The sequence below is a fragment of the Candidatus Nitrospira neuquenensis genome (assembly GCF_979578155.1).
The window spans coordinates 1-56,921 of record NZ_CEFZDU010000009.1 but is presented as its reverse complement, the minus strand read 5'-3'; the positions used below and the strand labels follow the sequence as shown (position 1 = coordinate 56,921).

Genomic DNA, 56,921 nt, shown 5'->3' with positions numbered 1-56,921 from the left:
GAAAAGGCGGAGGTCAAGAAGCTCATCAAGGACAAGAAGTCCGCCAAGGAAATGTACGACAAGATGTCTCCCGAGGAGCGGGAACGCGCGAAGCAGCAGTTCAATACACTCAGTGAAGAGCAGAAGCAGAAGTACCGGGAGCTCATGGGCAAGTAACGGAGCCCACTCTCTGGCTTCGATTGTGCCCCTTCCCTCCAATCCCTTCGTCCCCGGGCGCGGTGACGCCGCTCCCGGGGCCCTGGCTCCCTTTCCTCTCCACGAAGGCCGGCGGGTGCGGCCCGGTGGTCCTCCGGAGCAATGGCGGGCCACTCCTCCCTGTCCCGGAGGGATGTGTCCGCTGGTCCCGGGGGCGGGGTCCGATCGCCGGAGTGGAGACCCGACATGAAACCGAGGACTCACGGACCGGGTGCGCGGCGTCGTCTCGGCGCCCGGCTTGCGATCGGTGCGCTGCTCGGCCTTTCCGCCGGCTGCATGAACTACCTGAGCGGCTTCAGCACCGCCTACCCGGTCACCGAGGCGTTCCGGACCCATTTCGCGACCAAGACGGTGGACGAGCGGCTCGTCTACGTCATCTGGGTGGACCATGAATGGGTCCGCGATGCCGTGGACAGTTGGCTGCGCGATCGGGGGCATTCGATCGTGGACCCGGTCGTCTTCCAGAAGCTCCTCGACGAGAACAAGCTGAAGATCACCAATACGCCCGACGACGAAAAGGTCGTCATGATCGGCGCCCGGCTGGCCGGCGCCCAACAGGTGTTGTTCGGCACCTCGAAGATTTCCTCGGAGTTCGAGGGGCGCCGCTTGATCACGGAGCATGGGGGGTTGGGCCAGAAGGAAACCTACTACGACGTCATGGTCGCGCTCCGGAGCTTCGATTTGGAGACCGGCAACCTGGCCTGGCGATCCAGCGCCCGATATTCCAAGGCGACGGGATACCCGATGCCCAGTCTTGTGACGCTGTCGGTCTGGGCGATCGCGCGGGGCATGTGTCCCACGGAGGAGGGGTTCGAGTGGCGCGATCCCACGAGCGTGAACGATCGAGCCGGCTGTCTTGCCAAACAGGGATGACCGGCCTCGGCCACGCCGACTCGGGAAGGCGGATGACCGGCGTCGATCCGTTTCGATGGAGGGGAACCCGGCTGTGACCGCACGGCTCGTGGTCGCGCTCGTGGCGCTCGTCTGCCAGGCCTGCGCCAGTCCCATCGCCAAGCGGGCGGTGGACCATACGCCGACCTGGCTGGTCCGCCTCGACAGTTACCGCGACCCCGCCTTGGCCGCCCGGGCTCGGTATGACCACCCGGCGGAATGGACCGACGCCAACCTGACCGAGGTGCTCGAGCACGTCCGCGTCGTCGGCGCGGGGGAAGGGGCTCAACCGCAGCCGGCCTTGACCTACGGTGAGTTGAGCCAGATCGCGCCGGGGATCAGGGAAGCTCTCCATCGGGCGAGCGCCTCGGAGTGGGTCGCCTTCGCGGTCATTCAGCCGAAGGCCACCTACCGGACCTTCACCTCCGGCGGCCTGTTCCTCAAGGAAGGAAAGCTTTACGTAATGATCGCCAACCACCGCGTGCGGCTTCCTCCCGGCAAAACCGAGGTCGTTGACCCGGTCAAGGCATCCCCCCTCCGGCCCGTGGGCGGCTCCGCCAAGCCCCTGACCTTCGAACCGGTCGAGTATGTGGTCGGGGCCGACGGGGCCTGGGTCCAGGAGGAGGGAGCGCAGCCGGTCAGCCTGGTGGCGATCGACCATACAGCCTATCTCGCCGCCCATACGTCGGTGCGGGTCCTGCCGACGGGGCCGGCCCCGCCGAAGGAGGCGACGGCGGAACACAAGCCGGTCCCCGCCCAGCCGCAGGCCATGAGCCCTGTCCCGATGCAGAAGGCAGACTCGGGTTCGGCCAGCGAAGGGTCAGGGGATGCCGCCGCCAAGCCAACATTCTCGCCGGGCACGGCGGATCTGAAGGCCAACTTGCAGAAGCTCCAAGAGGAACGTGACCGGCTCAAAAAGCTGATGGATGAACAGGGACGTCCGGCTTCCACGCCGCCGCCGGCTGGCGAGGCTCTGGAGCTGAAGGGGGGAGAAGCCGCAGCCGGCCGATGAGTCGGTCACTGGAGCGACGGCTCACCGGAGCCGTCCTTGCGGCCTGATGGGGGGTGTCGGACGAAAGGAATTTGACAAATCAAGGCGTTACCGGCACAATACGAAAAAAATTGGCCAGGGTTATCCACAGGCGGACCATAGCGTGCACTACGAGCCCTACTGGGGCCTGAAAGTTTCGCCCTTCGAAAACGTCCCTGACCCGAAGTTTTACTTTCCTTCGCCCAAGCATGAGGAAGGGTTGCACCGGCTTCTCTACGGGATCCAGGCACGGAAAGGGGCGGTTCTGCTGACGGGGGAGATCGGCTGCGGCAAGACGACGTTGAGCCGAAAACTCATTCAGCACCTGGCCCAGGATCGCTATGACACGGCCCTCATCGCCAACCCCTCGATCGACGCCCAGGAGTTTCTGGGGGAAGTCCTCTACCAGTTGGGGGTCGAGACGCAGGCCACGAAGCTGGAGCGGCTGCACCGGTTGAACGAGTACCTCGTGGACAACCTGAGGCAGGGCAAGGACACCATCATCATCGTGGACGAAGCCCAGGCCATCAGGGACGACACGGTGTTCGAGGAGCTGCGATTGCTCCTCAATTTCCAGTTGAACGACCGGTTTCTCCTCACCCTGATCCTGTTGGGGCAACCGGAGTTGAACGAACGGCTCGACGCGATTCCCCAGTTCGCCCAGCGGGTTGCGGTGAGGTTTCACCTGCCGGCGTTCGACCTGCTGGAGACGACGCGGTACATCGAGTTTCGGATCAAGACCGCGGGGGGGGAGGGCGGGCGGCCGATCTTCTCGACCGAGGCCGTCGAGTTGCTCTACAAGCACTCCGGCGGAATCCCCCGCAACATCAATACGCTGGCTGACCTGGCCCTACTGACCGGGTGTCTGGAGCGCAAGGCCCAGATCGACGCGCAGGTCGTCATGCGCGTGGCGGCGGACTTTCGTGTAGGAGAGCACGGTGGTACGGCTCACTGACCTGATCCGGGGCGCAAAAGAGCTCACCGAAGGTGAGCAGGGCGCCGAGGAGAAGAAATCCGCCGAGCAGGCGGCTGCTCCCGCGTCGCCGCCTGCCGCGTCTCCGCCCCCGGCCCAGCCCGTCACGCTCAGGGTGCTCAAGGAACACCTTGAGCGCGAGGCGTCGGCCCTTCCGTCCGAGCCCCAGGGCACGCCGGTCACGTTGAGGGCGCTGGTCGGCGCCCAGACCGCCGCGCCCTCGCCGCCGCCTCCCGTTCAGGGGCCGCCAGTCCAGCCGCCGCCCGTACCGGTCGCTGCGCCGCCGCCCCCGCCGGTCACCGTGCAAGCCGGGCCGGTCGAGACGGCTCCGCCCAAGGCCCCGGTGCAGGCGCCGGCGCCGACCGTGGACTGGTACGCCCAGGCGGAAGCCGCTCTCACGGCCATCGCCAAGCTCATCCGGCAGGGACGGCCCTTCGTCCTCGCGGATGTCGCGCAGATCGCCAACGGCTTCGTGGCGTCGCTCAGCCAGGACGATCGGCTCCTGGTCCGGGCGATCTCCCACCAGAGCGGCCCGTCCTTGGTCGGGAACATGGTCCACACGGCCATCTATACCATCAAGATCGGCATGGGCCTGGGCTACAGGAAGGATGAGCTCTCCAGGGTCGCGCTCGCGGCCCTGCTCCACGACGTGGGCATGTTCCGGCTGCCGGAGCAGCTCCTGGAAGAGCCCGGGCGGTGGAGCCAGGAGCAAATCGCCGTCCTCCAGCGTCATCCGCAGTTCGGAGAGGAGCTGTTGAAGAAGGTCGCGCCCGACAGCCCCTGGCTGGCGGAGGTCGTCGGCCAGGAGCATGAGCGGCTGAACGGCACGGGGTATCCCCGCAGGCTCCAGGGGCCGCAGATCCATGAGTTCGCCTTCGTGATCGGCCTGGCGGACATCCTCGACGCGATGCTGCGCTCCAGACTGAACCGCCAGGCGATGCTGCCGTTCGAGGCCGTCCGCCTCCTGCTGGTGCGCGAGAAAGCCTCGTTTCCCACGAAACTCTTCAAGAGCCTGCTGCAGCAGTTCTCGCTGTTTCCGGTCGGCACCTGGGTGAAGCTGACCTCCGGCGAGGTCGGCGAGGTGGTCCGGTTGAACCCGCGGTTTCCGCTCCGCCCCACCGTCAAGGTCATGATCGATCAGGGCGGGCAGCGGCTCCGGGAGCCGCGGGAGATCGACATCAGCGCGACGCCGCTGGTACACGTGGCGGAAATCGTCGATCGTGTGCAACTGGCCTTTTGATCCCGGCTCGGCGGTCCTCGGAGGGTGGAGAGGGAGGTCTGGCATCCACTCATCCACCCGCGAGCGGCGTCCGCAGGCGATGCGCACGGCCTTGGGGGCGGAACCGGTCACGGAATCGTCCGCCCGCGGAGCGGAACGCATCCACCGTACCACCATGTCCCCCCCGCGAGGGTCTGAGTCCATGCGTCGCTCGATAGCCCGCCGCCTGTCGGTGCTGCTCCTGGCGGCCGGTGCGGCGGCCATGCTCGCGGCCTGCTCCGACTGGCCGAGCCCCCACCAGCCGAAGGTCCCGGACCCCCTCTTCCAGTTGCCCGTCGCGCCCGCGAAGGCCGTCAGGGGGGTGGAGGCGAGGCAGCCGGACCCGGAGGACCTCATCCAGCCCGGGGACTCCCTGGAGGTCACCGTCCGGCGGGGCGGCGGGGAGGAGAAGTACCCCGTGACGGTCAGGCAGAACGGCCTCATCACGGTCGCCTTCACCGACATCGACGTCCGCGGGCTGGACGAGGCGGCGGCGGAGGCGCGGATCACCAGGGAGATCGCTCCCTTCATCAAGCAGCCTCGGGTGCAGGTGCGTCTGCTCAAGGGCGCGGAGCGCGAGCGCTTCATCTACGTCACGGGGGAAGTCCGCCGCGGCGGCAAGCTGAAGATGAGCAAGCGCACGACGATCCTCTCGGCCGTGGCCATCGGCGAGGGCTTCTCCGACATCGCCGACATGAGCAAGATCGTCGTCATCTCGCCCCGGGAGGGCCACAAGAACCTGGTCCGGGTGGCCGACATCGAGAACGCGCTCAAGACCGGCGACATGTCCGCGGACCTGCAGTTGCAGGACGGCGACATCGTCTTCGTGCCGCGGTCCAGGATGGGCGACTGGAGCGTCTATTACAACCGGGCCCTCTCACCCGTCCTGAACAGCTTGCTGACGGCATCGAATATCGTTTTCATCAACAAGGCCCTGTACGACCTGTTCAACCCCACCTCGGCGCAGACCCAGGCCACGGTGCCCGTGTGCTGGGTCGCGCGGGCGCTTTATGGGGATGACGCCTGGCAGCCCAAGGTTCTGCGCTGGTACCTCCTGGGCCCCTTCTCGGACCATTGGTACGGGCGGCTGTTCGCGGACCTCTACGTCGAGTACGGCGAGCGCGTCGCCGACTTGCTGAAGCGGCACGAAGCCGCGCAGGCGCTGGTGAGGCCGCTGTTCGACCGCCTGCTGGAGCGGGCGGTCGAGGCGGCGGATCGGCGGCTGCCCGGGTTCGCGGCGGCGGCGCACATGTCTGACCATCATGCCCGCGCAGGCTCCAACATGCCGGCCACGGAGGGAAACCGTCCGAGGCAGGCCCCGGCCGTGGACCGTCACCCCGGCGACAGCCGGGGTCCAGGCCAAGCTCTGGATTCCGCCTCCCACCGGAATGGCGGAAGGGGCGCAGGGGTGACAGCGCGCACCGTCCCGCGTCCCGCGCGTGCGGGCGGGAGCGCCCTTCAGCACGCAGGCGCGTCACGGGTCGCCGCTTCCTGACATGGCGCAGTACGACCTGAACCTCGTCGACTTCTGGCTGATCGTCCGCCGGCGGAAGGCCATCATCATCTTCACAATCGTCCTGGTGGCCGTCTTCACGGCCGTGATGCCCTACCTGGTCGGTCCCGCCCCGATCTACAAGGCCGCCTCCCGTGTGAAGTACGAGCGGTCCACGACGGCCTCCGGGCTGCTGCAGGAATCCGTGTCCGTGTCGGAGGGCAGCGACATCGGCACCCAAGCCGAGGTGATCCGCAGCTTCCCGGTCATGGAGCGCGTCGCGAAGGCGTTGGGCTTGATCGACAAGGATCTCGATTCCAAGGACGTCCGGGCGAACCCGGAATTCCTCGACATCGTGTACGACATCCAGGGGCACATCGAGGCGTCGCAGGAGGGCAGCACCAACATCCTCAAGATCACCGCGACGGCGGCGGACCCCAAGCTGGCCGAGCGGTACGCGACCCTCACGGCGGAGGCCTACCGCGAGGAGAACATCTACAACCGCAACCGTCAGGTGATCGAGGCCCGGCGGTTCGTCGAGGGCCAGCTCAAGACCCTCGAGATGAGCCTGCACGAGTCCGAGCAGCGGCTGCGCGAGTTCAAGGAACAGGAGGGGCAGGTCTTCGTCACGGAGGAGGCCAAGCAGGCCCTGGAGCAGTACAACAAGCTGGAGGCCGACCTCGAACAGTTGCGCCGCGTCAAGCAGGAGATCGCCGGCCAGATCGAGTCGCTCAAGAAGGGCGGTGGCGCGGCGGAGGCGACGCGGGTCTATTCGGACGAGGTCGAGGCGCTCATCAGCACGCTGAACAAACGGATGGCCGACCTCTCGCAGGAGCGCGACAACCTGCTCATCCACTACACGCCCCAGCACGCCGTCGTCCGGGACTTGGACCAGAAGATCATGAACGTGAAGCAGGAGATGCTGCGCGAGCTGGAGACCAAGCTGGCCACCTTCTCCTCGCGGGAGCGTGCGATCCAGGAATCCATCGGCCGCTACCGGGAGCGCTACCTGGCGCTACCGCAGGCGGCGATCCAGCTTTCCCGGCTCGAACGCGACGTGATGGTCAACAGCAACCTCTACGCCGCGCTCAAGGCCAAGCACCAGGAGTTCCTCATCCGGGGGGCCGAGCAGATCGAGGAGGTGACGATCATCGAGCCGGCCCTGGCGCCGACCAAGCCGACGAACGCGCCGAACCTGCCCCTGAACGCCTTCCTGGGCGTCCTGATGGGCACGATGGTCGGCCTGGTCGCGGCCTTCCTCAAGGAATCCTTCGACACCTCCATCGGCACGATCGAGGAAGTCGAGTCCTACCTCAAGGTGCCGGTGCTCGGCGTCATCCCCCGCGTGGACCGCAAGGAGGTCGAGCGGGAGATCCAGGCCCAGTTCAAGGAGAAGCTCGACCGGGAGACCCTCGACCTCTACTGCCACCTCGTCGCCCTGTTCGATCCCCAATCGCCGCTCGCCGAGGGCTACCGGTCGCTCCGGACGAACATCCAGTTCGCGGGCGGGCTGCAGGGCAATCGGGTGCTCGCCTTCGTCAGCGCCGGCGCCCAGGAGGGCAAGACCACGAGCGCCGTGAACCTGGCCATCGCCTTGGCCCAGGACGGCAAGCGCGTGCTGCTGGTGGACGCGGACCTCCGCAAGCCCTCGGTGCACGAGCGGCTCGGCCTGGAGCAGTCCCCGGGCCTGAGCGAGATCCTGCTCGGGACGGTGCCGTACCAGGAATCCATCAGGACCGTCACGGACCTGATGCTGGGCAAGCTGGGCGTGGACCAGGTCGTGAACGCACCCGGCATCGACAACCTGAACATCCTCCCCTCGGGCAAGCGCCCCGACAACCCCGCCGAGTTCTTGAACTCCCCGCGGCTCGTCGAGCTGATCCAGACCGCCAAGCAGGAATACGACATCACCATCTTCGACTGTCCGCCGATCCTGCCGGTCACCGACGGCGTGACGGTGGGCTCCAAGGTGGACGGCGTCGTCATGGTCTACCAGGTCGGGCGGGTCGGCCGGAACGCCCTCCGCCGCGCCAAGACCCTCCTTGAGAACGCCAAGGGCTCCCTGATCGGGATCGTGCTCAGCAACGTCAGCGCCGAGCTCACCCCCGACTACGAAATGTACCGCTACCATTACAAGTAGCCGCCCCTCCGGAGGTCTGCGCGCCGTCCATGGAACAGATCCGCATCGGCCCGGTGGAGATGGCCCTCGTTCTGCTGCTCGCCATCGGCCTCGGTATCGCCATGGTCCTGGGCAAGTCGGGGTTGCTGGTCGGGGCCGTCGCCGGCACCACGCTGTTGATCACCTCGTTTCTGTCCACGCCCCTCAGCCTCTACCTCCTCGTGTACTCCATGCTGCTCGGGCCCGAGTTCATGTTCGGGGGCGAGTTCAGCGGCGCGGCCACCAGCGGCAAGGCGACGAAGGTCGGTCACGGCATGACGCTGCGGCTGGACGACTTCCTGCTGGTGGTCGTGGGCCTGATCTGGCTGGTCAAGTCGGCCGTGCACAAGGAAGAGGCGCCGTTCAAGTACACGCCGCTGAACGGGCCGATCTTCCTCTACGTCGCGGCCTGCGCGGTCGCGACCGTCATCGGCGTGCTGGTCGGGCGGGTCCGGCCCCTGCCGGGGTTCTTCTTCAACCTGAAGTACTTCGAGTATTTCTTCCTCTACTTCATGGTCATCAATGTCTGCAAGACCAAGAAAATGGCCATGGGGTTGATCAACGCCAGCCTGATCACCTGTTTCCTGGTGTCGGTGATCGCGATCGGGCAGATTCCCTCGGGCGAACGGGCCTCCGCGCCCTTCGAGGGCGAAGAAGGGGAGCCCAATACCCTCGGCGGCTACCTGGTCTTCATGGGATGCATCATCACCGGCCTCCTGTTGACGCCCGACTCCACCCCGAAGCGCTGGCCCTACATCACCACGCTCCTCCTCGGTCTCCTGGCCCTGCTCGCGACCCTGTCGCGCACCTCGTTCCTGGCGGCCATCGTCGTGCTGATGGTCGTGATCCTCAAGACAAGCTACAAACGTCCCCTGCTGTTCTCGCTCGTCCTGCTCGTCATGGTGGCCTCGCCCTGGTGGATTCCCCAGGCGGTAAAGGAGCGGGTCTTCTTCACCTTCACCCAGTCGCCGAAGGAAGTCGGACAGATCAGGGTCGGCGGCCTCCGGGTGGACACATCCACGTCGGAACGGCTCCGGTCGTGGCAGCAGACGGCGGACACCCTGAAGGAGTCGCCCCTCTTCGGGGCGGGGGTCACCGGGTCGCGATATTTCATGGACGCGATGGTCCCGCGCATCATCACGGAGACGGGGCTGGTGGGGCTGGCGACGTTCCTGCTCCTGATGTGGGCGATCTTCCGCACCGGGTGGCACTGCTATCGCGATGCCAAGACTCCGTACCAACAGGGCATCACGCTCGGGTTCCTGCTCGGGTTTTTGGCCTTGCTGGTCCACTCGGTCGGGTCCAACACCTTCATCATCGTCAGGATCATGGAGCCCTTCTGGCTCTACGCGGCCCTGATCGTGAAGATGCAGCAGCTCGCCGAGGTCGAGGGGGAGGAGCCGGAGGCCCAGGCCGAGGCCGCGGAGGCGGCCTCGGTGTCGCTCCAACCCGGGTTCGGGTTCGGACACGGCCGCCGTCTCTGACCGCGGCCCTCCGCGGCCTGGGGCCCCCGCTCAGGCCGTGGGCGCGTCGGCCGCCGGGTCTCGCGCACCCTCCATCGGAGCCTCGCATGGATGAGCGGACAGGGACCGCGACGGGCTATGACCGGGTCCGCTACAATCCGGCCCTGCGCCGGATCTGGCCCTGGCCGGCGGTCCTGCTCGAGCGGGCGACGGCGTGGGTCGCCGCCGTACCCGGTGCCCGCTGGCTGGATGCGGCCTGCGGCGAAGGCCACCTGGCCGCGCTCCTGTCTTCCCGGAAGACCCTCATCGGGCTGGACCTGGATGCCGGGCGTCTGGCGCGGTCCCGGGCGCGCGGCTACCGGCTGTTGCTGCGAGGGTCGGTGACGGCCCTTCCCCTGGCCGACGGGACCCTCGACGGCATCGTCAGCCTCGAGACGCTCGAGCACGTGCCCGACCTCGACGGAGCCCTCCGGGAGTTCGCCCGCTGTTTGCGCGCCGACGGCCATCTGCTCATCTCCCTTCCCTCCGTCACCCTGCGCAGCCGCCGCCAGATGGCGCGCACGGGGCGTCCGGTCTATTGCGACGAGAAGGAGCACGTCCGGGAGCTGTCCGCCGTGCCGCTCGACGGCTTTCCGCACATGTTCGTCACCTGGGAGCGGTTCGAAGCCGGCCTGACGGGGGCGGGATTCGAGGTCGTCCGGGCCGGCGGCGTCGGCTACGTGCTGCCCCCGTGGGAGGGCCGGCCCGCCTGGATCGCCCACCTCGTGAACCTCCTGTCCCGCGAGACCGTGAACGCTTGGATCGGGACGCTTCCCTACCTCAGGCGGTTTCCCTACTATCGCCTGTACCTCCTCCGGCGTCGGAAGGCCGGCGTCCGGGCCGGAGCGACCGGCCGTCCGTGAGCCAGCCCGAAGCCAACCGGGACCGGATCATCCGCGGCAGCGCCTGGGTGGGCCTGGGCTTCCTCGGCCAGCAGGGCGTCGGCTTCCTCCGGACCGTCATCCTGGCGCGGCTCCTGACCCCCGAGGACTTCGGGCTGGTGGGCATCGTCACCCTGACGCTCTTCGCCGGCCTCATCCTGACGGAATCGGGCGTGGAAAGCGCCCTCATCCAGCGACGGGACCTCCCGCCGCGCCACGTGAACACGGCCTGGACGCTCACCCTCGCCCGATCGGCCGCGCTGTTTCTGATCGTGCAGGCGTCGGCGCCGTGGGTCGCGGCCGCCTTCGATCGCCCCGATGCCGAGCCGCTGCTCCGGGTCGGCGCCGTCAGTTTCCTCCTCGTCGGCCTGCCGGCCGTGCCCGCCGCGCTCCTGCTCCGGGAGATGCGCTTCCGGGCGAGGACGGCGCTCGACGCGGGGCGTGACATCGGCGGCGCGCTCTGCTCGATCGTCCTGGCCGCGTGGTTCGGTTCCGCCTGGGCCCTGCTGCTCGGGCTCCTGGCGGGCCAGGCCGTCGCGGCCGTCGGCGTCTGGTTCCTGCGAACGGAGCGGCCGAGGCTGGCCTGGGACCGGGAGGCGGTGGCTGAGTATTGGACCTTCGGGCGGCACCTCTACGCGAGCGGACTCCTGACCTATGTCGTGACCCGCGGCGACGCGATCGCCGTCGGCCGCCTGCGTGGGGTGGGGGAGCTGGGGCAGTACCAGGTGGTCTTCGGCATCGCGGAGATGCTGACGCGGGGCCTGATCGAGGTGGTCGGCAAGGCGGTGTTTCCGGCCTACTCCCGTATTCTGGGCGAGGGGCGGCGGCCGGGGGAGGCGTTCGGGACGGTGTGGCGGCTCATCCTCCTCATCCTCCTGCCCATCGTCGTCCTCCTCGCGCTGTTTCCCGGGCCGGTCGTCCTCCTCGTCCTGGGGCCCCGGTGGGCGCCGGCCGTGGCGCCCTTCGCCGTCCTCGTGGCGGCGGAGTCCCTCCGGGCGCTGGCCGCGGCCTGCGGCACCCTCATCCTGGCGGGAGGGCGGACCGAGCTGCTCTCGCGCATCAAGCTGGCGGAGGCCGGCGTCTTCGCGGCGCTGATCGTGCCCATGACCGCGACCTGGGGGATGGTCGGCGCCGCCTGGAGCCTGGTCCTGGCCTACGCGGTCAGCCTCGCCGGGCATCTCTACGGGGCTCACCTAGTCGAGCCCCTGCTGGGGCGCATCGCGGCCCTGTCCGTCGAACCGGTCGCCGCCGCGGTCCTGCTCGCCGGCGCCGCCGGCCTGTCCGTCGGCGCGGGACTGTCGGTGTGGGCCGCCATGGCCGCCTGGATCGGGCTCTGGGCCCTCTATCTGTGGCGGCGCCACGGGGAATTGCTTATAATCCTCCTGCGGGCCGTTCCGGTCACGTCGAGGGGATTGTTCGGGAGCACCGAGCGATGAGGGACAACGGCCCGCAGGGGGGCCCGGAGGGCGGCGCGGTCTTCGCCGCGGACCGGTCGCACGGGCGGGAGACGGTCAGCCGGCCCGCTCGGAGGCTGCGCATCGCCTGTCTCGCCTTCGTCGAACTCGACGTCGCCAACGCCTGCTCGATCCACACGCGGGAGATCGGCGAGGGCCTCGCGGCCCTGGGACACGACGTGACGGTCATTCTCCCTCGGCCCCTGCGCGCGCAAGCGTGGTCCGGCGTCCGGCACGTCTGGGTCCGCTGGTGGGGGTTCGACCGCCTGCGGGCCCTGGCCTTCCACCTCCAGTGCGCCGTCCACCTCCTCCGGCTCCACCTGGCCGAGGGCTTCGACCTGCTCTACCTGCGCGAGGCGGTCCCGCAGCCGCTGCTGCCCGGCCTGGCGCGACGTCTCGGCCTGCCCCTCTTCGTGGAGGTGAACGGCTGGGCCCTGGACGACCTGCGGCTGGTCGGCGCGTCGGAGCGGGAGCTCGATCGCGCGAGGGACAGCCAGCGGGAGTTGTTGCGGTCGGCCAGGGGCCTCGTCGTCAGCACGGCCGGCAACGCGCGGCGGATCGCGCAGGAGTACGGCGTCCCCGCCGACCGGATCCTGGTGCAGGAGCTCGGGACGAACACGGACCTCTTCAGCCCGGGCGATCGCGAGGCGGCGCGGGCCGCGCTGGGCCTGCCCGAGCGGGCGCCGATCATCCTCTTCGCCGGCAGCTTCCATCCCCACCACGACCTGGCGACGGTGGTCGAGGCCTTCGCCAAGACGGCGGCCGTCGAGCCGTCGGCGCGGCTCCTGCTCGTCGGGGAGGGCGCCTTGCGGCGGCCGATCGAGGCGCGGGTCAAGGCCCTGGGCCTGACCGAGTCGGTGCGGATGGAGGGCGCCCGGCCCTACGAGGCGATGCCGGCCTACTTCCGCGCGGCCGACCTCGCGGTCCTGCCCTTGACCGCGCCGAAGATCCGGCAGCAACAGGGGGCCTTCGCCGCCAAGCTCTGGGACTACATGGCGGCGGGTCTGCCGCTGGTGGTGACGGACCTGCCGGACAGCCTGAGTTATCCCTTGTTGGCCGACAAGGCCGTCCTCGTCCCGCCGGGGGAGGCCTCGGCCATGGCGGAGGCCTTCCGATCGCTGCTGGCCGACCGCGCTCGGCGCGAGGCGCTCGGCCGGGCGGGACGGGACTATGTCCTGGCCCACCGGTCCTGGCGGCGGGCGGCGTTGGAGACGGCCTCCTTCATCGAGGCGCGGCTGGCCTCCGGCGGGGAAGGCTGAGCCATGTGCGGGATCGCCGGCATCGTGGCCCCGGGGCGTCCGCAGGCGGAGCTGGCGGAACGGGTCCGGCGCATGTGCGACGCCATGGCGCACCGGGGGCCGGACGACGCGGACGTGCGGGCCCTGGGCGGCGCGGCGCTCGGGCACCGCCGGCTTGCGATCATCGACCTGACCCCCACCGGCCGGCAGCCGATGGCGAACGAAGACGGCACGCTCCACGTCGTCGTCAACGGCGAGCTCTACAACTACCGCGGGCTGCGCGACGACCTGATCGGGCGCGGCCACCGGTTCCGGAGCGGCTCGGATTCCGAGGTCGTCCTGCACCTCTACGAAGAGCGGGGCGACGACTGCCTCGCGGTGCTCGACGGCATGTTCGCGCTCGCGCTCTGGGACGCTCGCCGCCGCCGGCTGCTGCTGGCGCGCGACCGCTTCGGCATCAAGCCGCTCTACGTGGCGGAGCGGGAGGGCGGGCTGGCCTTCGCCTCCGAGGCCACCGCCCTGCTCCGGGGGGGCGAGGCGGAGGCGCGGGTCGATCGGGCGGCGCTCTACGCCTACCTGGCCCTCTCCTACGTCCCGGCGCCGCGGTGCATCCTCGCCGGCGTGCGGCGGCTGATGCCGGCGGAGCTGCTCGTCTGGGAGGGCGGCCGGTCCACGAGCCGCCGGTACTGGACGCCGGCGCCGGGCGCCGCGCCGCCATCCCGGGCGGCGGCGCGCGAGGCCCTGGCCGCCCGCCTGGACGCGGCCGTACGGGACCATCTGGCGGCCGACGTCCCGGTCGCGGCCTTCCTCTCCGGCGGCGTGGACTCTTCCACGGTGGTCGCCCTGGCGCAGCGCCACGCGAAGATGGAAACCTTCTGCGTCACCTTCCCCGGCACCGGCGTGGACGAGGCGCCGATCGCGCGGCTGGTGGCCGCCCACCTGGGGACCAGCCACCGGGAGGTCGTGCTCCAGCCGGACCCGGCGGCGCTGCTCGACGACGCGCTCGCCTTCATGGACGAGCCCTTCGCCGACTCCTCGGCCCTGCCGACCTTCGCCGTCTGCCGGGCGGCTCGGGCGGTCGCCAAGGTGGTCCTCTCCGGCGACGGGGGCGACGAGGTCTTCGGCGGCTACACCGGCCGCTATCGGGTCGCCGCGCTCCAGGCCGCGCTCCCCGCACCGGGTCCGCTGGCCCGCCTGCTCCGGCGGCTGCCGCCCTGGCGGGGCGGGCGGCGCCGCTCGCTGCCGGCCATGCTGGACCTGGCCGCGCTGCCCGATGAGGAGCGCTTCGTGCGCGAGCGGGAGATCACGACGCGCGACGTCCGCGCCGCGCTTTTCGAGCGGGGGACGGTGGGAGAGGGCGAGGCGGTCCTGCGCGAACGGCCCCGGACCGCGCTCCGGCAGGCCGCGGGCTGGCATCCGGTCCACCGGGCGCTCTGGACCGACCTGTCCACCGCGCTCGACGACGACATGCTGACCAAGGTGGATCGGATGAGCATGGCCCACGGCCTGGAGGTGCGGGTGCCGCTGCTGGATCACCGCGTGGTCGAGCTGGCCCTGTCGCTGCGCCCCGGCTGGCTGGTGAGCCCCTGGCCGGTGGAGGGGAAGCGCCTGCTGCGGGAAGTGGCGGCGCCGCTCCTGCCGCGCGGCGTGCTGGCCCGGCCGAAGCAGGGGTTCGTAGTGCCGTTGAACCGCTGGCTGAAGGAGAGTTTCCTTCGCCGCTTCGACGAGGTCTGCCTGGGCGGGGACAGCGAGATCCTGGGATGGGTGGACCGCCGGGCGGTCGCGGCGCTCCGGGCCGCGCCGCTGGGCGACCGGCCCCGGGAGGACCTCTACGCGCTGCTCGTGCTGGAGCTCTGGCTCCGGCGGCTGCGGGCGGGAGCCGGGTGACCGATGGCGCGATTCGGGCTCGATGCGACGGCGGTCCTCCATGGCGAGCGGGCCGTCCAGCGGAACACGAGGAACCTGCTCCACCACCTCGTGCGACTGCATCCGGAGGATGACTGGGCCCTGCTGTACTTCGACCGGCAGGGGACGACGCCGGGCCGGCTCGCGTTCGGGCCTTCCTGCTCCTGGTCGGAGCGGGTGTCGCGGCTGCCGATGCGGGCGCTGCTGCCGGTCTGGGACCTGTTCGGGGCGCCGACGGCCGAGTCCTGGCTGGGAGCGATGGATGCCTTCTACGCGCCGGACCTCTATTTCCCGCCGGCCCGCCGCGCGCCGGTCCTCTGCACGGTCCGGGGCGTGGCCTACCTCGCCATCCCGGAGCGGTGCGAGCCGGACAAGGTGCGGGCCCTCGTCAAGGCGCTGGGCTACGCGCGGCGGCACGCGACGCACTTCCTGGCCGTCTCGGAGAGCACGCGCCGGGACCTGCTGCGGCACACGGACATCACGCCGGACCGGGTCCACGTCGTGACGCACGGGGTGGACCCGGCCTTCCGGCCGCTGGCGGCGGCGGACAGCCGGGCCTTCGTCGAGCGGCGGTTCGGGCTCGCGCGGCCCTACTTCCTCTACGTCGGCGTGATCGGCAAGCATAAGAACATCCTCGGACTGTTGGAGGCCTGGGCCATGGCCGCGCCCCGCGTCCCCGCGCATGATCTGGTCCTCGCCGGCCCCTTCGAGCCGGAGATCGAGCGCGCCCGCGCCTTCGTCGCGAAGTCCGGACTACAGGCCCGGGTCCGATTCCTGGGCGCCGTGAGCCAGGAGGACGAGGCCCTCGTCCACCTCTACAACGCCGCCCTCGGCCTCGTCTTCCCGACCCTCTACGAAGGCTGGTGCGCGCCGCCGCTCGAGGCGATGGCCTGCGGCGCGCCGGTCCTCGCCTCGGACATTCCGGCGGTGCGGGAGGTCGTGGAGGAGGCCGGCCTCCTGCTCCCGCCCGAGGACCCGGACGCCTGGACCGGAGCCATGATCCGCCTGGTCGAGGACGCGGCGTGGCGGGCGGACCTGGCCGATCGGGGCCTGCGGCACGTGAAGACCCACACCTGGGAGGAGGCGGCGCGCAGCCTGCGCCGCGTCCTCTCGCGCGTCCAGGGGACCCCCGCATGACGAACGCGCCCTTCGAGCGGTACGGCGATACCTTCTACGAGGAGCTGCACCGGGACCTGGACTTCGACCAGATCGCGCGCGGCTACGGAGAGTACTACTACGATTGTCTGCCGGCGGATCGGGACGCGCCGGTGCTCGACGTCGGGTGCGGGTCGGGGCAGTTTCTGCGGTACCTGGAATTGCAGGGCTACGGGCGGGGCGAGGGGCTGGAGCTCTCCCCCCAGCAGGCGGAGGAGGCGCGACGGCGCGTGGCGCTGCCCGTGCACGTGGGGGACGCGGGGACCTTCCTGGCGGCGCGGCCGGGCCGCTACGCCGCGATCACGCTCAACGACGTGTTGGAGCACGTGCCCAAGGCGCAGACGGTCGCCTTCCTCGCCGCGCTCAGGGCGGGACTCGCGCCGGGCGGGGTGCTCGTCGTCAACGTGCCGCGGGCGCTGGGCCTGACGAGCGCCTACGCCCGCTACATCGACTTCACCCACGAGCTGGTCTTCACCGAGATGAGTCTGCGGCAGGTGCTGCTCATGGCGGGCTTCCGCGAAGTCCGCTTCGTGCCCGAGCGCTGGCCGCTCAAGTGGACGCCCCGACACCTCGCCTTCCGGTCGGCCCGCTGGCTGTGGTTCCGGCTCCTGCGGCTCATCTACTTCCTCGAATCGCCGGGCGGCAAGATGCCGGAGCACTGGCAGACGCGCCTCGTGGCGGTGGCCCGGTCGTGAGGATCGGCCTGGACGCCTACCATGCCTCCCGGCCGGCCGGCGGCATCGCCCGCTACATCCGGGGGCTGGTGCCGGCCCTGGCGGCCGCCGCGCCGGAGTCCCGGTTCACCCTCTTCGCCAATCGCCTGCGAGCCGAGGGCGCGCCGTGGGACCCCGGCCTGCCCAACACCGACGTTCGGGATCTGCGCTGGCCGAGACGGCTCACGCAATGGGGCTGGGATGTCCTCGACTGGCCGGCGATCGAGCAGCTCCTCGGCCCGCTCGACCTGTTCCACGGCATGCACTTCGTCCTCCCGGCTGCGCGCCGCGCCAAGCTGGTGTTGACCGTCCACGACCTGACCTACCTGCGCCATCCCGAGTACTTCTCGGACCGGGCGTTGAACGAGCGGGGCTACCGCCGAGAGTTGCCGAGGGCCTTGGCCCGAGCCGACGCCGTCGTCGCCGTGTCCGAGCACACGAAGCGCGACCTGGTGGACCTGCTCCGGGTGCCGGCGGCGCGCATCCGGGTGGTCCTGGAGGGCGTGGAGCCGTCCTTTTTCGTGCAGCCCGGCGATCCGGCGACGGACTCGGTGCTCGCCCGGCTCGGGCTGGTCCCGCCCTACCTGGTCTGTCTGGTGGGAACGCCGGAGCCGAGGAAGAACCTGGTCCGCGCCGTGGCGGCGGCCCGGCTGGCGGCGCCGCGGACCCCGCTCGTCCTCATCGGGCCGGTCGAGCCCATCAGGACCCTGCTGGGCGCGGATGTCTCGAACGTGCGGATGGTCGGCACCCTGTCGGACCGGGACCTGCCGCACGTGCTGCACGGGGCGGCCTGCGCGCTCTATCCGAGCCTCTACGAGGGGTTCGGGTTGCCGGCCTTGGAGGCGATGGCCGCCGGCGTGCCGCTCGTGACCTCCGACCGCAGCGCGCTGCCGGAGGTGGTCGGCGACGCGGCGGTGCTGGTGGATCCGGAATCGGTCGAGGCGATCGCCGACGGCCTCAGGGCCCTCCTGGCCGACGAAGCCCGGCGCGCCCGCCTCGTCGAGGCGGGCCTGGCCAGGGCGAGGGAACTCTCCTGGCCCACGGCGGCCCGACGGGTGCTGGCCCTCTATCGGGAACTGGTCGGCGGGGGCGGGGCGGGATGAGCCGGCCGGTGTTCAACCAGGGCCCGCGGAGCGACGGCTCGACAGGTTCGGCGGGCGCCGCTATGATCGGCGTGTCGTGTTGCCGGGTCAACCCGGAGCCCTGGAATGGATAACGGCCGGTTTCCGCGCCTGCGCGCCTGGCTGGCCCCTCCGCACCCGACCTGGCAGTCGCGGAAGAGCCGTCGGCGGGCGGCGCGCTTCGCGGCACAGGAGGCGGCGCGGGCGCCGAGGGGCGTCAGGGTGAACATCGGTTCCGCCACGCAGCGGTTCGAGGTGCCGATGTTCAGCCTGGACCTCTTCCCGGCGGACGGCGTGGATGTGCGCGGCGACATCCAGGCCCTACCGTTCCGGGACGGGAGCGTGGACACGGTCGTCTGCACCGGCGTGCTGGAGCACGTGCGGGACCCGGCCCGGGCGGTGCGGGAGTTGTGGCGGATCATGAAGCCGGGTGCGCGGCTCTTCGTCGAGGTCCCCTTCATGCAGACGGTCCACGCCTCGCCCGACGACTACAGCCGCTGGACGAGCGACGGGCTCCGCCGCCTCCTGAACGGGTTCGACCTGGCGACGTGCGAGGTCGTGGCCGGACCGGCCACCGCCCTGGCCTGGCAGACGCAGGAGACGCTGGCCATGCTCTTCAGCCTGCGAAGCCCCTGGCTGTATCGGGTGGGGCTCCGCGTCTTCGGCTGGCTCGCCGTGCCCCTGTCCTGGCTCGACCTGTTCCTGGAGCGGCACCCGATGGCCTCGCACGCCGCGTCGGGCTTCGCCGTGGTCGCATCCAAGCCGGTGCCGTCGGCCGGAGGAGGGCCGTCCCGTGCGGGATCTTGAGGGACGTTTCCGCTCTGCGGCCTGGTCGCCGGCACGGGCCGTGGCGAGGCCCTTCGTGCGCCACCTCCATCCCGACCCCTCGCCGGCCCTGCTCTGGCGGGACCTGCCCGAGGGGACGGATGTCCGGCTCTCGGTCGTGATCCCGACCGTGGACGCACAGCGGGGCGGGTACTTCGCGGCGCTGCTGCGGCAGGTCGCCGCCCAGCGGTTTCCCGCCTACGAGGTGATCGTGGTCCGGGGGGACCCGCGGCAGGGACGGGCCATCAACACGGGGGCGGCCGTGGCGGCGGGGCGCTATCTCCTGACGCTCGACGACGACACGGCGCTGCCCGACCCGGACACCTTCGGCAAGCTCGTCGCCGTGCTCGACCGCCACGAGGACATCGGTATGGTCGGCGGGAACAACGTCGTGCCGGCGGACGCGACGCCCTTCGTCCGTCGGGCGATGAGCCAGATTCCGAGACGCTCCTGGGAGCCGGTCCGCGAGATCACCGACTCGGACCTGGCCGAGCATCCCTGCTTGATGATGAGGACCGAGCAGTTCCGGGCGGTCGGGGGGGAGCACGAGTTGCTCCCCAGGGGGCTCGATCCCTACCTGCGCCAGCGCTTCCGCGAGGCCGGGCTGCGCGTCGTCCTCGCGCCGGGCGTGGTCTACCACCATCTGCCGCCCGGTTCCTGGCCCACGCTGCTGCGGCAGTTTTTCCGCAACGGGGAGCAGGCGGCCTTCGTGAACCGACGCTACCCCGAGTGGGTCATCGAAACGCCGAGCGGGCACGGGGCCTTCCAGCCGCGCGTGCCCTTCCCGCGGCGCGCGCTGCGCTACGCGGGCAACCTGCTGCGGTCCCTGCTGTCCGGCCGCTGGGTCTGGCTCGCCTGCCAGCTCTGGTACGCGGCGGGGTTCGTCCGCGGCTGGCTCGCGGCGGGCGAGAAAGGGGAAGGCGAGCACTCCCTGGCGCGCGGGGCCGGCTCCCCATGACACAGGCGGTGGGCGGGGGAAGGGCCGGGAGCGGGTCCGGGACGTCGCCCTGTCCCTGCGGGCAGTCGAAGGCGCGGATCGAGCCCCTGGAGGGGGAGGAGCGGCTGCTCCGCTGCCTGACCTGCGGGTTGCTGGCGAGGGAGCCGATGCCGGAGGCCGGGGAGCTCCGCCGCTGGTACGCGGGCGAGTATTGGGACCGGTATCGCGACGAGCAGGTCGGCGCGGCGAGGGACAATGTCCATGCCCATGTCCTTGGACTGTTGGCGTCCATGAGCCCGACGGGCGGGAGGCTTGTGGACGTGGGCTGCGGCGGAGGGGCCTTCCTGCGCGCGGCCCGGGCGGCGGGATGGCGGGCGAGCGGCTTCGACCCCTCGGCCGGGGCCGTGGCCCATGCGCGGGCGGAGGGCCTCGACGCCCACGAACTGGCCTGGCCGCCCTGTCCGCTCGGCGACGCCTCGGTGGAGGCGGTCACGTTCATCAACGTGCTGGACCATCTCCCGGACCCCTTTGCCGCGCTCCGCGAGGCGCGGCGCGTCCTGAAGCCGGGCGGGCTGCTCTACGTGCGCGTGCCCAACGGCCCCTTCCACGCGAGGCTGATGGGCCTCGCGGCGCGCGTGGGGCTCCGCGGCCTGACGGTCTTCCATCTGTACGGGTTCGGCCGCAAGGCCCTCCTCCATCACCTCCCGCTCATGGGGTTCGAGCGGGTGACGGTGCAGGCCGCGCCGCCGGCGGCGGGCGATCCCTACGGGGGCGACGGGGCATGGGGGGACCGCGTGCGCCGCGTCCTCAAGCTGGCCGCGTCCCTGGCCGAGCGGTCGTTGCACCGGCTGGGGCTGGGCCGGCTGGGCTGGGGGCCCTCGATCGAGGTCTGGGCGGTGAAGGGGCGCTAGCCCATGGAGCGGCGGCGAATCGAGCCCCTGCCGGCGATGGGGCTGGCGGTTCTGGTCGCAGCCGGCACCGCGCTACGCTGGCTGCATGCCAGGAACGCGCAGTGGGTCATGACGGGGGACGACGGGGTGGTCGCGCTGATGGCGCTCGATATCCTCAAGGGGGAGGGGTTGCCGCTGCTCTTCTACGGCCAGCACTACATGGGCACCCTGGACGCCTTCGGGGCTGCGCTCTGGTTCGCCGGGCTCGGCGTGTCGAGCGAAGCCTACAAGCTGAGCCTCCTACCCTATGCGGCCGTGACGCTCGGCCTGGTGGGATGGACGGTCGCGCGCCTGTGGGGGGCGGGTCCGGCCTTGGTCGCCGTCGGGCTGGTGGCGCTCTCGCCCGCCGCGATCCGCTGGCAGATCGACCAGCCGAACTACGGGATGCTCTTCCTCTTCGCCGCCGCGCTGTTCGCCCTCACGGCCTCCCTGTTGGAGGGGCCGGACGGGGAGGAGCCCCCCGCCGGCGCGGGGCGCTGGTACGCCTGGGCCTTCGTCGCGGGCCTGGGCTTCTGGATGCACTCGTTGATCCTCGGTCTGCTCCTGCCCGTGCCCCTGCTGCTCCGGCTGCGCGGGACCCTGCCGCGGGGGCGACGCCTCGCCTGGGGCTGCTTCTGGTTCCTGGTCGGCGCGGCGCCGCTGCTGATTCACAACGTCGCCCATGGCTTCGCCACGGTCCGTCAGTTCGGCGGCTTCTTCCTCGACGTGTCCTCGCGCGATCAGGTTCAGGGGCTCTCCTTGCTCGAAATCGCGCTCAGAGGGCTCTGGCATAAGGTGAACCCCGCCACGGTCGGGCCGAACATCCTGGTCGCCCTCGGCGGCTACGACCTGCGCGACTACCCGCTGCTCCTGGCCCTGAGCTATCCGGCGGCGGCGGCCTTCGCGACCCTGCTCGTCGGCGCCGCCCTCGCCTGGTTCCGAGGGGCGAGGCGGTCCGGCTGGCGGGCTTGGACGGCCGGGACCGAGGGCGGCCTCTTGGCCTGGCTCTGGCTCTCGGTCGGCCTCGTCCTCCTGCTGGGCAGCACGAGGGCTCGGTACCTGGCCCTGCTCATCCTCCTCTCGGCCCTGCTGCTCGCCGGCCGGTGGGGGCGGCAGTGGCCGGGGAAGCCCTGGCGGGCCGCCCTGCTCGGGGGGCTGCTGCTGTACCTGGCGGCCGCGTCGGTCACGCTCAATGTGCTCAGGCCGCTGGTCGCGCCGAACCCCGTGCCGGCGCTCGCGGCGTTCCTCCAGGCGCGGGGGCTCGCGCTGGGCTATGCCGGCTTCGAGCTGGCCTATCCCCTGGCCGTGGCGACGAAGGAATCCGTGAAGGTCACGCCGCTGGCCGGGCCGGTCGTGGACGACCGCTATCCCGCCTACACGAGGGCGGTGGAGGCCGCGCCCGCGCCCTTCTACCTCTACGCGGAACGTGAGCCGCTCGGCGCCGCGCTGGCCGGCTACCTTCGCGCCGAGGCCATCGCCTTCAACGAGACGACGGTGGAGGGGCATCGGGTGTTCTGGGGCCTCTCGAGCCCGGTGAGGCCGGACGAATTCCTGCCGGAGCCCTATCTCTCGGCCTACAGGCGGGTGCATCCATGAAGAGCGGTCCGGTCCGAGGAGGAGCGGGATGAGCGAGCCGGAGGTGGCGCCGAAGCTGTCCGTCGTGATGCCCGTCTACAACGAGCGGGCGACGCTCGTGGAGATCCTCCGACGGGTCCAGGCGGTCGAGATCGACAAGGAGATCGTCGTCGTGGACGACGGCTCGACCGACGGCAGCCGGGACCTGCTCGATCGGATCCGGCAGGCCCGCGCCGATGGCCGCCGGACCCTCCCGTTCGGCGAGGGGCCCGAACTGCGGGTGGACAACATCAGGGTCTTCTTTCAGCCGGTGAACCAGGGCAAGGGGGCCGCCCTGCGTCGGGGCTTCACCGAGGCCAGGGGCGCGCTCGTCCTGATCCAGGACGCCGACCTGGAGTATGATCCGGCCAACTACGCGGCGCTGCTCGATCCGATCGAGCGCGGCGTGGCGGACGTCGTGTACGGGTCCCGCTTCCTAGGCGGCCCCCACCGCGTGCTCTTCTACTGGCACTACGTGGCGAACACGATCCTGACGACCCTCTCGAACATGGTGACGAACGTGAACCTCACGGACGTCTGGACCTGCTACAAGGCGTTCCGGCGGGAGGTCCTCGCCCGGCTGGTCCTGCGCGAGAACCGGTTCGGGTTCGAGCAGGAGGTCACGGCCAAGGTCGCGCGGATGGGCTGCCGCATCTACGAGGTCCCCATCTCCTACTATGGGCGCACCTACGCCGAGGGCAAGAAGATCGGCTGGAAGGACGGGGTGCGGGGGCTCTGGTGCATCCTGCGCTACGCGCTGTTCACCTGATTGGGGGAGGGTGTTGACGGTTGAGCGGTGAGGTCCCGGTCGAACCTCGCGACGCCACGCTCACCCTCCACACTCAGCACGCGGCATTATGTGCGGCATCTGCGGAATCGTCGGGCCGGGGACCGAGGCGGAGCTGGAGCGCATGATGCGCCGGATGGTACATCGCGGCCCGGATGAGAACGGCCGCCACGTCGAGCCCGGCGTCATGCTGGGCGCCCAACGGCTGCGCGTGATCGACCCCCAGGGCGGACACCAGCCGATCGGCAACGAGGACGGGAGCGTCTGGGTCGCCCTCAACGGCGAGATCTACAACTACCGGGCCCTCCGTGAGGAGTTGACGGCCAAGGGCCATCGCTTCACGACGAACTGCGACACGGAGGTCCTGGCCCACCTCTACGAGGAGGAGGGGGCCGAGGGGGTCCATCGGCTGCGCGGCATGTTCGCCTATGCGGTCTGGGACCGCGAGCGGGGGAGCCTCCTGTTGGTCCGGGACCGGCTGGGGATCAAGCCGCTCTACTATGCGGAGCGGCCGGGCGGGCGGGGGGCGCTCGCCTTCGCCTCGGAGCTGCCCTCGCTCCTGGAGGCCCTGCCCGGCGCCGCGATCGAGCCGCGGGCTATCGCCCGGTACCTGACGCTGCTCTACGTGCCGGGCCCGGAGACGATCTATCGCGGCGTTCGCCAGTTGCAGCCTGGGGAGATGCTCACGATCGCTCAAGGAAAGGTTGAGCTTCTTCGCTACTACAATCCGGCGGCCGTCCGGCGGGAGGCCGGGGCCGCGGGAGCGACGGTCTCCTCGATGGACGAGGCGGCCGAGCGGTTCCTGGCCCTGCTGGAGGACACGGTGCGGGCTCACCTGGTCAGCGACGTGCCGCTCGGGCTCCTGCTCTCCGGCGGCCTGGACTCGGGCTCGATCCTCGCGATGATGCGCCGGGCGACCAACGGGCCGATCCGGAGTTTTTCCATCGGCTACGGCGCCGAGGCGGATCGTGCCTACGACGAGCTTGCGGCCGCCCGCCTGATGGCGGAGCGGTTCGGCACGGAGCACCACGAGGAGCGCCTCGCTCCCGACGCGGTCTCGCTCCTGCCGCGGATCGTCGCGGCGATGGGGGAGCCCTTCGCCGACGCCTCCTCGATCCCCACCTATTTGATCTCGGAGGTGGCCCGCCGGACCGTGACGGTGGCGCTCTCGGGGATCGGCGGCGACGAGTTGTTCGGCGGCTACCCGCGTTACCTGGGCGTGCGGACGGCGGCGCGCTACGCGCGGCTCCCGCGGGGGCTGCGCGCCTGGGTCGGGCGGACGCTGGCGCCGCATGTGCCCGAGGGGTCGGGCAGCCGGGATCAGCTCGGCCGGATCAAGCGGTTTCTCAGACACGGAGACCTCCCGCTCGCCGACCAGTACTGTCGCTGGATCACCTTCCTGCCGGCCGAGTGGGAGGGCGGGGCGCTTTCGCCGGCCCTCCGCGAGGCCGCGGGCGATGCGACGTGCGTGGAGGGCTACCGCGAGCGGTTCGACCGCTGGCCCTCCGCCGACCCGGCCGACCGGGCGATGGGGCTGGACCTAGAGACCTACCTGCCCGACGACCTGCTCCGGATGGGCGACCGGCTGAGCATGGCCCACGCGCTGGAGCTGCGGGTGCCCTTTTGCGATCACCTGATGGTGGCCTTCGCGCTGGGGCTGACCGCGGAGAGGCGCTACGCCGGCTGGCGGCTCAAGGGCTTCATGCGGCGGGCGTTGACGTGCGTGCTCCCGCCGGAGATCCTGGCCCGGCCGAAGTACGGCTTCATGGTCCCGCTCGCCCGCTGGCTGCGCGAGGACCTCCGCGAGATGGTCGCCGATCTGTTGACCGAGGAGGCCGTGAGGCGCCGCGGCTATGTCCGGCCCGAGTACGTGCGGTGGCTCCTGCGCGAGCACGGGGCCGGACGACGGAATTTCACCGATCAGATCTACTGCCTGCTCGTGCTGGAGCTCTGGCTGCGGGGCCGGGAGACCGCCGCGTGACGGCGCCGATGAAGATCGTCATGCTGGCGGAGGTGTCGGCGGTCAGGGTGATCGGCGGGGCCGAGCGGGTCCTTCAGGAGCAGGTGCTGGGGCTGGCGCGGCGCGGCCATGTCCTGAGCGTCGTCGCGCGGGCGCCGGAGGGGGACGAGCGGCCGGCGGTGGAGGTCGGCGGGGTGACGGAACATCGCTATCGGGCCTCGCGGCGGAGCGAGCCGGCCTTCGTGCTCTCGTCGCTGGCCGGTTCCCGGGCCGGCTTCGACCGGGCGCTGGCCGGCGGGCGGGCCGACGCGGCGGTGATCCACCAGTCGCTGGCGGGGCTCGGCGCGCTGCTGCGACGCCGGAGCGGAGCCGGCATCTGGGCCTACGTCTGCCATTCCCTCGCCCACGAGGAGTACCTGACCCGCGTCCCGCCCGGGGCGACGGCGGCGGAGCGAGCCAGGCGGGCGCTCAACGCGCGGGTCCGGCTCTGGTGCGAGCGGGCCGTCCTGCGCCGCTGCGCGCCGGTCTTCGTGCTGAGCGAGTTCATGAAGCGGCGGGTCGCGGCCGCGCACGGGATCGCCGAGGAGCGGATCGTGCTTGCGCCGGGCGGCGCCGACCTCGCCCGCTTCGTGCCGGCCGTCGACCCCGTCGCGGTGCGGGAACGGCTGGGGCTGCCGCTTAAGAAGGTCCTCCTCGTGACGGTCCGCAACCTGGTGCCCCGCATGGGGCTGGAGCACCTCGTGCGGGCGATCGCCCTCCTGGGGGAAGAGGGGCGGGACCTGCTCCTGCTCGTCGGGGGCGAGGGTCGGCTGCGGCCGGCGCTGGAGGCGTTGATCGCGGAGCTCGGCCTGGACGACCGCGTGCGGCTGCTCGGCTTCGTGCCGGAGGAGGACCTGCCGCGCTACTACCAGGCGGCGGACCTGATGGTGCTCCCGACCCAGGAGCTGGAGGGCTTCGGCCTCGTCACGGTGGAAGCCCTCGCCTGCGGAACGCCGGTCTTCGGCACCCCGGTCGGGGCGATCCCGGAGGTGCTGGCGCGGGTGGACCCGTCGCTCGTCGCGGAGGGGACCGGCCCCGAGGCCCTCGCCCGGGGGCTCCGGCGCATTCTGATGCGCTTCCGCGACCGGCCGGGCGAGCACGAGCGGCTCTCCCGGCTGGGCCGGGCGCTCGTGGAGTCCGACTATACCTGGGAGCGGCATTGCGGGCGGATCGAGGCAGCGCTGCGGGAGGCCGTCGAACGCGCGGGCGCACGGCGATAGCGATGGCGCCGCGGAAGGTCATCCATGTGATCACGAGACTGGACCGCGGCGGGTCCGCGCAGAACACGATGCTCACGGCCATCGGCCACGACCGCCGCCGTTTCGAGCCGCTCGTCGTCGCCGGCGTGGCCGGCCGCTGGACCGACCAGGGCGGGGACGACGCGGCGGCGGACAACCATCGGAGACTGGACGAAGCCGGCGTCCGCCGGCTCGTCGTGCCGTCGCTCACGCGGGAGATCAACCCGCCCAAGGACCTCGCGGCGCTGCGCCGCCTGACGGCCTGCTTCCGGGACGAGCGGCCGGCGATCGTCCATACCCATACGTCGAAGGCCGGCGTGCTCGGCCGGCTCGCCGCCCGGCGGGCCGGCGTGCCGGTGGTCGTCCACACGCCGCACGGCCACGTCTTCTACGGCCACTTCGGCCGCGCGGCCTCGCTGGCCTTTCTCCTGGTGGAGCGGTGGCTCGCGCGACGGACGACCTGGATGATCGCCCTGACCGACGCAGAACGGGAGGAGCACCTGGCCCTCGGCGTCGGGCGGTCCGATCGGTTCGCCGTCGTGCCGAGCGGCATTGATCTGGAGCGCTTCCGGCGCGCGGCGGCCCTGCCCCGCCTGGTCCCCCAAGGGCTGTCCATCCCCGAGGACGCGGTCCTGGCCGGCTCCGTGGGGTGGCTGACGCCGGTGAAGGGCCATCGGGTGCTGATCCAGGCGGTCGCGCGGCTCAAGGAGGCGCATCCGAGGCTGCACCTGCTGCTGGTCGGCAGCGGCGAGCTGCGGGGGGACTACGAGCGGCTCGCCGCCGAACTGGGTCTCGCCGGGCGCGTGCATCTGCCGGGGGCGCGGCGGGATATTCCCGAGTGCCTGGCCGCGATGGACCTCTTCGTGCTGCCCTCGCTGAACGAGGGGATGGGCCGGGCCTTGATCGAGGCGATGGCCGCGGCGCGGCCGGTCATCGCGAGCCGGGTGGGCGGGGTGCCGGCGATCGTCGAGGACGGCGTGACCGGTCTCCTGGTGCCGCCGAACGACCCCCGGGCGCTGGCGGAAGCGATGGACGGGCTCCTGCGCCGGCCGGATCGGGCGCGGATGTTGGGGGCGGCGGCCGCCCTGGCGATCGGCGAGCGGTTCGGCACGACCGCGATGGTCAAGGCGATCGAGCAGGTCTACGAGCGGGCCCTGGAGGCCGCGGAGAAGCCATGAGCCCGACGCCTTCTGCGAGTGCGATGGGGTGGGGCGCCCTCGTCCTCCTCCTGGCCCTCGTCTTCCTCCTGGCCGGCGCGAGCCCGCCGGCCGGGGCGCAGGAGGCGGCGCCGCTCCGGCCGCTCGTCGCGGCGCTCCATGTCCACAGCACGGCCAGCACGGGCGACCTGACCTTGGACCAGCTCGCCGAGCAGGCGGAGCGCAGCGGGCTGGACGCGGTCGTGCTGACCGACAATTTCGTCCTGCGCTACGAGTACGGCCTGTGGCCCCTGCGCGGCGTCTTCAAGCGGACCTTCTCACTGCCGGGGGTGCTCGACTACGGGATCGGGCGCTACCTCAAGGACGTGGCGGCGGCGCAGGCGCGGCACCCGGCGGTGCTGCTCGTCCCCGGGGTCGAGGTCGTGCCCCACTACTTTTGGACCGGCTCGTTGTTCCAAGGCGACCTGACGATGCACAACTCGCAGCGCAACATCCTGGTCATGGGCCTGCCGGGTGCGGCGGACTACCGGACCCTGCCGGTCAGCGGCAACCCCGCCTCCTACCGGCTCGGGGGACAGGCCCTGCTCAATCTCTCGCCGGCGCTCCTCTTCGTGCCGGCCGTCTGGCTCTGGCGCCGGCGGCGCGTCCGCCGGGAGATGGTCGGGCGGATGCCCTATCGGACGAGTCTGCGGCGCCGCGGGCCCGCGCTGGCCTTGGCCGTCGCCGCCGGCCTCCTCTTGTGGAACGCCTGGCCGCCGACCCAGCCGCTCTTCAGCGCCTACGATGATCAACTGGGGTTCCAGCCCTCCCAGACCCTCATCGACCGGGTCGCGGCGCGGGGCGGGGTGACGATCTGGTCCATGCCGGAGGCGCGCGACTTCAACGAGTTCTCCTACGGCCCGCTCGGCAAGGTCACGGTGAAGACCGATCCCTATCCGGAGGCCCTGCTGCGGACGACGGGCTACACGGGATTCGGCGGCATCTACCAGGACACCAGGACGGTGATCGAGCCGGGCGGGATGTGGGACCAGGCGCTCTCCCTCTATCTCCAGGGCCGACGGCCCGCGCCGCCCTTCGCGGTCGGGGAGATCGCCTTCCACGGGCTCAACCGGGACACGCGGGAGCTGGACCAGGTCCTGTCGATCTTCTGGGTGAGGGAGCGGAGCGCGGCCGGGCTCCTGGAGGCGCTCCGCGCCGGCCGGCTCTACGCGGCGGGCCAGTACCGGCGGGGGCGCGGGCTGCGCCTCGATCGATTCCTGGTCGAGTGCGAGGGGGGCCGGCGATGGGCTCTCTCGGGAGAGCTGCTGGACCCCGGCGCGGCGACGGACCTGGCCGTGCGCCTGACCCTCTCCTCCGCGGACGGGGGGGCACTGCCGGTCACGGTCACCCTGGTCCGCGACGGCGCGGTGGTCGCGCGGATTCAGGGGACGACGCCGGTGGATCTGGTCCTGCCCGACCCGCCCTCGGCGCCGGGGGGCAGGCACTTCTACCGGGTCGCAGCCGAGGCCGAGGGCGCGGAATTGCTGAGCAACCCGATCTTCGTCGTCCCGCTCGGCGGGGGCGCGTGACCATGGTCGCGGGCGGGCGTCGGACGACTCCGAGGAGCCTTGGGGGGCGTCCCTCCGCCGTCCCCCTCACGCCGCACCCCCTACGGGTTTCCTGATGCTGGTCGCGATCCATCAGCCGCAGTTCATGCCCTGGCTGGGCTACCTGGACAAGATTGATCGGGCCGACCTCTTTGTGGTACTGGACTGCGTGCAATTCAAGAAACAGGAGTGGCAGAACCGCAACCGGATCAGGACCGCCGAGGGCTGGCAATGGCTGACGGTCCCCGTGCGGCACGCCTTCGGCCAGCGGATCGACGAGGTGCGGATCAACGACGCCGTGGATTGGCGGGGGAAGCACCGGCGGGCGCTGGCCATGCATTACGCCAGGGCACCGCACCGGGACGAGTCCTGGAAGGGCCTCGACGAGATCTACGCCGGGTCCTGGGATCGCCTCGCGCCGCTGAACGTGGCCGTGCTGCGGTGGCTGATGGCGGCCTTCGGGATCACGACGCCGCTGCGCCTCTCCTCCGAGATGACGCTGCGGGAGGAGCCGACGGACCGCCTCATCGACATCTGCCGGACGGTCGGCGCCACCCGGTACCTGGCGGGCGCCGGCGCGGCCGGCTACCTGGACGTCCCGAAGTTCCTCGCCAGCGGGCTGGAGCTGGAGGTGCAGGACTTTCACCATCCGGTCTATCCCCAGTGCTATGAGCCCTTCGTGCCGGGGATGGCGGCGGTGGACTTCCTCTGGAACTGCGGGGCGGAGGCGCTGGTCAGGCTGAGGGCGGCGCGCGCGGGCACCGCGAAGGGGGCGGGCGAGGGGAGCGAACGGCGGGAGCCGGGGAGGTGAGGATGCCGACCGACGACTCGAAGCGGCTCCGCGTGCTGGCGCTCGGCGCGCATCCCGACGACATCGAGGCGGGGTGTGGGGGAACCTTGCTGCGCTACGCGCGCGCGGGCCACCGGGTCTTCCTCATGGTCCTGACGGGCGGCGAGGTCGGCGCCGGGAAGGGGGTCCGCCGCCGGGAGCAGGAGGCAGCGGCGCGTGTGCTCGGCGCGGAGGACATCTTCTGGGGCGGCTACAAGGACACGAGGCTGCCCATGGACCGGGGGTTGATCCAGAAGATCGAGGGCCTCGTCAAGCGGCTCGATCCCCACGTCATCTTCGTCCACTACCACGACGACACCCACCAGGACCATCGCCACCTGGCCATCTGCACGGTGACGGCGACGCGCTACGCGCGCAACGTGCTGTTCTACGAAGGGCCGACGACGCAGAACTTCTCGCCGACGGTGTTCGTGGACATCGCCCCCTCCCTCAAGGACAAGGTGGCCGCGCTGGAGGCCCACGCCTCCCAGGTGCGGAAGACCAACATCGAAGGCCTGTCCATCGTGGACATCGTCCGCTCCGCGGCCCACTTCCGCGGCATCCAGGGAAGGGTCAAGAGCGCCGAGGGGTTCGTGCCCCTCCGCCTCTTCATCAACGTCTCGGCATGAAGGGCACGCCAGCCGTCGTCCCCCATTCGCGGCCGACCCTGGGCCAGGAGGAGTCGCGTGCGCTCGCCGCGGTGGTCCGCTCGGGACGGATCGCGCAGGGGCCGCGCGTCGAGCAGTTCGAGCAGGGCGTCGCGGCCTTCCTGGGGCTGGCGGGCGGCGTGGCGCTGAGCTCCGGCACGACGGCGCTGGAGACGGCGCTGCTGGTCCTCGGCGTGGAGGCGGGCGACGAGGTGATCCTGCCGAGCTACGTCTGCTCGGCCCTCTGGCTCGCCGTGATGCGCGTCGGGGCGCTGCCGCGCCTCGTGGACATCGCCCCCGACACCTACGCGATCTCGCCCGAGGCCGCGCGGAAGGCCGTGACCGCCAGGACGAAGGCGATGATCGTTCCCCATCCCTTCGGCCTGCCGGCGGACCTGACGGCGCTGGAGGGGGTGGGGGTGCCGATCATCGAGGACTGCGCCCAGACGCTCGGGGCGCTGGAGCGGGGGCGGGCGGTGGGAACGGTCGGCCTGTTGACCGTCTGCTCGTTCTACGCGACCAAGCTGCTCTGCACGGGCGAGGGCGGCATGCTGCTGTCCAACGACCAGGCGCTGCTGGAGCGGGCCCGCGCGCTCCGGGACTACGACGAGGCGCCGGCCCTCGACGCCGCCGCGTTCAATCGGAAGATGACGGAGCTGCAGGCGGCGATGGGGCTGGTCCAGCTCGACCGGCTCCGCGGCTTTCTCGATCGCCGCGCGGCCATCGCGGCGCGCTACAGCGCCGCCCTGGCGGACAGCGGCCTCGGGCTGCCCTTCGTCCCGGAGGGCCGGACCCATGTGTTCTACCGGTACGTGGTCCGCTTCGGCGGCGCCGCCCCCCACCTCGTCGAGGGCGCCATCGCCCGCCTCGCCGCGCGGGGCATCCAGTGCCGGCGGCCGGTCTTCCGCCCCCTGCACCAGTACCTCGGCCTGGAGGGCTATCCGGCGAGCGAGGAGGCCTTCGCCGCCGCGCTCTCGATTCCCCTCTATCCCTCGATGACGGACCGCGAGGTGGAACGGACGATTCAGGCGGTCCGGGAGGAGGCTTGCCGTGACCGGCGCGACGCCCGCTGAGCGCCGCCGGCCCCGGTGGCCGACCCTGGCCTTTGCCGGCGGGGCGACGGCCCTCGCCCTGCTGTTGCTGCCCTCGATCCGGGGCTGGTTCGTCGAGATCGGCCAGCGCTGGGCCTATATCCTGCTGGTCTCCTCCACGACGGCCCTGGCCGTGACGCCCCTGACCATCGCCCTCGGCCGGCGCTGGGGGCTCGTGGACCAGCCGTCGGCGCGGAAGATCCACCTCACGCCGACGCCGCGGCTCGGTGGGCTGGCCGTGTACCTGGGCTTCGTGGCCTCCGTGTTGGTCAACGCCATCCTGGAAGAGTGGATGGTGGCCGTCCTCGTCGCCGGCACGCTGCTGCTCGTCGTCGGCATCGTGGACGACAAGCTGGACCTCGCCGCCTGGGTGAAGCTCGCCGTCCAGCTCGGGAGCACGGCGCTGGTGATCCACGCCGGGGTGGTCCTGACCCTCCTGCCCGCCGGGCCGGTCGGCACGGCGGTGAACCTGTTCCTGACCGTCCTCTGGATCGTGGGCATCACCAACGCGCTGAACTTCCTCGACGGCATGGACGGCCTCGCGACCGGGCTGGCGATCCTGATCGCCTTCTTCCTCGGGCTCGTGGCCTTCCAGACCCACCAGCCCGGGCTCGGCTGGGTGGCCCTGGCGGTCCTCGGCGCCTCGCTGGGCTTCCTTCCCTACAACTTCAGGAACACGCAGCCCGCGCTGGTCTTCCTCGGCGACGGCGGCTCCACCTTCCTGGGGTTCACGCTCGCCTGCCTGGCCGTCAAGGGGAACTGGGCGGAGAACCACCCGCTGGTGTCCTTCTCGAACCCCCTCTTGATCTTCGGGGTGCTGATCTACGATATGATCCACATCACCGTCGAGCGGGTGGCGACGGGGAAGGTGCGGTCGGTCAAGGAGTGGATCGACTATGTCGGGAAGGACCACATGCACCACCGACTCGAACGGGCGCTCGGCAGCCGGCGCGCGAGCGTCGCGATGATCCTGGCGTTGACGGTCTGCCTGGGGTTGGCGGCGATGGTGCTGCGCAAGGCCGACCTCGCCGAGGCGGTGATGCTGCTGGGCCAGGCCGCGATCATCGTCTCGATCCTGACGGCCTTGGAGTACCGCGGGCGACCCGAGTACCGGCAGGCCCACCCGGAGAAGTACGGGCTGGAGGCGCCGGACGGGCGAAAGGACCGTCCCGCGTCCACGGCGGAGTCGGCGCCGGCCGGCGTCAAGGATGGGATGGAACGGGAGGGAGAGGCGTGATTCCGACCGTGCAGTGGTGGGACGGCAAGGTGCGCATCCTCGACCAGAGCCGGCTGCCCGGCGTCGTGACCTACCTGGACTGCGCCGACTACCGCGAGGTGGCGGACGCGATCCGGACGCTGAAGGTCAGGGGCGCGCCGGCCATCGGCGTGACGGCCGCGATGGGCGTCGCGCTGGGCGCGCAGGCCGTGCGGGCGGATCATGCCGACGACTTCGCCGCGGCCGTCCTGGACATCTGCGAGCACCTGGCCGCGACCAGGCCGACCGCGGTGAACCTGTTCTGGGCCCTGGACCGGATGAAGCGCCGGCTGGCGGCGTTGCGGGGGCAGCCGCTCGACCAGGTCCGTCGGTGCCTCGTGGAGGAATCCCGGCGCATCCTCGAAGAAGACGTCGAGTTGTGCCGGCGGATGGGCCGGCACGGTGCGGCGCTGATCAAGGACGGGCAGACGATCCTGACCCACTGCAACGCGGGCGCGCTGGCCACGGCCGGCTACGGGACCGCGCTGGGGGTCGTCCGCGCGGCCTGGGCGGAGGGCAAGCGGATCACGGTCCTGGCCGACGAAACGCGGCCGGTCCTCCAGGGCGCGCGGCTCACGGCCTGGGAGCTGATGCAGGACGGGATTCCGGTGACGCTCATCACCGACAACATGGCCGGGGCCCTGATGAAGCAGGGGCTCGTACACCTCTGCCTCGTGGGCGCGGACCGGATCGCCGCCAACGGCGACGTGGCGAACAAGATCGGGACGTACTCCGTGGCCGTGCTGGCCCGCGCGCACGGCCTCCCCTTCTACGTGGCGGCGCCCCATTCGACGATCGACCTCGGCACGCCGTCGGGCGACCGCATCCCGATCGAGCAGCGCCATCCCCGGGAGGTCACCTCGATCGGCGACGGGCCGCCCGTGGCGCCGGAGGGCGTGGGGGTGCTCAACCCCGCCTTCGACGTCACCCCCGCCGACCTCATCACCGCGATCATCACGGAGCGCGGGGTCTTCGCGCCGGGCGAGCTGGCCGGCCGGTACCGCGAGTGACGGCGGGTGTGCCGCGACCCGGCTGGCGAACCCCTTCGCCGTCCTGCTAGAATGCGCCCGTCTCGTCGTCCCGTCACCCTCAACCAGGAAGGAGATCGTCCGGACCCATGGCTGAACGCACGCTGGCTATCATCAAGCCCGACGCCGTGAAGAAGCAGGCGATCGGCGACATCATCCGGCGGTACGAAGCGGCCGGGCTGCGCCCGATCGCCATGCGCATGCTGCACCTGACCAAGACCGCCGCCGAAGGGTTCTACGCCGTCCACCGCGCGCGGCCGTTCTTCGACAGCCTCACGACCTTCATGGCCTCGGGGCCCGTCGTGGTCCTGGTGCTGGAAGGGGAGGGCGCCGTCAAGCGCCACCGCGACCTGATGGGCGCGACCGACCCGGCCAAGGCGGACAAGGGCACGATCCGGGCGGCCCACGGGACGTCCATCGAGTGCAACGCCGTGCACGGCTCCGATTCCGCGGAGACGGCGCGTGTCGAGATCGGCTACTTCTTCTCCGAGATGGAGTTGGCCGTGCGGTGACCCGCCTGGCCCATCGGCTCTCCCCCGTCCCCCCGCGGTCGAACGACGGAGTCCGGTCGCACCGTCGGCGGGCGCCCCTCTTCCCTCTCCTCGCCACGCCGCTGTGTTTCGCCCTGTGGGCCGGCTGCACGGCGCCCGAGGGGCGGCCCAGGACCCTGCCGATGCCCGCCCCTCCGGCGCCGCGGCCCGCCCCGTTGCCGTCGGTCCCGCCGTCTTCGGCCCACCCTGTGCCGCCCCAGTCCCAGGGCCCGCCGCCGGCCAGCGCCCCAACCGCGCCGGACCGGACAGTCCAGGCCCTCCTCTTACAGGAGGCCCGCGCCGCCTATGCCGACGGCCAGTACGAGGTCGCGGCGAGGCAGTTGCGCCGGCTGATCGGCGCCGGCGGCGCCGCGCCGGAGGTCGAGGAGGCCCATTGGTGGCTGGCCCAGGCCCAGGAGCGGCTGGGGCGGCTCGCGGAGGCGGCAGAGGAGTATCGCGCGCTCGCGACGGCAAGCGGGACGGCGGGCGGCGGGCGGGTCGATCGGGCGGCCGCCGAGCGGCGGGCGCGCGAGCTGGAAGCGCTCCTCGCCGGGCCCCCGCCGGACCTCCGCGGCGCGACCGCGGTGTACGGGGTCTCCGGGGCGCTGACCGACCCGGTCGAAACCGAGCGATGGTTGGATCGGCTGACGCAGGCGGGCGTGACGGCGCTCCTGCTGGATGCGGGCACGAGGCCTGCGCCCGCCCCTGGAATCCCGCCCGGGGCAGCGCGGACGGAGGGCGTGTTCTTCCGGACCGCGCTCGCGCCGGTGGCTGGCGACCTCTTCGGGCCCGTCGTCGCGGCGGCCCACCGCCGCGGCCTCGCCGTGGTCGCCGCGGTGACGTTGCGGCGGATGCCCTGGGTGGACGGGGGGCTCGGCTGGCACGATCGTGTGTACGATCCGGCCGGGCGCGGGCTGCGCCCGAGCGCCTCGACGCTGGACCTCTTCCATCCCGCGTTCCAGGAGTATCTCGTCGGCCTCTTGACCGACCTCGCGGCGACCGGCGTGGACGGGCTCCTCTTCCGGGCCGACGCGCCGCTCGGCCCCCTGGAGGGGCTCAGCGCCTTCGGCCTTAAGGGCTTCGAGCGCGAGTTCGGCGCGCCGCTCGACGTCCGGCGCCTGTTCCCGCCGCCCGGCTCACGCGCCGCTCGGCCGAGGGAGGGGGCCGGCGCCGAGCCGGGCGGGGAGTCGCCGGAGTTCTGGCGCTGGACCGGGTGGAAGGCCCGTGAATCGCTGGCGGTGATGGAGCGGCTGGCCCGCGCGGCGCGCGCGCGCGCGCCCCGATTGCTGGTCGGCCTCGAGCTGCATCCGGAGGCGGCCGTCGCGCCGGCGGCCGCGCTCGTGCGCTACGGGGAGGACCTGCTGGAGGCCCGGCGGGCGCGCTTCGATTTCTACGTGATCGGGGGCGAGGGAGCGCGGGCCGGGGCGCTGGCCGCGTCGAGGACGCTCGGCGAGCGCGGCCCGGTCTGGATGGCGAGGCCCGTCCCGGACGACCGGCTCCTCCACCCGCCGTCGCGGCTGGGCGCGCCGTCGGAGCGCGCGGGCCTGCCCGCCGCGATCGGGCTGCTCTACGCGCCGGAGGGCCGCGCCGTTCCTTGACAACGACGGGCCGCTGCACTACGATCCGCCAAATCTTTTTCCGAGGGCTCAGCGAGCGAGGAGAACGAGCATGGTGCCGACGAACCTGCGGTATCACAAGGAACACGAGTGGATCAGGGTGGAGGGCCGCCAGGCCACGCTCGGGATCAGCGACTATGCCCAGGACGCCCTGGGCGACATCGTGTACGTGGAGCTGCCGAAGCCCGGCGCGGCCGTGACGGCCGGACAGGAGATCGGGGAGATCGAATCCACGAAGACCACGTCGAGCCTCTACAGCCCCGTGACCGGCACGGTCGTGAAGGTCAACGAGGAGCTGAAGTCCCGCCCGGAGCTCATCAACGACGCGCCCTACGAGCAGGGATGGATGGCGGTGATCGAGCTGGCGAACCCCGCCCAGGCGGAGGAGCTGATGACCGCCGCCCAGTACCAGGAGTACCTGGCCTCCCTCAAGACATGACGCGGTCGCGGCGCATCGCCATCCTCGGCGCCGGTCCCGGCGGGTACGTCGCGGCGATCCGCGCGGCCCAGCTCGGCGCCCGCGTGACCGTCGTCGAGGACCAGGCGCTGGGGGGGGTCTGCCTGAACTGGGGCTGCATCCCGAGCAAGGCCCTGCTCGCGACGGTCGAACTCGGCGAGCGTCTCAAGGGTGCGGCGGACGGCGGGCTCCGGCTCGACGGCGCCGTCGGCTACGACCCCGTCCGGATGGTGGCGCGCAAGAACCGCGTCGTCGAGTCGCTGGTGCGCGGCATCGGCACCCTCTTCAAGACCTGGGGCATCGAGCAGGTCGCGGGGCGGGGCGAGCTGCTGGACGAGCGGCGGCTGCGCGTCGCGCGCCGGGACGGCACGGAACTGACCGTCGAGGCCGACGCGGTGCTCCTCGCCACGGGCTCTTCCTGGCCGAACCTGCCGCTCTTCCCGATCGACGGCACGCGAATCATCACGAGCAAGGAGGCGCTCGACCTCTCGACGGTCCCCGGCCGCCTGCTGATCGTCGGCGGGGGTGTCGAGGGCTGCGAGTTCGCATCCCTGTACGCCGGGCTCGGCAGCCGGGTCACCGTGGTCGAGATGATGCCCCGCCTCCTGCCGCTGGAGGACGAGGAAGTCGGCGGCCTCGTCGAGCGGGAACTCAAAAAACGGGGCGTGGAGGTCAGGACCGGCACGACGGTCGAGCGGGTGGCGCGCGGCGAGGCGGTCACGGCGGCGCTCAAGGACGGGCAGGAGGTGGTCGCCGACCAGGTGCTGGTGTCGGTCGGCCGTGGGTTCAACTCCAAGGACATCGGGCTGGAGCGGGCCGGAGTCACGACCGGCCCGCGCGGCGAGATCCTCGTGGACGATCGGATGGAGACCAACGTGCCGGGGATCTACGCGATCGGGGACGTGGTCGGCAAGGCGATGCTGGCGCACGTCGCGTCCGCCCAGGGCAAGATCGCGGCGGCCAACGCGATGGGGGCGGAGCGGCGCATCCGGTATGAGGTGATCCCGGCCGGCATCTTCACGCTGCCCGAGATCGGGCGGGTGGGGCTGACGGAGCGCGAGGCGCGCGAGCGGGCGCGAGCGGCTGGCGGCGACCCCGAGGCGGACGTGAAGGTCGGACGGTTCCGCTACGCGGGGCTCGGCAAGGCCCAGGCCACGGGCGAGAGCCTCGGCCTCTTCAAGCTGATCGCGGACGGCCGGAGCGGTCGGCTCCTCGGCGCCCACATCGTCGGCCCCCACGCGGCGGACCTGGTACACGAGGCGGCGCTGGCCCTGGAGCTGGGAGCCACGGCCGAGCGGGTCGCGGGGATGATCCATGCCCACCCGACGCTGGCCGAGGGCCTCATGGAAGCGGCGGAGGACGTTGAGGGGATGGCGATCCACCTGGCGCGCAAGCGACAATAGCCCGGTCGATCCCGACGGACGCCATGGTGGTGACGATGGAAGGGGGGGTGGACCGGGACCTCACGGTCGGGCGTTCGCTGCTGATCAAGGCGGCGATGCTGGCCGGCACCGTGGCCGCCGTGCTCTGGATCGGCTGGCCGGCGGGACAAGAGCAACCGCCGGGTCCCGAGCCGAAGGAGCCGGCGCGGGCCGAGGTCGCGGTGCCGACCACGGTGGCGGCGTCCGCGGTCCCGGCGCCCGCGCGGGAGGTCGCGAAGGCCGGCTCGTCGAAGCTGGACCTGAACCGGGCCTCGGCCGCCGACCTGGAAGGGCTCCCGGGCGTCGGCCCGGTGCTGGCCCGGCGCGTCATGGACTGGCGCGCGGCCCATGGCCCCTTCCGGTCGGTGGAGCAGTTGACCGAGGTCAAGGGCATCGGCCCCAGGAAGCTGGAGCGGCTCCGGGCGCTCGTGACGGTGGGCCGGCCGGGCGCATGAAACGAGAGGCGACGTGAGCGAGCTGGCCAGACAGATGGACCTGATCCTCCGCGGCGCGGTGGAGGTCATCCAGCCGAGCGAGCTGGAGGCCAAGCTCTCGCGCTCCCTCAAGGAGGGCCGCCCCCTGCGCGTGAAGGCGGGCTTCGACCCGACGGCTCCGGACCTCCACCTGGGGCACACGGTCCTGATCCACAAGCTCAAGCACTTCCAGGACCTCGGCCACCGGGTGATCTTCCTGATCGGGGATTTCACCGGCATGATCGGCGATCCGACCGGCGTGTCGGAGACGCGGGTCGCGCTGACCCGCGCCCAGGTGCAGGAGAACGCCAAGACCTACGAGCGGCAGATCTTCAAGATCCTCGACCGGGCGAAGACGACCGTGGACTTCAACAGCCGGTGGATGGGCGCGATGACGGCGGAGGGGCTGATCCAGCTCAGCGCCCGCTACCGGGTCGCGCGGATGCTGGAGCGCGAGGACTTCCACAAGCGCTACCACGAACAGCGTCCGATCAGCGTCCACGAGTTCCTCTATCCGCTCATCCAGGGGTACGACTCGGTCGAGCTGCGGGCGGACGTGGAGCTCGGCGGCACGGACCAGAAGTTCAACCTCCTCGTCGGGCGCGACCTGCAGCGCGACTACGGACAGGAGCCGCAGGTCGTGCTGACGATGCCATTGCTGGAAGGCACGGACGGCGTCCGCAAGATGAGCAAGAGCTTCGGCAACTACATCGCGCTGGAGGACCGGCCCGAGGACATGTTCGGCAAGCTCATGTCCGTGAGCGACGCGCTGATGCTCCGGTACTACGAGCTGCTGACGACGGAGGACCTGGCCGCGGTCAAGGCGCGCCATCCGATGGAGGCGAAGACGGCGCTCGCCGAGCAGCTCGTCGCGCGCTACCACGGGCCGGAGGCGGCGGCGCGGGCGCTGGCCGAGTTCCGGCAGCGGTTCCGGGAACGGGAATTTCCGGCCGAGCCGGACGCGCGTGTGGTGCTGGGCGGCGCGGACGTGGCCGACCGCGCCGCGCCCGCGATCGGGCTCGTGGACCTCGTGGCCAAGACCGGGCTGGTGCCGAGCAAGAGCGAGGCGCGCCGGCTCATCGCGCAGGGCGGGGTGGAGGTGGATGAGGAGAAGCAAACGGACCCGGCCGCGAGCCTGGCGCTCGCCCCGGGCCGGCTCTACCGCCTCCGAATCGGCAAGCGCAAGTGCGCCACGCTGGAGTATCGCCCGGACCGTCCTTGACTTGCCCGGCGGCGGCGGCGTAGGATTCGTCCCTCTTTGAGATTCCGACCAGGGAGCGGGTGTAGCGCAGTGGTAGCGCAGCGGCTTCCCAAGCCGTCGGTCGCGGGTTCAAATCCCGTCACCCGCTCCAAACCTTTCCCCACCAGCCACCCCAGCCCATCGAACGAAGGGCGTATGAGACCGGGCCGGTGGATCGTCCAAGCGATCGCGACCGCGCTTTCTGGCGTCGGCCTGCTCTGGGCGCAGCCGGGGCTCGAAGGCCATTTACCGGCCGATCCCCGGCACGGCCGGGTGCTGTACGAGCGCCACTGCCTGCGTTGCCACGGCGAGGGGCTGGACGGGAAGGGGCCGGACGCGGCCTCCCTGTCGATCCCACCGACCAACTTTCGCTCCCATCCCTCGCGCGTGAAGGACGACTTCGACCTCTGGTTCACGATCAGGCAGGGACGGTCGTTCTCGGCCATGCACGGCTGGAGCGAGACGCTCGCCGACGAGGACATCAAGGACATCGTCGCCTACATCCGCTCGATTGCGCCGAGAGACCGCCGGTAACGCGCGCCCCTGCTGGCTCGACCCCGCCCCCCTCAGTCGGTCTGTCGTTCCTCGAACCAGTGGTAGAGCGCCGGCAGAACGACCAGCGTCAGGAGGGTCGAGGTGATCAATCCGCCGATCACCACGACGGCCAGCGGGGGCTGGACTTCCGCGCCCGTGCCCTGGGCGACGGCCGGGGGCAGCAGGCCGAGCCACGTCGTCAGGGCGGTCATCAGGACGGGGCGCAGGAAACAGCCGGTCACCACCGCCTCCTCGTGCGCCAGCCCCTCGCGGCGCAGCTCGTGGAAGTAGGGGACCAGGACGAGGCCGTTGTCCACGGCCATGCCGAACAGGCTGTTGAACCCGAGCGAGGCCGGCGCGCTTGAGTATTCCCCCGTGATCCAGAGGGTCAGGACGCCGCCGAGGAGGGCGGAGGGCAGGTTGAGCAGGATCAGCGTCGCGGACCGAGTGGAGCGAGGAGAACAGCAGCGGGAAGATCAGTCCGGTTGAGTGCGACACCTTAGCCCGCATGTACCCGCGGTCGGTTTCGCGGAGAATAGGCCGCGGCGGCGTCTGTCGTGCAAAGGGATAGGAACTCGGCGGGGGGCTGGGCAGAAGGCGACAGGGTGAACGGACGGGTCCCCCCGATTCTCCACGGGGAGAGCCGCGGACTGCGGGGAGACCGACGGGCCGATGGGCGGGGAGGGTTAGACGGCTTTCTTGACGAGGCCGGACCGCAGGCAGCGGGTGCAGACGCGGATGCGCCGCGCCGCGCCGTTGATCAACGCCTTGACGCGCTGGAGGTTGGGGTTGAACGTCCGCTTCGTCTTGTTGTTGGCGTGGCTGACGTTATGTCCGGTCTGGTGGGTCTTGCCGCACAGGTCGCATGTGTAGGCCACCGTCGCGCTCCTTCCGTGAACCGCCGCTCCGTAATTGTCCGAGCGAGGGCGCCATGCTACCATAGCGCCCGCCACGGCTGCAACCCTCCGCCACCGAGGGTCTTGGGCATGCGACAGGGAACCCGTGAGATCAACCGGCCCTGCACCGGCGTCTCTTCGCCGCCGCCGCGGGACCCGCTCCAGCGGCTTCTCACGGTGTTGACCCGCCCGATCGACTTCGCCAGCCGCGACGGCTATGCCAGGATCTCCACGGTGAAGAACCTGGGCCGCCTCGTGTCCGATCAGGTGGTCCGGGTGCTCGCCGACCGGATCCAGCCACCGCCGGTCGAGGCGGACCTCCTGGCCCTGCGCCAGCTCTTCTCCGGCTACGACGAAGACGCGGCGCCGGAGGAGCGCAGGAGCTGCCTCGCGGCGGCAAAGGTGATTCTCGGCCGGCTCGGAGCGGCCGCGGCGCCGGCCCCTTCGGTGCGCGCCTCCGCGCCGACCGTCGCGCCGTCGCCTCCCGCGCCGGTCTGGGACCTGCCGATTCGTTACGCGCGGGGCGTCGGGCCGAAACGCGCCCTCCTCCTGGAGCGGGTCGGGATCAGGACCGTCGAGGACCTCCTCTGGTTCCTGCCCTGGCGCTACGAGGACCGGTCGGCGCTGACCCCCATCGGCAGGCTGACGCCGGGCGCGAGGGCCACGGTCTGCGGGCGCGTGAGCCGGTGCGGGGCCGCGCGGACGAGACGGCGCGGGCTCACGATCGTGCAGGCGACAGTGGAGGACGGCACGGGACGGGTCGTCGCGGTGTTCTTCAACCAGTCCTATCTAGAGAGGCTGCTCGCGCCGGGTGCCGCCGTGATGCTGAGCGGGACGGTGACGGCGGGGCGCGGCGGCTGGACCGACCTGCGGATGGACAGCCCTCAGTACGAGGTGCTGGACGCCGACGACGAAGCACCGCTCCACGTCGGACGGATCGTGCCGATTTACCACGAAACCAGGGGGCTTACGTCCCGGCTGATCCGGTCCATGGTCAAGGTCGCCCTCGACCAGTATGCCGGGAGCGTGGAGGACGTGGTCCCCGCGGCGATCCTGCGCCGGCAAGGGTTGCCCCCCTTCGGCGAGGCGGTGCGGGAGGTCCATTTTCCCTCGCCCGGCACGGACGCGGCGGCGCTCGACCGCGGGGCGACCCCGGCCCGCCGTCGGCTCGCCTTCGAGGAATTGCTCCTGCTCGAAGTCGGGTTGGCCCTGCGCCAGCGCGAGGTGAAGACGGAGGTGAAGGGTATCCGGTTCGACGTGGATACACCGCTGCTCGACCGGCTGCGGGCACTGCTGCCGTTCCGTCTCACGCCGGCGCAGGCCAGGGTCGTGGCGGAGATCCGCGCCGACATGGCGGCGGCCCGGCCCATGAACCGGCTGCTCCAGGGCGATGTGGGATGCGGCAAGACGGTCGTGGCCTTGCACGCGATCGTCGTCGCCTGCGGGTCCGGCTACCAGGCGGCGCTGATGGCGCCCACGGAGATCCTCGCCGAGCAGCATTACCTGAACCTCCGGGAGTCGCTCCGCGCGCTCGGGCTGGAGACGGTGCTGCTCAAGAGCCGCGGCGGCGGGCGAGCGCGGAACGAGGCCCTCCGCCGGATCGAAGGGGGGGAGGCGCAGGTGGTGGTCGGCACGCACGCGCTGATCCAGAAGGGGGTGCGGTTCGCCAAGCTGGGGCTCGCGGTGATTGACGAGCAGCACAAATTCGGCGTCCTACAGCGCAAGACCCTCCTGGAGAAGGGCTACCATCCCGACGTGCTCGTGATGACCGCGACGCCGATTCCCCGCACGCTCGCGATGACGGTCTACGGAGACCTGGACGTGTCGGTGATCGACCGGCTGCCGCCCGGCCGGAGGCCGGTCCGGACGCTGCTGTTTCGGGAGGCGGAGCGCCGGCGGGCCTATCGGCTGCTCGAGGACGAGGTCCGGGCGGGCCGGCAGGGGTACCTGGTCTACCCCCTCGTCGAGGAGTCGGAGAAGGTGGACCTGCAGGCGGCGATCCAGGCGGCCGAGCGCCTGCAGGCCCGCGAGCTCAAGGCCTACCGGATCGGGTTGCTCCACGGGCGGATGAAGGCGGAGGAGAAGGAGCGGACGATGGCGGCCTTCAAGTCCGGCGAGGTCCAGATCCTCGTGGCGACGACCGTCATCGAGGTGGGCGTGGACGTGCCGAACGCGACGGTCATGCTCATCGAGCACGCGGAGCGGTTCGGCCTGGCCCAGCTCCACCAACTCCGCGGGCGGGTCGGGCGCGGCGGCCACCAAGCCTGGTGTCTCCTGCTCATGTCCGGCCGGGCAAGACGCGTGGAGGACGAGCGCGGCGGGGCGGCGCCCGCCGCGCCGGCCGACTCCGGCGGCCGGCCGGCGCGGCAGCGGCTGGAGGCGCTCGTCGCCTCCACGGACGGGTTCGTGATCGCGGAGGAAGACCTGCGGATCAGGGGGCCGGGCGAGTTTTTCGGGGTGCGCCAATGGGGCGCGCCGGAGTTTCGCGCCGCCAACCTGCTGCGGGACGCCACCCTGCTGGATCAGGCCAGGCGGGAGGCCTTCGCCCTGGTCGCGGCGGACCCGGCGCTGGCGCGGCCGGAGCACCGGGGCCTGCGTGCGGCGATGCTGCGCCGGTGGCGGGAGAAGCTAGCGCTCGGGTCCGTGAGCTGACGGCGAGGCGCGGCCTCGTCGGGGAGGGGACATGGGACTGCTGCAACGGCTGGCGCACGACGTGAAGGCGGGCTGGGCGGGGCTGCGCTACGGCACGGCCCACGTCGCGACCAGGGCGCTGGTCGAGACGGAGCTGCTGCAACTGCGGCTGGACCTCCGCAAGCTGGAGCAGCGACTCGACGACCTCTGCCGGGACATCGGCGAGCGGGCGGTCGAGCTGCACGAGCGGGGGGAGACGGCCGAGCAGGTGATGGCCGACGTGGAGATCGGTCGGGCCGTGGAACAGGTCCGCCTGCTCCAGGCCGAGCGCGCGAAACTGCTGGCCGAGATCGACGAGACAAGGAGCGGACGGTAGCCGCATGGCGAACGATCCCTCGGTCGGCAGGCTTCTCGCCGGCGTGGACATCGGAACCTTGACCTGCCGCCTGTTGGTCGCGCGGGTGTCGGACGACCGACGGGTGCAGGCGGTCCATGCGGACCGCCGCCTCCTGCGGTTGGGCGAGGGGGTGGCCCGCGGGCGGAGGCTCCAGCCGGCGCCGATAGCCCGGGTGCTCGCCGCGCTGCGGGACTGGCGGGCCGTGATCCGCCGACTGGGAGTGGAGGCCGAATCGGCCGTCGCGACGAGCGCGGTCCGCGACGCGGAGAACCGGGAGGAATTTCTCGCCCTCGCCGAGCGGGAGGCCGGGTTTGCGGTCGAGGTCCTCACGGGGGAGGAGGAGGCCAGGCGCACGGTGCTGGGCATCAGGTCGGGGCTGCCGGCCGGCGTCGGGGCGATCCTGGGCCTGGACATCGGCGGGGGGAGCACGGAGTTCATCCACGACCGGCCGGGCCGGCCGCCGGCCCTCCGCTCCGTCAACATCGGGGTCGTGCGGCTGACCGAGGACATCCTGCACGACGATCCGCCCTCGCCCGCGCAGGTCCGGGCCGCCGCCGACCTGGTCGCGGCGCGGACCCGGGCCGTGCTGGCGGAACTCGATTCCCCGGAGGGCGCGACTTTCGTGGGGACGGCCGGGACGATCACCTCGCTGGCCGCGATGGTGCAGCGCTTACCGGCCTACGAGCCGGCGCGCATCCACAACTTCCGCCTGGCGTTGGATCGGGTGCGGGCGCTCGAAGGGCAGATGCTCCGGCTGCGCGCCGCGGAGCGACGCGGCTTGCCCGGCCTGGAGGCGGGGCGGGAGGACGTCATCGTGGCGGGGACGTTGATCCTGCGCGTCGCGATGGAAACGCTGGGCGTGACCGACTGCCTCGTCAGCGACCTGGGCCTGCGGGAGGGGATCGTGCTGGACCTGGCGGAACGCCTGGAGTGCCGTGAGACGTGAAGGGTCGGACGACGGACGAGGCCGCCTTACCCCCCGGCCTACGCTTCACGTTTCGCCTTCATGTGTTTAGCGTCCCTGCGAGTACCAGCGAAAGCCCTTCGACTCCCGGACCACCGGCCGGGGCAGGCCGCCCGGCTTCTCCAGCAACAACACCTTGAAGTCCCAGAGCCCGAACCAGGCCGGGTCGATGACCTCGTGGTAGTGGCAGCCGAGGAGCTTGGGCAGCATGTCGCCCAGCGCCCGGGCCAGCTCCTGCTCCGTGTAGGCGCGGATGGAGAAGGGTTTGCCGACGGCGGCACAGAGGCGCTGAATCGTGTAGGCGGCGCCCGTGCATAGGAGCTTGGTGTCGGGCTTGATGACCATGAACTGGGGCAGGGCGGTGTACCGCTCCTGGAAGCCCAGCCACCGCGCAGCCAGCCGGAGGTGGCCGTACTGGACCTCGTACTCCGTATGGCCAGGGAGCTTGACCGGCTGCGGCCAGCCCTCCTCGACCCCGAACTCGATGAGGACGGCCCGGCCGCCGGGACGCAGGACGCGCCAAAGCTCGGCGAGGAACCGGATCGGCCCCAGGTTGAAGATGACCTCCGACGTCGGCTCCGGCGCGATCGGGAGGCGGATGCGCCTGATCCAGTCGAGCGCCTCCTGGTGCAGGGGCGTGTCGCCCCGGTTGGTCTTGAGCTCCCGGGGCGTGAGCTGGACGGGGGTCATGTCCGCGAGGTTCTCGTTGTCGATGACCAGGTCCACGCTCGCGTCGCGGAGCGGCAGCCACTCCGCGTTGGCCTGGACCGCCCGGCTGTCCCATCCGCCCCGCCGCGAGAGGCCGAGCTGGGAGCCTAGGAACGGCCGGGTGAGGTCGAGGAATAGGTACCGGGAGGCCTGCCGCTCGACGGGCAACAGCTCCTTGGCCATCTCGTGGGCGACGTAACCGAGCCCGCCGCCGACCTCGAGGATCACCTTGGGTCGAGGGGTCAGCCAGCCCATGCGCCGCAGGTGACGGGCGAGGAGCCGGCCGTAGGTCAAGCCCTGGAGGGCCTCGCAGGGCTCGCGGAACAGGTGTGAGACAGTGGTCTCCACCGTATCGAAGTGCCCCTCCTGCGTCGCGATGTCGCGCAGGTGGAACTCGGAGAGGTGGGACTCGCCCTCGAAGCCCTCCTCGCCGGACCAGCCCTCGCGGATTTGCTGCAGAAGCAGGTCCCAGCGCGCGCCGTGCCGGTCGCCCGTCGGCGGCTCGGTCCCGTAGTAACAGAGCGAGTAGCGGGGCAGGGCCCACCGTTCCAGCAGCCACCGACCGGTCTCACCGTCCGAGCCGCAGACGAGATGGCCGAACCGGCCGAGCAGCGCTCCGAGCGTGGACCGGCCGTCCACGGCGGTCAGGAGCTGGATGCCCGCCTCGTTCAGCCGGAGGAGCGGCAGGTTGTCGTCCAACGGGGTGAGCCACCATTCGTCCGGCTGATGCCGGTAGACCACCATGTCCGGCATCCGCCAGGCGCGAAGCTTGAGGACCGCCTCCGTGAGGTCGAGTCGCTCGACACGAACCGACGGGACCGCCATACCCCCGGTTGTCTCCATACCGTTCCTCGCCCCGCCTACCCGGCGGCCACCGGCCGGTCGCGGAAGACCGCCTGGTGGATGGCGTCCCAGAACCGTAGCCACCCCTCCGCCGTCTCCCTGGCGCCGGCCGCGACCAGCTCCAGGTCCTGCGGCATGCGGACGGTCCGCTCCACCGCCTCGCGGAGCCAGTCCGCGTGACAGGCCTCTTCGCGAAGATGAAGATAAAAAAATTCAATGTCTTCGGTCGAGAATGTGTAGTGATTCCTTAGACCAGGAAAGAAGTAGCGGAACTCCGAGCCCGCCGTGATCTCGACCGCCGCCTCCGATCCGAGCGCCACGAGGTGGCCGCATTGAGTGAAGAGACGATGCAGGAGCGCCAGGTAGTCTCCGACCTCGGGCAGGGGGATCGTCCGGGCCAGCTCTTCCTCGGAGAGGCCGACGGCCGAGGCGAACCGGTTGAGGAGCGTGATGTGGGCGCGGTCGGACCGGCCAGCTCCCGTCTCGGAGTGGAGGGTCTGGATGAGCCGCGTCCGCATTGCGACCTCGTCGAGCGGGGTGGCGTAGAGCAGTCCCTCCAGCGCCTTGACGAAGTGCTTGCAGAAGTACTGGTATTGCCGGAGGAAGGTGCGGAGCTGCGCCTGCGTCAGCGGTGCCGCGGCGAAGGCGCGGAAAAAACGGTTGTCGTTGACGGGATGGCGGACCAGCTCCTCGACGAGACTCTGAACTGATGAGGGTGGTGCGGGGGGCATGCGGTCACCTGCTCCGTCCGGGGTGCGGTCGGCCCAGGGTACACAAAACCCCGGCCGGCAGGCAAGGTGCCGCGGCGGAAGGCCGGTCAGGTCTGTTCGGGGCCGACCTGGGCGTCGGACACGGTCAGGACGCCCCGCATGATCGGATGCAGCCGGCAGTGGTAGGGGTACCGGCCGGGCGGAAGCCCCGGCACCGTGTAACTGCCGTTGGGCGGGACGGAGCCCGAGTCGAACAGACAGGGGCCTTCGGTCGCGCACCCGTCGTGGGTCACCGTGTGGTAAGACGCGGTCGGATTGTCCCAGCGGATCGGCGCACCGGTCACGACCCTCGCGACGGCCGGCTGGTAGTAGGGGGAACTGCTGTCGATCGTAATGGTGAAGGCCGGGGGGGTGGCAAGGCTGGGCCATCCTGCGGTCAGCGACAGGCCGACGACGAGCGCGACACCGACCTTCTTCAGCACCCTGCTCCCTCCCGAAGCGGCCACACCGATGGTGGAATCACTGTACCTGAGAGACATTGGCCGGGTAAAGGATTCGGACGCGGATGGCCTCCGCCGTTGAACGGACGGCCGACACACTCGGTTGCCGAGCCCCGCGATGACGGAAGAGAGATAAGCCGTGGGGGGCGTCGAGTCAAGCGGGAGTGCCCCGGTTCCTCGCCCTTGCCCGATGCTGGTCCCCTCCAGGCCGCCCTGTTATACTCCCGCCACCTGGCCGAGGGGCGGTGAGGTCGCGTATGGGACGCACATCCATCCTGCGTGAGGCGGCGAGCTTCCGGTGGAAACCGGTTGGTCTCCCGGCGCTCGCCCTGGTGCTCGCCTGGGCCGGTTCTTCCTCCGCGTTCACGATCATCGCGCCGGCCGAGGACACGGTCCTTGAGCCCGGTGCCGTCATCTCGGCGACGGTCGACCTCGGGACCGAGCGGGGCATGCGTCGGGTTTCCTACCTCTGGTACCGGCAGGAAGAGGAGCCGGTCCCCCTGCAACAGGCCGAGCCGGCCCTGGTCGCGACCGCGGCCTCGTCGCCTCCCTACGGCGGAACCCTCACGGTCCCGGTGGACGCGATCGGGTTGATGAGACTGCTGGCGGTGGGGGAGGTGGCCAGCGGTCGGCTCGCCGGACACCAGGAGTTCGACGAGGTGCTCGTGCGGGTCGAGCCGATCGCGCCGCTCCAGGCCGTCGAGTTCGAGGTGGAGAAGCCGTGGCGGCTCGACACGGTCGGCAAGCTGATCGAGCTGCCGGTGATCGGGCAGTTCGCGGACGGCGTCGCCCGGAAGCTTGTCGGCGCCGCGGCGGGAAGCGTGTACGAAACCTCCGACGCCGCGGTGGTGACGGTCCAACCGGACGGGCAGGTGCGGATCGTGGGCAACGGCCGGGCCCGCCTCACCGTGACGAACCGCGGCCGGTGGGGGGCGCTGGAGGTGATCGTCAAGGGGGACGGCTCGCCCAACCGGATACCGGTGGCGGATGCGGGCGAGGACATGACGGTCAAGGGGGGCGCCAAGGTCGTCCTCAACGGTCTGCGGAGCCGAGACCCGGACGGCGACCCCCTGAGGTACGAGTGGGTCCAGGTCCGCGGCCACAAGGTCTCGCTGCTGGACCAGGATGCGGCCAAGGCCTCCTTCGTGGCGCCGCGGGTGTCCCGGAAGCGGCTCCTGCGCTTCAAGCTGCGGGTGACGGACATGCGGGGGCCCGACACCGTGCGGGGAGCGGACAGCCTCCCGGCCTACGTCAACGTCTGGGTCGTGCCTTGATCGGGCGCCGACTCGTGGGCGCCGGAGGCGGCAGGCCTTCCGGTTGCAAGAGGGAAGCGATTCGTGCTAGATGGGGACCCCAGCGGGCTTCCGCTGCCCAGGGGACGAACCAGCAAGGGGGGAAGGACGATGGCGACGAAGCGGAAAGCGGCGAAGCAGAGGGCCACGCCCAAGAGGCCGGCGAAGCGCAAACCCGGCAAGGGGAAAAAGGCGACGAAGGCGGCCCCTCGGAAAAAGCCTGTTGTCCGGAAAGCTGCGTCCAAGCGTCCCAAGGCCGCATCGAAGGCCAAGTCGAAGCCGACGACGAAGCCGTCTCCCCCGAAGCGGACCCCCAAGAAGCCGGCCGTCAAGCCCGCCAAGCAATCGACCAAGAAGCCCGCGCCGCCGGCCCAGGCCGTGAAACCGGAGGCCGGCCAGCCGATCGCTCCGGCGGCCGCACCCTCCCTTCAGGAGCGGGGGCCGTCTTCGCTCGCGCGCGAGCCGAAGCCCAAGGTCAGCGCCGAAGACCTGCTGGACGAGGGTTTGGACATGCCCGAGGAAGACGACCTCGTGGACGAGATGACCGACGACATGGCTGAAGACGAGCTGCCGATGGACGAGGAAGAGTCCGATGAGGATTATCTCGACAAGCCGGAGGACCTGCCGGGTGAGGACGACGAGTATGCGTCGTAGACCGCCGGCCCGGCGGTCGAACGTCGGCCCCGCGGCCCTGGTTCACAAGCGCCGGCCCGTCATCAGCTCGTAGGCCTCATCGATCGTCCCGACTTCCTTCACCGAGACGCCGAGGCTCGACGCGAGCGCCGGCAGGTCCCACCTCGTGTCGTACAACTGCCCGTCGGGAATCAGGACCGTGCGGCAGCCTTCACGGACGGCGGAGCGGATCTTGTCCGCAATCGCGCCGACTGGGCCGATGCGCCCGCCCGCTTCGATCGTGCCGGTCAGGGCGATGCCGCGCCGGATCTGGTCGCCGCGCAGGAGGGCGAGGAAGCCGACGGTCATCACGGCGCCGGCGCTCGGTCCGTCGCTGCCGACCGGGGCATAGGAGGCTCCGTAGAGGGTGATCGTGCCGGTGGGAGGGGCGCCGGAGGAGCGACTGAGCGCGTAGGCGAGGGCATGGCCGATGGCGTCGAGCCCCTCCCCCTTGACCGTGATGCGCCGGTTGCCCCAGTGGAGCTCGAGGGGGTCGGGGGCGGGCCGGCGGTCCCACGTCAGGACCAGCACCGTGAAGACCCCGCGATCGTTTTCCTGGATCGCGGCGAGCACCGGCACCTCCACGGTCCAGTCCGCCCCCGTGGCGGCCGCGGGCGCCAGCAGGGCCCCCAGGAGCATCAACGCCGACGCCGTCCCTCGCCATCCGCCCATGGTGTCCTCCTCACGGCCGAACGCCTCGTCCATTCTACGGGGGGCCTCCAACCCTGTAAAGGCGGAGCTTGACCGGTTGACCGGCCCTCGTCGCGGCGTCTCGAGTCCGCCCCGGCGGGTTCCTCGCAGACGCGCGCTCGGTCGCCGCCTCGGCTTCGCACTCGGCTGGCTCGCGGCGGCCGTGCCGGTCCTCGTCCCCGCTCCGGCGTCCGGTTCCTGCTCGATGGAGCAGGAGGAGCCGGGCGCCCTCGTGTTGGTCAGACACCTGGGCCCCGATTGTTCGGACGATGAGCGTGCCGCCCGCGCCGTGGCGGCCGAGACGGTGCTGACCGCGCTCGGGGAGGGCAGGGGCGTGGACCTCGCCGGCGTGGTCATCACCGGCGACCTGTCGCTGGACCGGATCGCCCCGGCCCCGGCGGCGCCGGTCGCCGCGTCGGCGCCGCCGCACCTGCGAGACCGGCTCCAAGGCGAACGGCTCACGGAGGTACGGGTGATCACCGGTCCGGTGACGATCCGGGACGCTCGAGTCCGAGGCCGGCTGTCGGCGAATCTGGGCGCGGGCGTGCTGGTCGTGGCGGGGCCGCTCGTCCTGACCGGCACGACGTTCGAGCACGTCGTGGACCTGTCGCGCACGGCCTTCTTGGACCGGGCGGACTTCTCCGGGGCGGTTCTGCTCGGCGAGGGATTCTTCGTGCAGGCGCTCTTCGAAGGGCCAGCCCGGTTCGAGCGGACGACCTTCGGCCCGCATACGCGGTTCCACCGCGCGGTCTTTGTCCAGGAAGCCGACTTCCGCGAGGCGGACTTCAGGGGGCTGTCGGAGTTCCTGGAGGTCGTCTTCGAGAAAGAGGCCGCCTTCCCCCGCGCGACCTTCTCGATGGGCACGGGCTTCTCCGGCAGCCGGTTCGGCGGACCGCTCGACTTTTCTGGCGCCCGCTTCGCGCGGGAGGCCTTCTTCCGGTTCTCCGAGTTCCACCAGCCTGCAACCTTCCGCGAGGCCCGGTTCCACGGGCGGGCCGATTTCTCCGATGCCCGCTTCGAGGCCCAAGACGACTTCGCCGACGTCCTGTTCGACGTGGACCCCGGCTTCGAAGGGGCCAAGGTGAGTCGGGTGCCCGTCAGAGCCAAGGGGCTCAGGGAGCCTCGGGTCCTCTACGTCGTCGCGGCCGGCCTGTTCGCCGCGACCCTCTTCCTCCTGCTTTGGGGCCGGAAGGGCTCCAGAGCGTAAGCGCCACTATATATAGAATTCTCCTTGCTTAAGGCCACATATGCTGGTATAAGGTATGCAATTTTCAGGACGAGGCGCCATGGACCAGATGGAGATTCCCTATCAAGTTCGGCTGGAAAAGTTTGAAGGTCCCTTGGACCTTCTGCTCCACCTGATCAAAAAGAACGAGGTCAATATCTACGACATCCCCATCGCCCTGATCACACAGCAGTATCTCGACTACCTGAGCGTCATGAAGTCCCTGAACCTCACGGTGGCCGGGGAATTCTTGGTCATGGCTTCGACGCTGGTGCACATCAAGTCTCGGATGCTCCTGCCCCTTGACGAAGCGGCCGACGAGGCGGAGGAGGGGGAAGACCCCCGCGACGAGCTGGTCCGGCGCCTGCTCGAATACAAACGTTTCAAGGAGGCCGCCGCCGACCTCGACGAACGGGAGCGCCTGTGGCGGGAAATCTACGCCAGGGAGCCGCTGGACGTGAAGCCGGGCCGGCTCCTGGACGCGCCGATCGAGGAGGTCAGCCTGTTCGACCTCGTGGACGCGCTGCAGGGCATCCTCGCCAGGACGTCGGGCCGACGCCTGCTGGAGATCGTGCCCGAGAATCTCACGGTCAAGGACCGCATGAACGCGATCCTCGACGTCCTGACCGGGAAGGGATCGGTGACTTTCGCGGAGCTCTTCGAGGGCCAGGAAACGCGCCTCCTCGTGATCGTGACCTTCCTGGCGCTGCTGGAGTTGGCCAGGCTGCGGCTGATCCGCGTGTTCCAGGGCGAGTCGTTCGGGCCGATCCTGGTCTCGCGGGCCTTCCTGCCGTCGGACGAGCTGACGGTCTGCGAGGTCGAGCCCCTGGTACCCTGAGCAGGAGGACGAGCGCATGAGCGACATCGCCAAACGACGGGACGACGGCGTCGAGACCGTCCGGGCCGCAGGGCCGGGGCCCGACGCGGTCACGGACTCCTCACCGGAGAACGCCGCGGCGTCCGCCGGAGATGCGGCGGCCGGCGAGTTGGCCTTGCGGGAGCTCAAGGCCATCCTGGAGGCGGTTCTGTTCGTGTCCCACGAGCCCGTGAGCCTGGACCGGATGAAGCTGGTCGCGGAGGGCGCGGCGCGGCAGGAGATCCTGGAGGCGGTCCGGTCGCTCCAACAGGACTATGCCCTGGAAGGACGGGGCCTCCAGCTCGTCGAGCTCGCGGGCGGCTACCAGATCGTCACCAAGCCGGCCTACGCCCCCTGGCTCAAGCGCCTCGAAAAGGCGAAGCAGGCGCCCAGGCTGTCCCGGTCCGCGCTCGAGTCCTTGGCGATCATCGCCTACAAGCAGCCGATCGTGCGGGCGGAGATCGAGCAGATCCGCGGTGTGGAGACGTCCGGGGTGCTGCGCACCCTGCTCGAGCGCAAGCTGGTCAGGATCGTGGGCCGGCGCGACGAGCCGGGGCGGCCGATCCTCTACGGGACGACCAAGTACTTCCTCCAGCACTTCGGCCTGCGCGACCTGTCGGAGCTGCCGCCGCTGCACGAGTTCAAGGAGCTGGGCGAGCCGCAGCAGGCGGACCTGCCGATGGGCGAGGGGCTGGAAGTCAACGGTCTCAGCGAGGGGGCGGACGAGAGGTCGGACTCCCTGGGGACCTCGGGGCTCGACGAGGGCGGCCTCGCCGGCGAGGGCGACATGCTGAGCTGCCTGACCTCCGGCCAGGCCGAGCCGTCCTGATCCGCCGCCGCGGCGGCCCCGCGCCCTTGTCCCTCCGTTCGCCCTCCGACTACAATGGCCCGAATCGCCCCCTGACCTCCCGATGGAACTGCTAAAGCCCGCCAGGACACGCGCCGTCGCGGCCGACCTCCGCCGCCTTCTGGGTGCCGGCAAGGTCCTCGACGACGGGCCGAGCCTCACGGCCTACGCGGTGGACGCGAGCCTCTACCGCATCCCGCCCCAGGCCGTCGTGACGGCCGACACGGAGCAGGACATCGCGGCCGTCGTCGGCTACGCGCGCCGTCACGGCGTGCCACTGACGGCGCGCGCGGCCGGCACGAACCTCACGGGCTCGGCCGTCGGCCCCGGCATCATCCTGGACGTCTCCCGGCTGAACCGCATCCTGGAAGTGAACCGCGAGGAACGCTGGGCCCGCGTGCAGCCGGGGATCGTGCTAGCCGAGCTGAACAGGCGTCTCGGTCGGCAGGGGCTCCTCTTCGGCCCCGACCCCTCGAGCGGCGAGATGTGCAAGCTGGGCGGCATGCTGGCGAACAATTCCTCCGGACCGCACACCCTTCGCTACGGCTCGGTCAAGGACAATGTGAAGGCGCTGCGGGTCTGTCTGGCGGACGGGCGGTGGATAGAGGCACGGCCCTATCGGCTCGACGAGCCGGCCCTGGCATCGGTTCTGGCGGAGCACCGGTCGCTCGCGGCGGTCCTCGATCTGGTCCGCCGCCACCGCGGGCTGATCCGCGCCAAGCGGCCGACCGTCAGCAAAAACAGCTCCGGCTACAACCTCTTCGGGATCGAAGAGGGGCTGGACGCCGGCCTGTTCGACTTGCCCAAGCTGTTCGTCGGCAGCGAAGGCACGCTGGGCGTGATCAGCGAGGCGCGGATCCGCCTCGTGGACCGGCCCAGGGCCACGGCGACGGCGCTCCTGCACTTCCGTCACCTGGAGGAAGTCGGGGAGGCGGTGCCGCACCTCCTCGCCCTCGCGCCGAGCGCGCTGGAAGTCATGGACGGCAACACGCTGGACTTGATCGGGCGGGACCGCCACGGCATCCCGGCCGAGGCCGCGGCCACGCTGCTGGTCGAGCTCGACGAGGAGCCGGGAGGCCCGGCGGTCCGGGAACAGGCCGAGCGGCTTATCGCCCTCTGCGGGGGGTTCCGGCTCGCCGGCGCCCCGACCGTCGCCTTCGAGCGGGAGCAGCGCGACGCCCTCTGGAAGGCCCGCAAGGCCCTCTATCCCACCCTCTACCGCTACGACCGGAAGAAGAAGCCCATCAACTACGTGGACGACGTCGTGGTCCGCGCCGATCGGGTGGCGGACCTGATCCGCTACCTGGCGGGGTTCTTCCGGGAGCAGCGGGTTCCCGTGGCGATTTTCGGTCACATCGGCAACGGCAACGCGCATATCGTCCCGCTGCTGGACGTGAACGACCCGGAGGATTTCGCGCGGATGGTCGAGGGGCACCGCGAGATCCACGAGACCGTGCTGTCGAGGTTCGGCGGCTCCATCTGCGGCGAGCACGGCGACGGGCGGGTCCGCGCCGAGGTCGTCCGCCGGATGTTCGGCGAGGAGCTGTACGGCCTTTTCGTCGAAGTGAAACGGGCGCTGGACCCCGGCGGCGTGCTGAACCCCGGCGTCAAGCTCAGCGACCGCCCCTTCACCGAGCACATCGACTACGAGCGCTTCGGCAAGGCCTGCGCGACCTGCGCGAAGTGCAACGCGGTCTGCCCGGTCTACGACGTCTTCCAGTCCGAGGACATGAGTTCGCGGGGCTGGTTCGAGATCGTCACGGCGAAGGACTACAGCTACCTGGAATCCAGGCGGGTGGTGGAGGCCTGCCTGAACTGTAAGTCCTGCCGGACCATCTGTCCGGCCGGCGTGGACGTGGCGGAGCTGATCCTGCGGCGGCGGGCCGAGCAGCCGAACCGCGCCGCCGGCCTGGTCCTCGCGCTGCATAAGCGGCCGGGCCTGTTTGGGGCCCTGCTCAAGCTCGCCGCGTGGACCCAGCCGCTCTGGGACCGGCCCGGGCCGAGGGCCTGGCTCGAATGGGTGACGCGCCCTTTCTTCAGGCGCATCGCCCCGACGGCGCGGCTCCCCCGCGAGATGGCCCTGCCGCGGCTCGCGGCGCGGCACCTGCGGGACCGCTACCCCGAGCTGATTCCGCGTGACGGCGCCCCGCGGCGGCGGGTCGCGTACTTCCACGGCTGCGCGGCCAACTACCTGGACGACGGGGTGGGAGACGCGGTCATCGCGGTGCTGCGGCGGTATGGCATGGAGCCGGACCTGCCGCCGCAGCGCTGCTCCGGGACGCCGATCGAAACCTACGGCCACCGGGCGCTCGCCAAGGAAGGGGCACGCGTCAACCTGGCCTCGCTGGAATCCTACGAGACGGTCGTGACCGGCTGCGCCTCCTGCACCCTCATGTTGAAGGACTATGCCGGCCTCTTCGCGGGAGAGCCGGAGGAGGGGGCGGCCAGGCGGCTGGCCGGGCGGATCAAGCATGTGAGCGAGGTCGCGGCCGAGGTTCCGGGGCCGACGGAGGCGGGCCCCTCCGGCCTCCGCCGGAGGATCACCTACCACTCCTCCTGCCACCTTCGCGCGGCCGGGGTCACCCGCCAGCCTCGACAGGTCCTGGCAGGCCTGCCCGGCGTGGACTTCGTGGAGATGGACGATGCGGACCGCTGTGCGGGCGGGGCGGGCACCTACCTGGTCAAAGACTATGAGACCTCGGGGCGCATCTTCGACCGCAAGCGACGCGCGATCGAGGAGAGCGGGGCGGACATCGTCGCGACCAGTTGCCCCGCCTGCATGATCCAGCTCAACGACCGGCTCAAGGGCGCAGTCCGGGTCCGGCACATCGCGCACCTGTTGGACGAGGCCGGTCGCGGCGGGCCGGCGGGTCGGCCCGAGGGCGCATGACCTTCAGGAGGGTGGATTGGCTCTATGTTCTGGGGGCGGGCCTGGTGGTCCTGCTCGTGTCTCTGTTACCCTCTCCCAAGGACCGCAACCCGCCGGTGCCCGCCACGCCGGACCATCAGGCGGTCAGGACGGAGGGGGCATGCCTCCGCTGTCACGCGCCGGGTGGCGTCCGCCCCCTGCCGGAGCGGCATCCCAAGCGGCCGGACTGTCTGCGCTGTCACCGCGGGCTGGACGATGGAGGCGGCACGCCGTAGGAGAAGGGATCGGGTCGAAGAAAGGAAACCATGGTCACGGTGAAGCTGTTCGGCGAAACGCTCCGTCAAAGCCTCGACGAGGCGGAGTATCAACTCGAGCTTGCGGCTCCGACGACGGTGCGCGGTCTGCTGCAGGCCCACGCGGAGCGGCTGAGCCCGCTCGTGACCTTCCTGGAGAAGGGCGAGCTGCTGGTGACCGTGAACCGGCGCGTCGCCACGCAGGATTCGCGGGTGAAGGACGGAGACGAAGTCAAACTGACCCACCAGGTCCATCCGGATTTCGACGGGGCGCGATGGCACAACCCGTGAGAATCAGAAAAATTTATCATGGAGCCCTGTCAAGCCATTTGGAAATCTTACCCTGGAGTGATTCGTTGCGTCATTTCT

The 56,921-nt window shown here is 71.0% G+C and carries 53 protein-coding genes and 1 tRNA gene (1 of these 54 running past the window's edge); 48 read left to right on the top strand and 6 right to left on the bottom strand.

The window, feature by feature from the left end; translation table 11 throughout:
* The 37 genes from AC1U7O_RS04585 to AC1U7O_RS04405 form a co-directional block, all read left to right on the top strand.
* Positions 1-156, top strand: the 3' end of a protein-coding gene (locus tag AC1U7O_RS04585) for a hypothetical protein (protein ID WP_479893397.1). The gene continues 183 nt to the left of window position 1, outside the view; only the last 156 of its 339 coding nucleotides appear in the window; the start codon falls outside the window, past its left edge; the stop codon is at positions 154-156.
* A gap of 225 nt (positions 157-381) precedes the next feature.
* Positions 382-1,068: a hypothetical protein gene (locus tag AC1U7O_RS04580; protein ID WP_479893396.1), complete on the top strand. Its 687-nt coding sequence runs from the start codon at positions 382-384 to the stop codon at positions 1,066-1,068.
* Positions 1,069-1,141: 73 nt separating this feature from the next.
* Entirely contained in the window at positions 1,142-2,098 is a 957-nt protein-coding gene (locus AC1U7O_RS04575) for a hypothetical protein (RefSeq protein WP_479893395.1), read from the top strand.
* A 142-nt stretch (positions 2,099-2,240) separates the two neighbouring features.
* On the top strand, positions 2,241-3,071 hold the full coding sequence (locus AC1U7O_RS04570) for an ExeA family protein (protein WP_479893394.1): 831 nt from the start codon (positions 2,241-2,243) through the stop codon (positions 3,069-3,071).
* Positions 3,055-4,329, top strand: coding sequence for an HD-GYP domain-containing protein (locus tag AC1U7O_RS04565; RefSeq protein WP_479893393.1), 1,275 nt, complete (start codon positions 3,055-3,057; stop codon positions 4,327-4,329). The genes AC1U7O_RS04570 and AC1U7O_RS04565 overlap by 17 nt, the downstream gene beginning before the upstream one ends.
* Positions 4,330-4,510: 181 nt before the next feature.
* A complete protein-coding gene (locus AC1U7O_RS04560) occupies positions 4,511-5,842 on the top strand; it encodes a polysaccharide biosynthesis/export family protein (RefSeq protein WP_479893392.1) in 1,332 nt (443 codons plus the stop codon).
* Position 5,843: 1 nt separating this feature from the next.
* The gene (locus AC1U7O_RS04555; protein WP_479893391.1) at positions 5,844-7,979 is read left to right on the top strand and encodes a GumC family protein; all 2,136 of its coding nucleotides are present in this window, start codon (positions 5,844-5,846) and stop codon (positions 7,977-7,979) included.
* Between the two features lie 29 nt (positions 7,980-8,008).
* Positions 8,009-9,481: an O-antigen ligase family protein gene (locus tag AC1U7O_RS04550; protein ID WP_479893390.1), complete on the top strand. Its 1,473-nt coding sequence runs from the start codon at positions 8,009-8,011 to the stop codon at positions 9,479-9,481.
* Positions 9,482-9,567: 86 nt separating this feature from the next.
* Positions 9,568-10,362, top strand: coding sequence for a class I SAM-dependent methyltransferase (locus AC1U7O_RS04545; protein WP_479893389.1), 795 nt, complete (start codon positions 9,568-9,570; stop codon positions 10,360-10,362).
* On the top strand, positions 10,359-11,816 hold the full coding sequence (locus AC1U7O_RS04540) for a lipopolysaccharide biosynthesis protein (protein ID WP_479893388.1): 1,458 nt from the start codon (positions 10,359-10,361) through the stop codon (positions 11,814-11,816). Before AC1U7O_RS04545 ends, AC1U7O_RS04540 begins: the two co-directional genes overlap by 4 nt.
* Entirely contained in the window at positions 11,813-13,093 is a 1,281-nt protein-coding gene (locus AC1U7O_RS04535; protein ID WP_479893387.1) for a glycosyltransferase family 4 protein, read from the top strand. Before AC1U7O_RS04540 ends, AC1U7O_RS04535 begins: the two co-directional genes overlap by 4 nt.
* A 3-nt stretch (positions 13,094-13,096) precedes the next feature.
* Complete coding sequence (gene asnB / locus AC1U7O_RS04530) at positions 13,097-14,959, top strand: asparagine synthase (glutamine-hydrolyzing) (protein WP_479893386.1); 1,863 nt, start codon at positions 13,097-13,099, stop codon at positions 14,957-14,959.
* A 3-nt stretch (positions 14,960-14,962) separates the two neighbouring features.
* Entirely contained in the window at positions 14,963-16,114 is a 1,152-nt protein-coding gene (locus tag AC1U7O_RS04525) for a glycosyltransferase family 4 protein (RefSeq protein ID WP_479893385.1), read from the top strand.
* Complete coding sequence (locus tag AC1U7O_RS04520; protein ID WP_479893384.1) at positions 16,111-16,827, top strand: class I SAM-dependent methyltransferase; 717 nt, start codon at positions 16,111-16,113, stop codon at positions 16,825-16,827. Before AC1U7O_RS04525 ends, AC1U7O_RS04520 begins: the two co-directional genes overlap by 4 nt.
* Complete coding sequence (locus AC1U7O_RS04515; protein WP_479893383.1) at positions 16,824-17,948, top strand: glycosyltransferase family 4 protein; 1,125 nt, start codon at positions 16,824-16,826, stop codon at positions 17,946-17,948. Before AC1U7O_RS04520 ends, AC1U7O_RS04515 begins: the two co-directional genes overlap by 4 nt.
* Positions 17,949-18,053: 105 nt before the next feature.
* Complete coding sequence (locus AC1U7O_RS04510; protein ID WP_479893382.1) at positions 18,054-18,773, top strand: methyltransferase domain-containing protein; 720 nt, start codon at positions 18,054-18,056, stop codon at positions 18,771-18,773.
* A gap of 55 nt (positions 18,774-18,828) precedes the next feature.
* On the top strand, positions 18,829-19,749 hold the full coding sequence (locus tag AC1U7O_RS04505) for a glycosyltransferase family 2 protein (protein WP_479893381.1): 921 nt from the start codon (positions 18,829-18,831) through the stop codon (positions 19,747-19,749).
* A complete protein-coding gene (locus tag AC1U7O_RS04500; protein WP_479893380.1) occupies positions 19,746-20,639 on the top strand; it encodes a class I SAM-dependent methyltransferase in 894 nt (297 codons plus the stop codon). Before AC1U7O_RS04505 ends, AC1U7O_RS04500 begins: the two co-directional genes overlap by 4 nt.
* A 3-nt stretch (positions 20,640-20,642) precedes the next feature.
* The gene (locus AC1U7O_RS04495) at positions 20,643-22,253 is read left to right on the top strand and encodes a hypothetical protein (RefSeq protein WP_479893379.1); all 1,611 of its coding nucleotides are present in this window, start codon (positions 20,643-20,645) and stop codon (positions 22,251-22,253) included.
* A gap of 28 nt (positions 22,254-22,281) precedes the next feature.
* Entirely contained in the window at positions 22,282-23,040 is a 759-nt protein-coding gene (locus AC1U7O_RS04490; RefSeq protein WP_479893378.1) for a glycosyltransferase family 2 protein, read from the top strand.
* Positions 23,041-23,128: 88 nt separating this feature from the next.
* Entirely contained in the window at positions 23,129-25,039 is a 1,911-nt protein-coding gene (gene asnB / locus AC1U7O_RS04485) for an asparagine synthase (glutamine-hydrolyzing) (RefSeq protein ID WP_479893377.1), read from the top strand.
* Entirely contained in the window at positions 25,036-26,277 is a 1,242-nt protein-coding gene (locus AC1U7O_RS04480) for a glycosyltransferase family 4 protein (protein ID WP_479893376.1), read from the top strand. Before asnB (AC1U7O_RS04485) ends, AC1U7O_RS04480 begins: the two co-directional genes overlap by 4 nt.
* Positions 26,278-26,303: 26 nt before the next feature.
* The gene (locus AC1U7O_RS04475) at positions 26,304-27,473 is read left to right on the top strand and encodes a glycosyltransferase family 4 protein (RefSeq protein WP_479893375.1); all 1,170 of its coding nucleotides are present in this window, start codon (positions 26,304-26,306) and stop codon (positions 27,471-27,473) included.
* Positions 27,470-29,020: a PHP domain-containing protein gene (locus AC1U7O_RS04470; RefSeq protein ID WP_479893374.1), complete on the top strand. Its 1,551-nt coding sequence runs from the start codon at positions 27,470-27,472 to the stop codon at positions 29,018-29,020. Before AC1U7O_RS04475 ends, AC1U7O_RS04470 begins: the two co-directional genes overlap by 4 nt.
* Positions 29,021-29,114: 94 nt before the next feature.
* A complete protein-coding gene (locus AC1U7O_RS04465; protein ID WP_479893373.1) occupies positions 29,115-29,849 on the top strand; it encodes a WbqC family protein in 735 nt (244 codons plus the stop codon).
* Positions 29,850-29,851: 2 nt separating this feature from the next.
* On the top strand, positions 29,852-30,496 hold the full coding sequence (locus tag AC1U7O_RS04460) for a PIG-L deacetylase family protein (RefSeq protein ID WP_479893372.1): 645 nt from the start codon (positions 29,852-29,854) through the stop codon (positions 30,494-30,496).
* The gene (locus AC1U7O_RS04455) at positions 30,493-31,587 is read left to right on the top strand and encodes a DegT/DnrJ/EryC1/StrS family aminotransferase (RefSeq protein WP_479893371.1); all 1,095 of its coding nucleotides are present in this window, start codon (positions 30,493-30,495) and stop codon (positions 31,585-31,587) included. Before AC1U7O_RS04460 ends, AC1U7O_RS04455 begins: the two co-directional genes overlap by 4 nt.
* A complete protein-coding gene (locus AC1U7O_RS04450; RefSeq protein ID WP_479893370.1) occupies positions 31,565-32,842 on the top strand; it encodes a glycosyltransferase family 4 protein in 1,278 nt (425 codons plus the stop codon). Before AC1U7O_RS04455 ends, AC1U7O_RS04450 begins: the two co-directional genes overlap by 23 nt.
* Positions 32,839-33,870 carry an S-methyl-5-thioribose-1-phosphate isomerase gene (gene mtnA, locus AC1U7O_RS04445; protein WP_479893369.1) on the top strand — a complete coding sequence of 344 codons (1,032 nt, stop codon included), beginning with the start codon at positions 32,839-32,841 and terminating at the stop codon, positions 33,868-33,870. The genes AC1U7O_RS04450 and mtnA overlap by 4 nt, the downstream gene beginning before the upstream one ends.
* Positions 33,871-33,977: 107 nt before the next feature.
* A complete protein-coding gene (ndk, locus tag AC1U7O_RS04440) occupies positions 33,978-34,400 on the top strand; it encodes a nucleoside-diphosphate kinase (protein ID WP_479893368.1) in 423 nt (140 codons plus the stop codon).
* 227 nt (positions 34,401-34,627) lie between these two features.
* Complete coding sequence (locus AC1U7O_RS04435; RefSeq protein ID WP_479893367.1) at positions 34,628-36,016, top strand: tetratricopeptide repeat protein; 1,389 nt, start codon at positions 34,628-34,630, stop codon at positions 36,014-36,016.
* Positions 36,017-36,086: 70 nt separating this feature from the next.
* Positions 36,087-36,473 carry a glycine cleavage system protein GcvH gene (gene gcvH, locus AC1U7O_RS04430; protein ID WP_479893366.1) on the top strand — a complete coding sequence of 129 codons (387 nt, stop codon included), beginning with the start codon at positions 36,087-36,089 and terminating at the stop codon, positions 36,471-36,473.
* Positions 36,470-37,894: a dihydrolipoyl dehydrogenase gene (gene lpdA, locus AC1U7O_RS04425; RefSeq protein ID WP_479893365.1), complete on the top strand. Its 1,425-nt coding sequence runs from the start codon at positions 36,470-36,472 to the stop codon at positions 37,892-37,894. The genes gcvH and lpdA overlap by 4 nt, the downstream gene beginning before the upstream one ends.
* A gap of 23 nt (positions 37,895-37,917) precedes the next feature.
* Positions 37,918-38,367 (top strand): ComEA family DNA-binding protein, encoded by a 450-nt coding sequence (locus tag AC1U7O_RS04420; RefSeq protein ID WP_479893364.1) that lies wholly within the window; start codon positions 37,918-37,920, stop codon positions 38,365-38,367.
* A gap of 34 nt (positions 38,368-38,401) precedes the next feature.
* Complete coding sequence (tyrS, locus tag AC1U7O_RS04415; protein ID WP_479893416.1) at positions 38,402-39,607, top strand: tyrosine--tRNA ligase; 1,206 nt, start codon at positions 38,402-38,404, stop codon at positions 39,605-39,607.
* A 55-nt stretch (positions 39,608-39,662) separates the two neighbouring features.
* A tRNA-Gly gene (locus tag AC1U7O_RS04410) sits at positions 39,663-39,737 on the top strand.
* Positions 39,738-39,781: 44 nt separating this feature from the next.
* A complete protein-coding gene (locus AC1U7O_RS04405) occupies positions 39,782-40,159 on the top strand; it encodes a c-type cytochrome (protein ID WP_479893363.1) in 378 nt (125 codons plus the stop codon).
* Positions 40,160-40,191: 32 nt separating this feature from the next.
* Here AC1U7O_RS04405 and AC1U7O_RS04400 read toward each other — a convergent pair whose 3' ends face one another.
* Both AC1U7O_RS04400 and rpmB read right to left on the bottom strand, forming a co-directional pair.
* Positions 40,192-40,551: an efflux RND transporter permease subunit gene (locus AC1U7O_RS04400; RefSeq protein WP_479893415.1), complete on the bottom strand. Its 360-nt coding sequence runs from the start codon at positions 40,549-40,551 to the stop codon at positions 40,192-40,194.
* Positions 40,552-40,845: 294 nt separating this feature from the next.
* Positions 40,846-41,037, bottom strand: a complete 192-nt coding sequence (rpmB, locus tag AC1U7O_RS04395; protein ID WP_479893362.1) for a 50S ribosomal protein L28 — start codon at positions 41,035-41,037, stop codon at positions 40,846-40,848.
* A 108-nt stretch (positions 41,038-41,145) separates the two neighbouring features.
* Between rpmB and recG the strand changes: the two genes are divergently transcribed.
* From recG to AC1U7O_RS04380, 3 genes are read left to right on the top strand one after another with little or no spacing between them, the layout of a single operon-like run.
* Positions 41,146-43,707, top strand: a complete 2,562-nt coding sequence (gene recG, locus AC1U7O_RS04390; protein WP_479893361.1) for an ATP-dependent DNA helicase RecG — start codon at positions 41,146-41,148, stop codon at positions 43,705-43,707.
* Positions 43,708-43,738: 31 nt separating this feature from the next.
* Positions 43,739-44,062, top strand: coding sequence for a hypothetical protein (locus AC1U7O_RS04385; protein ID WP_479893360.1), 324 nt, complete (start codon positions 43,739-43,741; stop codon positions 44,060-44,062).
* Between the two features lie 4 nt (positions 44,063-44,066).
* A complete protein-coding gene (locus tag AC1U7O_RS04380) occupies positions 44,067-45,029 on the top strand; it encodes a Ppx/GppA phosphatase family protein (protein WP_479893359.1) in 963 nt (320 codons plus the stop codon).
* 66 nt (positions 45,030-45,095) lie between these two features.
* On the opposite strand, the gene AC1U7O_RS04375 is transcribed toward AC1U7O_RS04380, so the two are convergent.
* The 3 genes from AC1U7O_RS04375 to AC1U7O_RS04365 form a co-directional block, all read right to left on the bottom strand.
* Complete coding sequence (locus AC1U7O_RS04375; protein WP_479893358.1) at positions 45,096-46,580, bottom strand: class I SAM-dependent methyltransferase; 1,485 nt, start codon at positions 46,578-46,580, stop codon at positions 45,096-45,098.
* Positions 46,581-46,615: 35 nt separating this feature from the next.
* Complete coding sequence (locus AC1U7O_RS04370) at positions 46,616-47,329, bottom strand: iron-containing redox enzyme family protein (protein WP_479893357.1); 714 nt, start codon at positions 47,327-47,329, stop codon at positions 46,616-46,618.
* An 86-nt stretch (positions 47,330-47,415) separates the two neighbouring features.
* Positions 47,416-47,790, bottom strand: coding sequence for a cupredoxin domain-containing protein (locus tag AC1U7O_RS04365; RefSeq protein WP_479893356.1), 375 nt, complete (start codon positions 47,788-47,790; stop codon positions 47,416-47,418).
* Positions 47,791-48,065: 275 nt separating this feature from the next.
* Here AC1U7O_RS04365 and AC1U7O_RS04360 point away from each other — a divergent pair, with 275 nt between their 5' ends.
* Together AC1U7O_RS04360 and AC1U7O_RS04355 are read left to right on the top strand one after the other, a co-directional pair.
* Positions 48,066-49,082, top strand: coding sequence for a PKD domain-containing protein (locus tag AC1U7O_RS04360; protein WP_479893355.1), 1,017 nt, complete (start codon positions 48,066-48,068; stop codon positions 49,080-49,082).
* Between the two features lie 129 nt (positions 49,083-49,211).
* The gene (locus AC1U7O_RS04355) at positions 49,212-49,754 is read left to right on the top strand and encodes a hypothetical protein (protein WP_479893354.1); all 543 of its coding nucleotides are present in this window, start codon (positions 49,212-49,214) and stop codon (positions 49,752-49,754) included.
* Between the two features lie 42 nt (positions 49,755-49,796).
* Here the strand turns inward: AC1U7O_RS04355 and AC1U7O_RS04350 are convergent, their stop codons facing one another.
* Entirely contained in the window at positions 49,797-50,444 is a 648-nt protein-coding gene (locus tag AC1U7O_RS04350) for a S16 family serine protease (protein WP_479893353.1), read from the bottom strand.
* Between the two features lie 181 nt (positions 50,445-50,625).
* On the opposite strand from AC1U7O_RS04350, the gene AC1U7O_RS04345 reads away from it, so the two are divergent.
* From AC1U7O_RS04345 to AC1U7O_RS04320, 6 genes are all read left to right on the top strand, one after another.
* Complete coding sequence (locus AC1U7O_RS04345) at positions 50,626-51,669, top strand: pentapeptide repeat-containing protein (RefSeq protein ID WP_479893352.1); 1,044 nt, start codon at positions 50,626-50,628, stop codon at positions 51,667-51,669.
* A 79-nt stretch (positions 51,670-51,748) separates the two neighbouring features.
* Positions 51,749-52,525, top strand: a complete 777-nt coding sequence (locus AC1U7O_RS04340; RefSeq protein ID WP_479893351.1) for a segregation and condensation protein A — start codon at positions 51,749-51,751, stop codon at positions 52,523-52,525.
* Positions 52,526-52,541: 16 nt separating this feature from the next.
* Positions 52,542-53,372, top strand: coding sequence for an SMC-Scp complex subunit ScpB (gene scpB / locus AC1U7O_RS04335; protein ID WP_479893350.1), 831 nt, complete (start codon positions 52,542-52,544; stop codon positions 53,370-53,372).
* A gap of 82 nt (positions 53,373-53,454) precedes the next feature.
* The gene (locus tag AC1U7O_RS04330) at positions 53,455-56,280 is read left to right on the top strand and encodes an FAD-binding and (Fe-S)-binding domain-containing protein (protein WP_479893349.1); all 2,826 of its coding nucleotides are present in this window, start codon (positions 53,455-53,457) and stop codon (positions 56,278-56,280) included.
* Positions 56,277-56,534, top strand: a complete 258-nt coding sequence (locus AC1U7O_RS04325; RefSeq protein ID WP_479893348.1) for a hypothetical protein — start codon at positions 56,277-56,279, stop codon at positions 56,532-56,534. Before AC1U7O_RS04330 ends, AC1U7O_RS04325 begins: the two co-directional genes overlap by 4 nt.
* 30 nt (positions 56,535-56,564) lie before the next feature.
* Positions 56,565-56,843 carry a MoaD/ThiS family protein gene (locus AC1U7O_RS04320; protein WP_479893347.1) on the top strand — a complete coding sequence of 93 codons (279 nt, stop codon included), beginning with the start codon at positions 56,565-56,567 and terminating at the stop codon, positions 56,841-56,843.
* Positions 56,844-56,921 lie beyond the last annotated feature (78 nt).

Bases quoted from the DNA above. Each gene is read 5' to 3' on its own strand.
- AC1U7O_RS04535 (WP_479893387.1), top strand. From the start codon at position 11,813: ATGAGGGACAACGGCCCGCAGGGGGGCCCGGAGGGCGGCGCGGTCTTC.
- AC1U7O_RS04385 (WP_479893360.1), top strand. From the start codon at position 43,739: ATGGGACTGCTGCAACGGCTGGCGCACGACGTGAAGGCGGGCTGGGCG.
- AC1U7O_RS04510 (WP_479893382.1), top strand. From the start codon at position 18,054: ATGGATAACGGCCGGTTTCCGCGCCTGCGCGCCTGGCTGGCCCCTCCG.
- AC1U7O_RS04375 (WP_479893358.1), bottom strand. From the start codon at position 46,580: ATGGCGGTCCCGTCGGTTCGTGTCGAGCGACTCGACCTCACGGAGGCG.
- AC1U7O_RS04525 (WP_479893385.1), top strand. From the start codon at position 14,963: ATGGCGCGATTCGGGCTCGATGCGACGGCGGTCCTCCATGGCGAGCGG.
- AC1U7O_RS04370 (WP_479893357.1), bottom strand. From the start codon at position 47,329: ATGCCCCCCGCACCACCCTCATCAGTTCAGAGTCTCGTCGAGGAGCTG.
- AC1U7O_RS04380 (WP_479893359.1), top strand. From the start codon at position 44,067: ATGGCGAACGATCCCTCGGTCGGCAGGCTTCTCGCCGGCGTGGACATC.
- AC1U7O_RS04490 (WP_479893378.1), top strand. From the start codon at position 22,282: ATGAGCGAGCCGGAGGTGGCGCCGAAGCTGTCCGTCGTGATGCCCGTC.
- asnB (WP_479893386.1), top strand. From the start codon at position 13,097: ATGTGCGGGATCGCCGGCATCGTGGCCCCGGGGCGTCCGCAGGCGGAG.
- gcvH (WP_479893366.1), top strand. From the start codon at position 36,087: ATGGTGCCGACGAACCTGCGGTATCACAAGGAACACGAGTGGATCAGG.
- AC1U7O_RS04350 (WP_479893353.1), bottom strand. From the start codon at position 50,444: ATGGGCGGATGGCGAGGGACGGCGTCGGCGTTGATGCTCCTGGGGGCC.
- AC1U7O_RS04500 (WP_479893380.1), top strand. From the start codon at position 19,746: ATGACACAGGCGGTGGGCGGGGGAAGGGCCGGGAGCGGGTCCGGGACG.
- AC1U7O_RS04460 (WP_479893372.1), top strand. From the start codon at position 29,852: ATGCCGACCGACGACTCGAAGCGGCTCCGCGTGCTGGCGCTCGGCGCG.
- AC1U7O_RS04555 (WP_479893391.1), top strand. From the start codon at position 5,844: ATGGCGCAGTACGACCTGAACCTCGTCGACTTCTGGCTGATCGTCCGC.
- AC1U7O_RS04520 (WP_479893384.1), top strand. From the start codon at position 16,111: ATGACGAACGCGCCCTTCGAGCGGTACGGCGATACCTTCTACGAGGAG.
- AC1U7O_RS04580 (WP_479893396.1), top strand. From the start codon at position 382: ATGAAACCGAGGACTCACGGACCGGGTGCGCGGCGTCGTCTCGGCGCC.
- tyrS (WP_479893416.1), top strand. From the start codon at position 38,402: ATGGACCTGATCCTCCGCGGCGCGGTGGAGGTCATCCAGCCGAGCGAG.
- AC1U7O_RS04340 (WP_479893351.1), top strand. From the start codon at position 51,749: ATGGACCAGATGGAGATTCCCTATCAAGTTCGGCTGGAAAAGTTTGAA.
- AC1U7O_RS04420 (WP_479893364.1), top strand. From the start codon at position 37,918: ATGGTGGTGACGATGGAAGGGGGGGTGGACCGGGACCTCACGGTCGGG.
- scpB (WP_479893350.1), top strand. From the start codon at position 52,542: ATGAGCGACATCGCCAAACGACGGGACGACGGCGTCGAGACCGTCCGG.
- AC1U7O_RS04495 (WP_479893379.1), top strand. From the start codon at position 20,643: ATGGAGCGGCGGCGAATCGAGCCCCTGCCGGCGATGGGGCTGGCGGTT.
- AC1U7O_RS04330 (WP_479893349.1), top strand. From the start codon at position 53,455: ATGGAACTGCTAAAGCCCGCCAGGACACGCGCCGTCGCGGCCGACCTC.
- lpdA (WP_479893365.1), top strand. From the start codon at position 36,470: ATGACGCGGTCGCGGCGCATCGCCATCCTCGGCGCCGGTCCCGGCGGG.
- AC1U7O_RS04360 (WP_479893355.1), top strand. From the start codon at position 48,066: ATGGGACGCACATCCATCCTGCGTGAGGCGGCGAGCTTCCGGTGGAAA.
- AC1U7O_RS04320 (WP_479893347.1), top strand. From the start codon at position 56,565: ATGGTCACGGTGAAGCTGTTCGGCGAAACGCTCCGTCAAAGCCTCGAC.
- asnB (WP_479893377.1), top strand. From the start codon at position 23,129: ATGTGCGGCATCTGCGGAATCGTCGGGCCGGGGACCGAGGCGGAGCTG.
- AC1U7O_RS04560 (WP_479893392.1), top strand. From the start codon at position 4,511: ATGCGTCGCTCGATAGCCCGCCGCCTGTCGGTGCTGCTCCTGGCGGCC.
- AC1U7O_RS04545 (WP_479893389.1), top strand. From the start codon at position 9,568: ATGGATGAGCGGACAGGGACCGCGACGGGCTATGACCGGGTCCGCTAC.
- AC1U7O_RS04325 (WP_479893348.1), top strand. From the start codon at position 56,277: ATGACCTTCAGGAGGGTGGATTGGCTCTATGTTCTGGGGGCGGGCCTG.
- AC1U7O_RS04550 (WP_479893390.1), top strand. From the start codon at position 8,009: ATGGAACAGATCCGCATCGGCCCGGTGGAGATGGCCCTCGTTCTGCTG.
- AC1U7O_RS04455 (WP_479893371.1), top strand. From the start codon at position 30,493: ATGAAGGGCACGCCAGCCGTCGTCCCCCATTCGCGGCCGACCCTGGGC.
- AC1U7O_RS04355 (WP_479893354.1), top strand. From the start codon at position 49,212: ATGGCGACGAAGCGGAAAGCGGCGAAGCAGAGGGCCACGCCCAAGAGG.
- AC1U7O_RS04405 (WP_479893363.1), top strand. From the start codon at position 39,782: ATGAGACCGGGCCGGTGGATCGTCCAAGCGATCGCGACCGCGCTTTCT.
- ndk (WP_479893368.1), top strand. From the start codon at position 33,978: ATGGCTGAACGCACGCTGGCTATCATCAAGCCCGACGCCGTGAAGAAG.
- AC1U7O_RS04470 (WP_479893374.1), top strand. From the start codon at position 27,470: ATGAGCCCGACGCCTTCTGCGAGTGCGATGGGGTGGGGCGCCCTCGTC.
- AC1U7O_RS04465 (WP_479893373.1), top strand. From the start codon at position 29,115: ATGCTGGTCGCGATCCATCAGCCGCAGTTCATGCCCTGGCTGGGCTAC.
- recG (WP_479893361.1), top strand. From the start codon at position 41,146: ATGCGACAGGGAACCCGTGAGATCAACCGGCCCTGCACCGGCGTCTCT.